Below are 55566 nucleotides of genomic sequence, written 5' to 3'. Positions count from 1 at the left end.
GGGCGTCACCGTCGAGGGCTGAGCCCCAGCGTCACCCCGCACCGCCGTGGAAGGGCCAGGCGCTGGCCCGTACACCACGACTCCGTAACCGTCTCGCGGCCCGAGAGCCGCGAGGACTACTGCCAGGAGCAGAAGTGAAGCGCAGCAAGTCCCTCCGCAACGCGGACGCCAAGATCGACCGGACGCGGCAGTACCCGCCGCTGGAGGCCGTGCGGCTCGCCAAGGAGACCTCCGCAGCCAAGTTCGACGCGACCGTCGAGGTCGCCATGCGCCTGGGCGTCGACCCGCGCAAGGCCGACCAGATGGTCCGCGGCACCGTGAACCTGCCGCACGGCACCGGTAAGACCGCCCGGGTCCTGGTCTTCGCGACCGGTGACCGTGCAGCGGCAGCGGAAGCCGCCGGGGCCGACATCGTCGGCTCCGACGAGCTGATCGAGGAGGTCGCCAAGGGGCGTCTGGACTTCGACGCCGTCGTCGCCACCCCGGACCTCATGGGCAAGGTCGGCCGCCTCGGCCGCGTGCTCGGTCCGCGTGGTCTGATGCCGAACCCGAAGACCGGCACCGTCACCCCGGACGTCGCCAAGGCCGTCACCGAGATCAAGGGCGGCAAGATCGAGTTCCGCGTCGACAAGCACGCGAACCTCCACTTCATCATCGGCAAGGTGTCCTTCGACGAGAAGCAGCTAGTCGAGAACTACGCCGCGGCCCTTGAGGAGATCAACCGTCTGAAGCCGTCCGCGGCGAAGGGCCGGTACATCAAGAAGGCCGCCATCACCACCACGATGGGCCCCGGCATCCCGCTGGACGGCAACCGCACCCGCAACCTCCTCACCGAGGAGGACCCCGCCGCCGTCTGAGGTCCTCTGAGGTCCCCTCTGACCGCGCGCGGCGCGTCATGTGCCACGTAGGGGCCGGGTTCCGCTTCTCCCTCCCAGGAGAGCGGGACCCGGCCCTTCGGCATTGCCGCCGCATGATCCCCGTACGCGACGGGTATGAGGACCCGATTTGGTGCTTCCGGTACCCCTCGCGTACTCTCGACGAGAAGCCAAAGACCGCTGGTCGTCGTCGTGCTCGCTCAGAGAGCGCTTCGACCGAAGGATCCGCTAGCTGCGGACGGCCCGCGCAGGTGAATGAGGAAGCACTCCCGGTACGCGTGCGTCATGTACGCGCGTTCCGGTCGAGCTACGCCCCATGCGCCTGCGCTGGGGCGTTTCGTTTGTCCAGCCCCTTCCGAGCGGTCCTCATCACCCGGAAGGAGGCCGAGGCTCATGGCGCGAGAGCAGGTCGCACCTGACAAGATTGACGCCGTTGAGGAGATCACGGACCGGTTCCGTAACTCCAACGCCGCAGTGGTCACCGCGTACACCGGGCTTTCCGTGGCGCAGCTCAAGACGCTGCGCCGCTCGCTCGGTGAGAACGCTCAGTACCGTGTGGTGAAGAACACGCTGACCAAGATCGCGGCCAATGAGGCCGGGATCAGCGAGCTCGACGAGTTCTTCTCGGGCTCGTCTGCCGTCGCCTTTGTGACCGGTGACCCGGTCACGGCGGCGAAGGGTCTCCGTGACTTCGCCAAGGAGAACCCCGCTCTTGAGATCAAGGGCGGCATCGTCGACGGCGCGCGGTACAGCGCCGACGACCTGAAGAAGCTCGCGGACCTCGAGTCCCGCGAGGTGCTGCTCTCCAAGCTGGCCGGTGGCATGAAGGCGTCCATGGCCAAGGCCGCGGCGACCTTCGAGGCTCCGCTCACGAAGTTCGCCCGCACCGCGGACGCGCTTCGCAGCAAGGTCGAGGAGCAGGGCGGTGCCGAGACTTCGGCTCCCGCCGAGGCCGAGTAACGCAGTTCGCACTCGGTCCGCGGGCCCGAAAGCCCGCCGACATGTACACCCGGCACCAGCCGACTTAGTGGAAGGACCGCCATCATGGCGAAGCTCAGCCAGGACGAGCTGCTGGAGCAGTTCGCGGACATGACCCTCATCGAGCTCTCCGACTTCGTCAAGAAGTTCGAGGAGAAGTTCGACGTCGAGGCCGCGGCCCCCGCCGCCGCCGTTGTCGCCGCCCCGGGTGGTGGCGGCGCCGCCGCCGAGGCCGTCGAGGAGCAGGACGAGTTCGACGTCATCCTCACCGGCGCCGGCGACAAGAAGATCCAGGTCATCAAGGTCGTGCGTGAGCTGACCTCCCTGGGTCTCAAGGAGGCCAAGGAGCTCGTGGACGGCACCCCGAAGCCGGTCCTCGAGAAGGTCGCCAAGGACGCCGCCGACAAGGCCAAGGAGTCCCTCGAGGGCGCCGGCGCCTCCGTCGAGGTCAAGTGACCCTGAGTCTCTGACTCACCGGGTCCGATGACCCGGCAACGAAGGGCGATCACCCGTATGGGTGGTCGCCCTTTGGCGTCGCAGCCACGGTTGCGCGCCCCGCGGGGGATGGGCAGGTATGGTGATCTTCGTTGCCCTGGGGGCCTTGACGAACGGCACGCAGCGCGCAATTCTCGGGACGCGTCGTCACACCGATCCGGGATCCGAGGTGGATCCGGGGTGGATCCGAGGCATGGATCGGGCGCGGAGCGGGAAGTGTTGCGGCAAGCAGAATCCGACCCGGCGATCCGAGGCCGCCGGAGCGGAAGCGGCGCAGAAGAACAACAAGGGGAACGGACCTCCCGGAGGAGCGATTGCCACCCGGCCAGAGGCGGGGACTGGGGCTTGACCCGGTCCCCGGAAATCCGCTCTGGACATCAGTGTGCCTTGTGGCTACACTGACCCTTTGCGCTGCCTGTTAGCTGCTCCCTGCCCGTCACCAGGGGCACCGGTATGCGCGTAGAGAGTCCGAGCCCTCGGAAGGACCCCCTCTTGGCCGCCTCGCGCACTGCCTCGACTGCCAATTCGAACAACGGCGCCAGCACCGCACCGCTGCGTATCTCTTTTGCAAAGATCAGGGAGCCCCTTGAGGTTCCGAATCTCCTTGCGCTCCAGACCGAGAGCTTTGACTGGCTCCTCGGCAACGACGCCTGGAAGTCGCGCGTCGAGGCTGCGCTGGAGAGTGGACAGGACGTCCCCACGAAGTCCGGTCTGGAGGAGATCTTCGAGGAGATCTCCCCGATCGAGGACTTCTCCGGGTCGATGTCCCTGACGTTCCGCGATCACCGCTTCGAGCCCCCCAAGAACTCCATCGACGAGTGCAAGGAGCGCGACTTCACGTTCGCGGCCCCGCTCTTCGTCACCGCCGAGTTCACCAACAACGAGACCGGCGAGATCAAGTCCCAGACGGTCTTCATGGGCGACTTCCCGCTCATGACCAACAAGGGCACCTTCGTGATCAACGGCACCGAGCGTGTCGTCGTCTCGCAGCTCGTCCGCTCGCCGGGTGTCTACTTCGACTCCTCCATCGACAAGACGTCCGACAAGGACATCTACTCCGCCAAGATCATCCCGTCCCGGGGTGCCTGGCTGGAGATGGAGATCGACAAGCGCGACATGGTCGGTGTCCGCATCGACCGCAAGCGCAAGCAGTCGGTCACCGTCCTGCTCAAGGCGCTCGGCTGGACGAACGAGCAGATCCTTGAGGAGTTCGGCCAGTACGAGTCCATGCGCGCCACCCTGGAGAAGGACCACACCCAGGGCCAGGACGACGCGCTGCTCGACATCTACCGCAAGCTGCGTCCGGGCGAGCCCCCGACCCGCGAGGCCGCGCAGACGCTGCTGGAGAACCTCTACTTCAACCCGAAGCGCTACGACCTCGCCAAGGTCGGCCGGTACAAGATCAACAAGAAGCTCGGCGGTGACGAGCCGCTGGACTCCGGCGTGCTCACCAACGCCGACATCATCGCGACGATCAAGTACCTGGTGAAGCTGCACGCGGGCGAGACCGAGTCGCAGTCCGCCGAGGGCGACACGATCGTCATCGAGACCGACGACATCGACCACTTCGGCAACCGTCGCCTCCGCAACGTCGGCGAGCTGATCCAGAACCAGGTCCGCACCGGTCTGGCCCGTATGGAGCGCGTCGTCCGCGAGCGGATGACCACGCAGGACGTCGAGGCGATCACGCCGCAGACCCTGATCAACATCCGGCCGGTCGTCGCCTCCATCAAGGAGTTCTTCGGGACCAGCCAGCTCTCGCAGTTCATGGACCAGACGAACCCGATCTCGGGTCTCACCCACAAGCGCCGCCTCTCGGCGCTGGGCCCGGGTGGTCTGAGCCGTGAGCGCGCGGGCTTCGAGGTCCGTGACGTGCACCCCTCGCACTACGGCCGCATGTGCCCGATCGAGACGCCCGAAGGCCCGAACATCGGCCTGATCGGCTCGCTCGCCTCCTACGGCCGCGTCAACGCCTTCGGCTTCGTCGAGACCCCGTACCGCAAGGTCATCGAGGGCACCGTCACGGACGACGTGGACTACCTCACGGCCGACGAGGAAGACCGCTTCGTGATCGCCCAGGCGAACGCGCCCCTCACCGAGGACATGCGCTTCGCCGAGGACCGGGTGCTGATCCGCCGCCGTGGCGGCGAGGTCGACCTCATCCCGGGCGACGACGTGGACTACATGGACGTCTCGCCGCGCCAGATGGTGTCCGTCGCCACCGCGATGATCCCCTTCCTGGAGCACGACGACGCCAACCGCGCGCTCATGGGCTCGAACATGATGCGCCAGGCCGTGCCGCTCATCAAGGCCGAGTCGCCGCTCGTCGGCACCGGCATGGAGTACCGCTGCGCGGTCGACGCCGGTGACGTCATCAAGGCCGAGAAGGAGGGTGTCGTCCAGGAGGTCTCCGCCGACTACGTCACGGTGGCCAACGACGACGGCACCTACACCACGTACCGCATCGCCAAGTTCACCCGCTCCAACCAGGGCACCTCCTTCAACCAGAAGGTGCTCGTGGACGAGGGGGCCCGCGTCATCGAGGGCCAGGTGCTGGCCGACGGCCCGTCCACCGACGAAGGTGAGATGGCGCTCGGCAAGAACCTGCTCGTGGCCTTCATGCCGTGGGAGGGCTACAACTACGAAGACGCGATCATCCTCAGCCAGCGGCTGGTCCAGGACGACGTCCTCTCCTCGATCCACATTGAGGAGCACGAGGTCGACGCCCGTGACACCAAGCTGGGCCCGGAGGAGATCACCCGGGACATCCCGAACGTCTCCGAAGAGGTCCTCGCCGATCTCGACGAGCGCGGCATCATCCGCATCGGCGCCGAGGTCGAGGCGGGCGACATCCTCGTCGGCAAGGTCACGCCCAAGGGTGAGACCGAGCTGACCCCCGAGGAGCGCCTGCTGCGCGCGATCTTCGGTGAGAAGGCCCGTGAGGTCCGTGACACCTCGCTCAAGGTGCCGCACGGCGAGACCGGCAAGGTCATCGGCGTCCGCGTCTTCGACCGCGAGGAGGGCGACGAGCTGCCCCCGGGCGTGAACCAGCTCGTCCGCGTCTACGTCGCGCAGAAGCGTAAGATCACCGACGGTGACAAGCTCGCGGGGCGGCACGGCAACAAGGGCGTCATCTCGAAGATCCTGCCGGTCGAGGACATGCCGTTCCTGGAGGACGGCACCCCGGTCGACATCATCCTCAACCCCCTCGGTGTCCCGTCCCGGATGAACCCGGGCCAGGTCCTGGAGATCCACCTCGGCTGGCTCGCCAGCCGCGGCTGGAACGTCGAGGGCATCGACGAAGAGTGGGCGCAGCGGCTCGCGGAGATCGGCGCGGACGAGGTCCAGCCCGGCACCAACGTCGCGACCCCGGTCTTCGACGGTGCGCGCGAGGACGAGATCGCCGGCCTCTTCCAGGCCACGGTCCCGAACCGCGACGGCGACCGTCTGGTCCAGCCGTCCGGCAAGGCGCAGCTCTTCGACGGCCGTTCCGGCGAGCCGTTCCCGGACCCGATCTCCGTCGGGTACATGTACATCCTCAAGCTCCACCACCTGGTCGACGACAAGCTCCACGCCCGCTCGACCGGTCCGTACAGCATGATCACCCAGCAGCCGCTGGGTGGTAAGGCCCAGTTCGGTGGCCAGCGCTTCGGTGAGATGGAGGTGTGGGCCCTGGAGGCGTACGGCGCCGCGTACGCGCTTCAGGAGCTGCTCACCATCAAGTCCGACGACGTGACCGGCCGCGTGAAGGTCTACGAAGCCATCGTCAAGGGCGAGAACATCCCTGAGCCGGGCATTCCCGAGTCCTTCAAGGTGCTCATCAAGGAAATGCAGTCGCTCTGCCTCAACGTGGAGGTGCTGTCCTCGGACGGCATGTCCATCGAGATGCGCGACACCGACGAGGACGTCTTCCGCGCGGCGGAGGAGCTCGGTATCGACCTGTCCCGGCGCGAGCCGAGCAGCGTCGAAGAGGTCTGACGGGCTGGCCGGCCGGATCTCTCACCATTTCCGGCCGGCTTTCCCCGGACCCGTTCAGACCATGATGAAGCGCCCGATTTATCGCTAACGCGAGGGGCACAACCCCGAAAGAGGGATTGACGACAAGTGCTCGACGTCAACTTCTTCGACGAGCTGCGGATCGGCCTGGCCACCGCGGACGACATCCGACAGTGGTCGCACGGTGAGGTCAAGAAGCCGGAGACCATCAACTACCGCACCCTCAAGCCCGAGAAGGACGGACTCTTCTGCGAGAAGATCTTCGGTCCTACCCGGGACTGGGAGTGCTACTGCGGCAAGTACAAGCGTGTCCGTTTCAAGGGCATCATCTGCGAGCGCTGCGGCGTCGAGGTCACGCGCGCCAAGGTGCGCCGTGAGCGGATGGGCCACATCGAACTGGCCGCTCCCGTCACCCACATCTGGTACTTCAAGGGCGTCCCGTCGCGCCTGGGCTACCTGCTCGACCTGGCCCCGAAGGACCTGGAGAAGGTCATCTACTTCGCGGCGTACATGATCACGTACGTCGACGAGGAGCGCCGCACGCGCGACCTGCCCTCCCTGGAGGCGCACGTCGGCGTGGAGCGTCAGCAGATCGAGCAGCGCCGTGACGCCGATCTCGAAGCGCGCGCCAAGAAGCAGGAGAGCGACCTCGCCGAACTGGAGGCCGAGGGCGCCAAGGCGGACGTGCGCCGCAAGGTGCGCGAGGGCGCCGAGCGCGAGATGAAGCAGATCCGCGACCGCGCCCAGCGCGAGATCGACCGCCTGGACGAGGTCTGGAACCGCTTCAAGAACCTCAAGGTGCAGGACCTGGAGGGCGACGAGCTGCTCTACCGCGAGCTGCGCGACCGCTTCGGGACCTACTTCGACGGTTCCATGGGCGCCGCCGCGCTCCAGAAGCGCCTGGAGACCTTCGACCTGGACGAGGAGGCCGAGCGCCTCCGCGAGATCATCCGCACCGGCAAGGGCCAGAAGAAGACCCGTGCGCTCAAGCGCCTCAAGGTCGTCTCCGCGTTCCTCCAGACCAGCAACAGCCCCAAGGGCATGGTGCTGGACTGCGTGCCGGTCATCCCGCCGGACCTGCGTCCGATGGTGCAGCTCGACGGTGGCCGCTTCGCGACCTCCGACCTGAACGACCTGTACCGCCGCGTGATCAACCGCAACAACCGGCTGAAGCGTCTGCTCGACCTCGGTGCCCCCGAGATCATCGTGAACAACGAGAAGCGGATGCTCCAGGAGGCCGTCGACGCGCTGTTCGACAACGGCCGCCGCGGCCGTCCGGTCACGGGCCCCGGCAACCGTCCCCTGAAGTCCCTCAGCGACATGCTGAAGGGCAAGCAGGGCCGGTTCCGGCAGAACCTGCTCGGTAAGCGTGTCGACTACTCGGCGCGTTCCGTCATCGTCGTCGGCCCGCAGCTCAAGCTGCACCAGTGCGGTCTGCCGAAGGCCATGGCGCTGGAGCTGTTCAAGCCGTTCGTGATGAAGCGCCTGGTGGACCTGAACCACGCGCAGAACATCAAGAGCGCCAAGCGCATGGTCGAGCGCGGCCGTACGGTCGTCTACGACGTGCTGGAAGAGGTCATCGCCGAGCACCCGGTTCTGCTGAACCGTGCGCCGACGCTGCACCGCCTCGGCATCCAGGCGTTCGAGCCGCAGCTCGTCGAGGGCAAGGCCATTCAGATCCACCCGCTCGTCTGCACCGCGTTCAACGCGGACTTCGACGGTGACCAGATGGCCGTGCACCTGCCGTTGTCCGCCGAGGCCCAGGCCGAGGCCCGCATCCTGATGCTGTCCTCGAACAACATCCTCAAGCCCGCCGACGGCCGTCCGGTCACCATGCCGACCCAGGACATGGTGCTGGGCCTGTTCTTCCTCACCACCGACGAGGAGCAGCGCAAGACCATCGGCGACGGGCGGTCGTTCAACTCCACCGCCGAAGCGATCATGGCGTTCGACGCCGGGGAGCTGTCGCTCCAGGCGAAGGTCGACATCCGCTTCCCGGTCGGCTCCACCCCGCCCGCGGGCTGGACGCCGCCGGTGCCGGAGGAGGGCGAGCCCGAGTGGCAGCCCGGTGACAGCTTCCGGCTGCGCACCACCCTGGGCCGCGCGCTCTTCAACGAGCTGCTGCCCGAGGAGTACCCGTACGTCGAGTACAGCGTCGGCAAGAAGCAGCTCTCCCAGATCGTCAACGACCTGGCCGAGCGCTACCCGAAGGTCACCGTCGCCGCGGCGCTGGACAACCTGAAGTCGGCCGGTTACTTCTGGGCGACCCGCTCGGGTGTCACCATCGCCATCTCGGACGTCGTCGTCCCGGACGCGAAGCCGGAGATCATCGCCGGTTACGAGGCCCAGGACGAGAAGGTCCAGAAGCAGTACGAGCGCGGTCTGATCACCAAGGACGAGCGCACGCAGGAACTGATCGCGATTTGGACCAAGGCGACCAATGAGGTCTCCGAGGCCATGAACGAGAACTTCCCGAAGACGAACCCGATCTTCATGATGGTCGACTCGGGCGCCCGAGGGAACATGATGCAGATGCGTCAGATCGCGGGTATGCGTGGTCTGGTGTCCAACGCGAAGAACGAGACCATCCCGCGGCCCATCAAGGCGTCGTTCCGTGAGGGTCTCTCCGTGCTGGAGTACTTCATCTCCACGCACGGTGCCCGTAAGGGTCTCGCGGACACCGCCCTGCGTACCGCGGACTCGGGTTACCTGACCCGTCGTCTGGTGGACGTCTCGCAGGACGTGATCATCCGCGAGGAGGACTGCGGCACCGACCGCGGCCTCAAGCTGGCGATCGCCTCCAAGGGCGCCGACGGCGTGCTGCGCAAGGCGGAGGACGCCGAGACCAGCGTGTACGCGCGCTGCCTCGCCGAGGACATCGTCGTCGACGGCAAGGTGCTGGCCCCGGCCGGTACCGACCTGGGCGACGTGCTCATCGACGAGCTGGTCCGGCACGGCGTCGAGACCGTCAAGACGCGGTCCGTCCTCACCTGCGAGTCGGCCGTCGGCACCTGCGCCATGTGCTACGGGCGCTCGCTGGCCACCGGCAAGCTGGTGGACATCGGCGAGGCCGTCGGCATCATCGCGGCCCAGTCCATCGGTGAGCCCGGCACCCAGCTCACGATGCGTACCTTCCACACCGGTGGTGTGGCAGGTGACGACATCACCCAGGGTCTGCCGCGTGTCGTCGAGCTCTTCGAGGCCCGTACGCCCAAGGGCGTCGCGCCGATCTCGGAGTCGGCGGGCCGGGTCCGCATCGAGGAGACCGAGAAGACCAAGAAGCTCGTGGTCACCCCGGACGACGGCTCGGACGAGACGTCGTACGCGGTCTCCAAGCGCGCCCGTCTGCTGGTGGGCGAGGGCGACCACGTCTCCGTCGGCCAGGCGCTGACGGTGGGCGCCACCAACCCGCACGACGTGCTGCGCATCCTCGGGCAGCGCGCGGTGCAGGTGCACCTGGTGGGCGAGGTCCAGAAGGTCTACAACTCGCAGGGTGTGTCGATCCACGACAAGCACATCGAGATCATCATCCGGCAGATGCTGCGCCGCGTGACGATCATCGAGTCGGGCGACGCTGAGCTGCTGCCCGGCGAGCTGGTGGAGCGCACGAAGTTCGAGAGTGAGAACCGTCGGGTCGTGGCGGAGAGCGGCCACCCGGCCTCCGGCCGTCCGCAGCTCATGGGTATCACCAAGGCTTCGCTGGCCACCGAGTCGTGGCTGTCGGCGGCGTCCTTCCAGGAGACGACCAGGGTCCTGACCGACGCGGCGATCAACGCCAAGTCGGACTCCCTGATCGGCCTCAAGGAGAACGTCATCATCGGTAAGCTCATCCCGGCCGGTACGGGCCTGTCCCGCTACCGCAACATCCGGGTCGAGCCCACCGAGGAGGCCAAGGCCGCGATGTACTCGGCCGTCGGTTACGACGACATCGACTACTCGCCCTTCGGCACCGGTTCAGGGCAGGCGGTCCCGCTGGAGGACTACGACTACGGTCCGTACAACGCCTGACGGCCCGGGCGCGTCGCGTAGACGCGCCGGGGTCCGGGTCTGACACAGAGGGCGGTCACCCCTACCGGGGGTGGCCGCCCTCTGTGCAGTATGGGCTGCGGGGGTGGTGCCCATGCTGGCCGGTGACGCGGACAGGGAGCGTGCCGCGGACGTGCTCAAGGCCGCTTACGCGGAGGGGCGTCTGACGAAGCCCGAATACGACCACAGGCTGGGCCGGGCCATGGCGGCCCGGACGCTGGCGGAGCTGCATCAGCTCACCGGGGACGTGCCGCACGGGCCTGGCCCCGGCGCCGGCCCTCCGACGGTGTATCCGCGCCCCGGGACGGCGCCGTACGGCTACGGCCCGCCCGGCCCCTACGGGCCGTGGGGACCGGCGCCGCGGCCCGTGAACGCGGCCTCCACGGGCGCCCTCATCTGCGGGCTGCTGGTCCCGTTCACGTGCGGGGCGAGCGGGGTGCCCGCGGTCATCCTGGGGCACAAGGCGCGGGCCGAGATCCGTCGCACGGGGGAGCGGGGGGACGGCTCCGCGGTCACGGGGCTGGCGATGGGGTGGCTCGGGTTCGCGCTCATCCTGCTCGTTCTCGTGCTGCTGTGAGCGGGGAAGAAGCCTTCGAGGAGCCGTCGAGAAGCCGTCGAGGCGCACGGCCCAGGTACTTGTTTTGACCGTGGGCGAGGCGGTAGGTAGGCTCTGACCTTGTGCCTGGGGTCTGCCCTGCCCTTCCGTAAGCGCTGAGTCGCACGGTAAGCGGATCTGGCGGACCGAAATCTGCACTTCCCCAAAATCGGTGGACGTTGCGGCCTTCGACACACCCGACCGCGTGGGTCGGGGAGTGGCCCAGGTTAGCTTTACCGAGACTGGCACACAGAAACCGGAGAAACGGTGCCTACGATCCAGCAGCTGGTCCGCAAGGGCCGGCAGGACAAGGTCGAGAAGAACAAGACGCCCGCGCTCGAGGGATCGCCCCAGCGTCGCGGCGTCTGCACGCGTGTTTTCACGACCACCCCGAAGAAGCCGAACTCGGCCCTGCGTAAGGTCGCGCGTGTGCGTCTGACCAGCGGGATCGAGGTCACCGCTTACATTCCGGGTGAGGGTCACAACCTCCAGGAGCACTCCATCGTGCTCGTGCGTGGTGGCCGTGTGAAGGACCTGCCGGGTGTTCGCTACAAGATCATCCGCGGCTCCCTCGACACGCAGGGCGTCAAGAACCGCAAGCAGGCTCGCAGCCGCTACGGCGCCAAGAAGGAGAAGTAAGAATGCCTCGTAAGGGCCCCGCCCCGAAGCGACCGATCATCATCGATCCGGTCTACGGTTCTCCTCTGGTGACCTCCCTCATCAACAAGGTGCTGCTGAACGGCAAGCGCTCCACCGCCGAGCGCATCGTCTACGGCGCCATGGAGGGCCTGCGTGAGAAGACCGGCAACGACCCGGTCATCACGCTGAAGCGCGCGCTCGAGAACGTGAAGCCGACCCTCGAGGTCCGCTCGCGTCGTGTCGGTGGCGCCACCTACCAGGTTCCGGTCGAGGTCCGCCCCGGCCGTTCCTCCACGCTCGCGCTGCGCTGGATCGTGGGCTACTCGCGCGCCCGCCGCGAGAAGACCATGACCGAGCGCCTGCTGAACGAGCTGCTCGACGCCTCCAACGGGCTCGGCGCGGCTGTGAAGAAGCGCGAGGACACCCACAAGATGGCCGAGTCCAACAAGGCCTTCGCGCACTACCGCTGGTAGTCGCAGACCCCATCGAGACCGAGAGAAGACTGAAGCCTTATGGCTACCACTTCACTTGACCTGGCCAAGGTCCGCAACATTGGGATCATGGCCCACATCGACGCGGGCAAGACGACGACCACCGAGCGGATCCTGTTCTACACCGGTGTCTCGTACAAGATCGGCGAGGTCCACGACGGCGCAGCCACGATGGACTGGATGGCGCAGGAGCAGGAGCGCGGCATCACGATCACGTCGGCCGCGACGACCTGTCACTGGCCGCTCGCGGGCGATGACTACACCATCAACATCATCGACACCCCGGGCCACGTCGACTTCACCGTCGAGGTGGAGCGTTCGCTCCGCGTGCTCGACGGTGCGGTGACGGTGTTCGACGGCGTTGCCGGTGTCGAGCCGCAGTCCGAGACGGTCTGGCGGCAGGCGGACCGCTACGGCGTGCCGCGTATCTGCTTCGTCAACAAGCTGGACCGTACCGGCGCGGAGTTCCACCGTTGCGTGGACATGATCGAGAACCGCCTCGGTGCGGTTCCGCTGGTCATGCAGCTCCCCATCGGTGCCGAGGCCGACTTCAAGGGCGTCGTGGACCTGGTCCAGATGAAGGCCCTGGTCTGGTCGGCCGAGGCCAAGCTGGGCGAGGCGTACGAGGTCGTCGACATCCCCGACACCCACGTCGAGGCCGCCGACGAGTGGCGCGGCAAGCTCCTCGAAGCCGTCGCGGAGAACGACGAGGAGATGATGGAGCTGTACCTCGAGGGCCAGGAGCCCACCGAGGAGCAGCTCATGGCGGCCATCCGCCGCATCACCCTCGCCTCCACGGGCGCCGAGGGCTCGACCACGGTCACGCCGGTGTTCTGCGGCACCGCGTTCAAGAACAAGGGCGTGCAGCCCCTGCTCGACGCGGTCGCCCGGTACCTGCCGTCGCCGCTGGACGTCGAGGCCATCGAGGGCCACTCGCCCAAGAACGCCGAAGAGGTTCTGAAGCGTCGTCCTTCCGAGGACGAGCCGATGTCCGCTCTCGCCTTCAAGATCGCGAGCGACCCCCACCTGGGCAAGCTCACCTTCATCCGCGTGTACTCGGGCCGCCTCACGGCGGGCACCCAGGTGCTCAACTCGGTGAAGGGCAAGAAGGAGCGCATCGGCAAGATCTACCGGATGCACGCGAACAAGCGTGAGGAGATCGAGTCGGTGGGTGCCGGTGACATCGTCGCCGTCATGGGTCTGAAGCAGACCACCACCGGTGAGACCCTCTCGGACGCGGGCAACCCGGTGATCCTGGAGTCCATGGAGTTCCCGGCCCCGGTGATCCAGGTCGCCATCGAGCCGAAGTCCAAGGGCGACCAGGAGAAGCTGGGCGTCGCGATTCAGCGGCTCGCCGAGGAGGACCCGTCCTTCCAGGTGAACACCGACGAGGAGACCGGCCAGACGATCATCGCGGGCATGGGCGAACTGCACCTCGACGTGCTGGTCGACCGCATGAAGCGCGAGTTCAAGGTCGAGGCCAACGTCGGCAAGCCGCAGGTTGCCTACCGCGAGTCGCTCCGCAAGAAGGTCGAGAAGGTCGACTACACCCACAAGAAGCAGACCGGTGGTTCCGGTCAGTTCGCGAAGGTGCAGATCGACGTCGAGCCTCTTGAGGGCGACGGCTACGAGTTCGAGAACAAGGTCACCGGTGGCCGCATCCCGCGGGAGTACATCCCGTCCGTGGACGCGGGCTGCCAGGAGGCCATGGAGTTCGGCGTGCTCGCGGGCTACCCGCTCACGGGTGTCAAGGTGACGCTGCTCGACGGCGCCTACCACGACGTCGACTCGTCGGAAATGGCCTTCAAGATCGCCGGTTCCATGGCGTTCAAGGAGGCCGCCCGCAAGGCCAGCCCGGCCCTGCTGGAGCCGATGATGAAGGTCGAGGTCACCACGCCCGAGGAGTACATGGGCGATGTGATCGGCGACATCAACTCGCGTCGTGGCCAGGTTCAGTCCATGGAGGACCGGAGCGGAGCGAAGCTCGTCACCGGTCTGGTTCCGCTGTCGGAGATGTTCGGCTACGTCGGAGACCTGCGCAGCAAGACCTCCGGCCGTGCCAACTACTCCATGCAGTTCGACTCCTACGCCGAGGTTCCGAAGAACGTCGCCGAGGAGATCATCGCGAAGGCCAAGGGCGAGTAACACCTCGTTGCGCACCCTTTAGGCTGGAGCAAAGGCATTCGGGGCGCTCCGCCGCGTACCGCACTCCGGTGCGTGCGTGGCGGGGCCCCGGCCGCCGGCCATCCAAGCGAACGGGTCAAGGGCGTCCCCCTCGGGGTCCTGGCCAGTTCTAAGAACCCCTGAACCCCTCCGCACGATGTGGAGGGTGTACAGCACCAGTCCACAGGAGGACCCCAGTGGCGAAGGCGAAGTTCGAGCGGACTAAGCCGCACGTCAACATCGGCACCATCGGTCACATCGACCACGGTAAGACGACCCTCACGGCCGCCATTACCAAGGTGCTGCACGACAAGTACCCGGACCTCAACGAGGCGTCGGCGTTCGAGAACATCGACAAGGCGCCCGAAGAGCGCCAGCGCGGTATCACGATCTCCATCGCTCACGTCGAGTACCAGACGGAGAACCGTCACTACGCGCACGTTGACTGCCCGGGTCACGCGGACTACATCAAGAACATGATCACCGGTGCCGCTCAGATGGACGGCGCCATCCTCGTGGTCGCCGCCACCGACGGCCCGATGCCGCAGACCAAGGAGCACGTGCTCCTGGCCCGCCAGGTCGGCGTTCCGTACATCGTGGTCGCCCTGAACAAGGCCGACATGGTGGACGACGAGGAGATCATGGAGCTCGTCGAGCTCGAGGTCCGTGAGCTGCTCTCCGAGTACGAGTTCCCGGGCGACGACGTCCCGGTCGTCAAGGTCTCCGCGCTGAAGGCGCTGGAGGGCGACGCCGAGTGGGCCAACTCGATCGTCGAGCTGATGGACGCCGTCGACGGCGCCATCCCCTCGCCGGAGCGTGACACCGACAAGCCGTTCCTCATGCCGATCGAGGACGTCTTCACGATCACCGGTCGCGGTACGGTCGTCACCGGCCGTATCGAGCGTGGTGTCCTCAAGGTCAACGAGACCGTGGACATCATCGGCATCAAGGAGAACAAGACCACCACCACGGTCACGGGCATCGAGATGTTCCGTAAGCTCCTTGACGAGGGCCAGGCCGGTGAGAACGTCGGTCTGCTGCTCCGCGGCATCAAGCGCGAGGACGTCGAGCGCGGCCAGGTCATCATCAAGCCGGGCTCGGTCACCCCGCACACGGAGTTCGAGGCGCAGGCGTACATCCTGTCGAAGGACGAGGGTGGCCGCCACACCCCGTTCTTCAACAACTACCGCCCGCAGTTCTACTTCCGCACCACGGACGTGACCGGCGTCGTGACCCTCCCCGAGGGCACCGAGATGGTCATGCCGGGCGACAACACCGAGATGAGCGTTCAGCTCATCCAGCCGGTCGCCATGGAGGAGGGCCTCAAGTTCGCCATCCGTGAGGGTGGCCGCACCGTGGGCGCCGGCCAGGTCACCAAGATCGTCAAGTGACCCCCCACGCCTCTGGGCGCTGACAGCTCCGGCTGTCCCGTGAGGGCCCGCACGGCTTTGCGCCGTGCGGGCCCTTCGCGTGTGTGGGGGCTCAGCTATGAGGCGGCAAGGATCTTGCGTTTTTCCGCTTCGTACGTCTCGACTGCGCCGGGGACACGGTCGTAGTAGTCCTCCCAGAACCCGGGGCGGCTCCATGGGCCCGGACGCAGAGCGAATGATCCAGTGTCGCCTCGAAAAAAGCGCCAGGTGGGCGGAAGATCCGAAGACGTCACTTCGAAGATTCTGCTGTCAAAGATTGCTGGCTCTTCCCCTTCGGTGAACTCGATGCGGAAAAGGGAGTCTCTGCCCTGGGGGGCAAAAATTTCGAGCACTACATACTCTTTTCCGTCCCTGAGGGGATGGATCCCATACAGAGCCGCAGGTTCTTCCGTTCTCGATTTTACAAATCGGACGCGCACGCGCATCACCTTTTGTTGATGACGACCTTGTAGCCGTAGTGAGGCCTGTTTCGTTACGGCGTGGCCCTGGCCCAGGGTGCGGTGTCACTCCTGGGGATGCGGGATCCCGGGCCGTGAGGTGAATTCCCATGCCAGGGCGTGCAGGAGCTGGCTCTGCTCCCGTGGCTGGAACGGTGTGAGGCTCGCGTAGACGTGTGGCCGCACCTCAAGGCGGTGCGGGATCCGCCGCAGCGGCGAGTGCTTCCCTCCCACCGCGCCGGGGTCGTAGGCGAACAGCTCGCAGATCCAGCTCTTCTCCGGGTTCGTCTCGGGAAGAACCGGCATCAGGACGTACCGGGCTTCTTGAAGGGCCTCGGTGTCGATGCGCTTTCCGTTACGGCTGAACCCTTTGCTTCTGGCCTCCGCGATCAATGCGCGCAGGCGGTCGGGGCCCACCCAGCGAAGCGTTTCCGGGACCTGCCATCCGAACGGGGATGTGACGCGGCCTCGCCCTGGTGTGAGCGCGGTCCTGAGCGCGCTAAAGGGGCTCCTCAGGGGTCTCTCCTTTGCTCCCGGCTAGGTAGGGGTCATCCGAGTGCTTGGGCAGAGAGGAATTCCAGGAAGTCGGCCGCCGCCAGTTGTGTGCTGCCGTCCTCGTGGTCCAGAAAGATCACCTCGTCACCGCACTCGCCCTTTACCGAGTGGAAGCCCCACCAGTCACCGGTGCCTACGGGAGCGACGGCGATGAAACCAGTTGCGTTGATCTCCCGATTGCTGGTGACCAAGTCATCTTCCGTGCCATCGTGACTCAGGACCGGCAGGAGATCAACGAAAAGAAACTGACCGCCGCCGTGGCGACGCATGAATTCTGTATATTTGCGCGGCAGTGTAGACCCCAGCTCCTCCTGTACCCTCGCGATGTCTTCGTCGGAAGCCGTCCAGGAGTCGAAAGGGTGGAGTTCTGGAGGGCGGCCGGGTGGGGCGTGCTTCTGCTGAGCAGCCCGAAGTTTCTCCTCAAACTCTTCGAATTCCATATATACCCCTATGGTGAGCGGGGATTAGCTCGGCCAATTGTCGTACCACAGATCTGGCCCGTAATGGCCCCATCCTTGTTGTTGTGAACGGTACCACCAGTGAAGCCGGGTGTCTTCGGCGCGCATTTCCGGGGTAACTCCCTGATTCCAGAGATTGCGATGCAGGTCGGTTCCAGGGCCACGGTGCACGTTCTGGTCCAGTTCATGAATGGGGGAGCCCGGCATCTGGTCGGCGTGATGGATTTCGAGGCGGTCTCCGAGGTGGCGCGGGCGGAGTCCGTAGGCGCCACGACCGATGTCCCCGAGCGTCCACGGCCCCACGGTGCGGGCGGGCGGGTCGGTAGGTCCGTACCCCGTTCCCTCTTCTGGACAGGGGCCGGGAGCCAGCCCGAGAGGATCCGACCACGTGGACGGATTGCGTACGTAGGTTCCCGGATTCGGTGCCGCCTCCAGCCCCAGCGGATCCGGAGAAAGATACCGTGCCGTTTCTGGGTCGTAGTGGCGGAAGTAGTTGTAGTGGAGGCCCGTTTCAGGGTCGTGGTATTGGCCAGGGAAGCGGAGAGGGGTGTAGGTGGAGGCGTCGGTGTTCCACGTCGTGGTGCCCCAGAGGGTGGAGCGGGTGCGCCAGGCGATGGTGCCCCGTTCGTCGACCAGTTCCGTCGGAGTGCCCACCAGGTCGGTGACGATCGCGTAGAAGCGGGCGTCTATTTCGCGCTGGGTGGCCTCGTCGGTGAGGCGTTCCGTCTGGGTGAGCGGGGTGAAGCCCTGGTGGTCCCAGGTGAGGGTGACGGGGTGGGGGAGGGCAGGGGCGTGGGTGGTCTGTTCGACGAGGGTGGGGCCGTCCCAGGTGAAGTCGACGCTTTCCGTCACGGAGCGCTTCGCGACGCGGCGGCCCAGGGGGTCGTACGCGTAGTGCCAGACGGTGCCGTCGGGCGTGGTCACGGAGGTGAGGCGGTCCTCCGCGTCCCAGGCGTAGCGCCAGGTGTCCGGCTTCTTCGAGAGGCGGGCCTTCTGGCGGAGGGTGATGCGCCCGGCGCCGTCGTGCTCGTAGCGGACCCGGCCCGCCGACGTGATCGCCGTGCCCGCGTACGTACGGGGCCCTGTCGCCTCCGGCGCGGCGTGGTCAGCGGGCCAGGACGCGTCGGTCTGGTTGCCCGCCTCGTCGTAGGCGTACCGCTCCGTCCAGCCCCGTGCGCGCACCGCCGTCACGCGGCCGACCGCGTCCAGGTCGAAGGTGCTGCGCCCCGCGAGGAGGTCGTCCACGGCCGTGAGGTAGCCGTCGGGGCGGTAGGTGTACGCGCGGTGCTGGACCGGGTCCGTGTCCGGAGCCGTCAGTGACTGGGAGGTCAGCAGGCCCGACGGGTCCCACGTCTGGGTGAGGGTGAGGCCCTCGGGGCCGATGCGGCGCTCCGTCTCGCGGCCCAGCGCGTCGTTGGCGAAGTCCAGGGTGTGGCCCGAGGCCGTCAGCGAGGTGCGGTTGCCCGCCGCGTCGTACGTGCTGGTGGAGACGGCTCCCGTCGGGGTGACACGGCGGACGCGGCGGCCCAGCGCGTCGTACGTGTGGGTGAGGGCGCGGCCGTTGACCAGCTCTGTTCTGACGCGGCCCAGCTTGTCGCGCTGGTAGCGGATCGAGGCATCCGGGCCGGTCGCTTCCATGAGGCGGCCCGCCGGATCGTAGGCGTACGTGGTGACCGCGCCCGCCGCGTCCTTGCGCGCGATGCGGCCCAGCGCGTCCCGCTCGTACGCGATCTCCTCGCCGAACGGGGTCGTACGGCGCACCAGCGCGCCCGCCGCGTCCAGCTCGTAGCGCTGCTCGCGGCCGTCGAAGTCGCGCTCGGCGACGAGGCGGCCCGCCGGGTCGTAGGTGTAGGACCAGGTCAGGCCCTGTGGGTTCCGCACCTCCGTCAGCCGCAGCTCGGTGTCGTACGCGAACTCGTGCCGGACGCCGTCCGGGCCCGTGCGGGCTGTCACGGCGTCGAAGTGGGTGTACTCGTACGTCGTCGCGCCGCCCGCCGCGTCGACGTGGCGCGTGCAGTTGCCCTCGCCGTCCCACTCCCAGCGCTCCGTCGCGCCGTCCGGCGTGGTGCGGCGCAGCAGCTTGCCCTCGATGGTCCAGGACAGCTCCGTGACCGCGCCCAGCGGGTCCGTGACGCGGACGGGGCGGCCGAAGGCGTCGCGCGCGTAGCGGGTGACCGCGCCCAGCGGGTCGGTGATCTCGACGGGGAGGCCCGCCGCGTCGCACCGCACGCGCGTCACCGCGCCGAGCGCGTCGGTCACCGTCGCGAGGTGGCCGCGGCCGTCGTACGTGTAGTGGGTGGTGTGGCCCGCGGGGTCCGTGAGGGAGGTGCGGTTGCCGCGCTCGTCCCACTCCTGGCGCCAGACGGCGCCGTCCGGGTCCGTGACGACGGTGGGGAGGCCCAGACGGTTCCGGACGACGGACGTCGCCGTGCCGTCGGCGCGTGTCACCCCGGCCAGGCGGCCCGCCTCGTCGTACGCGAACGTCGTCGTCCCGCCCCGTGCGTCGGTGTGGGAGAGGGGGCGGTTGTGCGCGTCCCGCTCCGTGGCGGTGCGGTGGCCCAGCGGGTCGATCTCGCCGGACTCCAGGCCGTGCCCGTCGAAGAGGGTCCGCGTCGCGTGCCCGGAGGCGGTCGTCAGCGTGGTGACCCGGTGACCGCTCGCCGCGTCGGTGCCGTCGTAGTCGACGCGGACCTGCATATGGCCCTCGGTGCCGCCCTCGGCGATGCAGCGGTGCAGGTTGTCGTAGACGTAGTCGTAGCGGCGGCCGTTGGTGTCGGTCCAGGCGATGACGCGGCGCTCGTCGTCGTACTCGAAGCGCAGGGGGCGCCCGGAGGAGTTGGTGACGGCGGTCAGGTCGCCGTCGGTGTAGGCGTAGGACAGGACCCGCTGGACGGTGCCGTCGGGCTGTACGAGGCCGAGCGCCGTGACGCGGCCGTCCTCGGTCGTCAGCGTCACCTCGTAGCCGCCGCTGTGGACCAGCCGCGCGGGCGCGCCCGTGGCCGGGGCGTACTCGAAGGTGATGGCGGCGCCGTTGCGGTCGGTGAGCTGCTCGATCCGGGCCGTGCCGTCCCCGGGCGCGACGCTCCCGGCCGCGCCGCCCCCGTACGAGGTGTCCTCCGGGGGCGCGAAGTGCCGCGTCCACCCCGTGTCGGGGTCCGTGAGCGTGTAGCCGCCGTCCGGGGTGCGCTCCAGCGGCATGCGGGCCGCGCCCGCCGACGGCAGGGTGGGGACGCCGGGCGCCGGGTGCGGGTACGACAGCAGGCGGCCGTCCTCCGCGACGAGGACGACGCCCTCCGCGTCGATCTCCAGCCGCTGGTCGACCGTCGAGGACCAGGACGGGCCGAACCAGCGCCCCAGCCGGTAGCCGGACTCCACGCGGCGGGTGAAGACGAGCGGCAGGGCCCCGGCGAGTGCCAGATCGGTCTGGGGCAGATACATGCGCCCCGTGGACAGATCGATGGGGTCGGAGTTCTTGGACGGGGTCTCCTCGGTCTTCCGCGCCGACTGCGCGGGACCCTTCTCCTGGAGCGCGCCGCGCCCCTCCGACGCCTCCTTCGCGAGCTTCCCAGCCCGCCCCGCCTTCGTCGCCATCCCGAGGCCCTTTGTGCCCAGCAGCTCGGGGAAGAGGCGGCCCAGGCCCTCGGCGCCGTCCTTCTGGAAGGTGTCCCACATCTGCTTGCCGGTGCCGACGGGATCGTTGGCGACGCGGGCGATGCCGGTGACTGTGGAGTTGAGGCGGGTGGCGTACTCGGCGGGGTGCGTGACGTTGTACGGGTCCAGCGGGTTGATGCCGCGCACGAAGTTGTTGAGGCCCGCGGTGCCCTTGACGATGCCCCCGGCGAGATGGGTGGCGTCGAGCTGCATGCCGGTGAGGCCGTCGCCGGCCTGGTCCGCGTAGTCGGGCTTGGGCGGGGCCGCGTCACGGGCGGCCTGTACGGCGCTGCGCGCGCGGGCCGCCGCCGCGTCGCGCTGGGCGCGGGCCTCGTCGAGCTGCTCCGCTCCCTCCTTCTTCTTGCCGTCCTTGTACTTGGCGATGGCCTCGCGGGCCTGGCCCTGGGCCCACTCCACCGTGTGCGCGAAGTCCTCCAGCGCTCCGGCGGCCTTCTCGCAGGCGTCAGCGGCCTTGATCCACTTGGCCGGTTCCAGCCCGACCTTCTCCCAGAAGGCGTCCGCTGCCTTGCCCCTCAGCGTCCCCTCGTGCAGGCCGCCCAGGCCCTTGGCGACGTCGTCGAACGCGGACTTGAAGTCCGTGAGGTGGCCAGCGGTCGCGCGCAGCTTGCCGGGGCTGCCGTAGACCAGCTTCGTGGGGTCGTCGCTCTGGTCCAGTTGCAGCTCGGCCACCTCGGCGCCGAGCCTGTTCGCCGCCGAGCGCGACGTGCCCCGCACCCAGTCGGCGCCGCCCTCCCAGCCCGCCTCGTCGAGCCGGTCGGCGCCCCAGTTGCCGATGCCCTCGATGTTGTCGCCCGCGTCCTCGACAAGCTCCTCGCCCTTGTCCTCGATGGAGTCGGGTACGAAGTCACGCCACCCCATCAGCCCTCGCCCCCTTGTTCCCCGGCGTGTCTCCCGGCAGCCCGTTCCTCGGGGGAGGGGCCGAACCACTCGTCCCGCTGCTCCTCGACCTGCTCGTCGCTGACGCCGGACATCTCCTGGGCGAGATCCGTGTACATGCCGCCGCGCCCCGTGGAGGTGACCTCCCTTGCGGTGTCCTTCCAGTCCTGGCCGATGTCGTCGCCCGCACGCTCGAAGGACTCGGCGCTGTAGTCCGGCGCGTCGGGCGTCATGATGTCGCCCCAGCCCTGCTCGGCGACGTCCTCCTCGCTCGCGTGCGGGTTGCCGGTGTAGGAGGCCGAGTTCAGCGCGATCTTGAACGTCCCCGCCGCGTACCGGTCCTCCTCGTAGGCCATGCCAGCGGCCAGCCCGAGGCGCTGCGCCAGGCCGTTCGCGTTCTGGACCAGGGCGCGCACGCCCCACTCCCACCTCTCGCAGAAGTCCTCGAAGTCCCCCGCCAGGCCCGGGTGCCCCGCCTCCATGTGCGTGAGGGACAGCTCTTCGAAGCCCGCGCCCTGGACCGAGGAGGTCGCTGAGCTGCCGGACTCCTTCAGCTCCCCGATGGCCTTCTTGAGCCCCTTCTCGATCAGATCGAGGGACTCCTTGTTCCAGTTGACGTCGCCCTGGCCGCCGCCCCGGCCGCCCCCGCGGCCCTCGCCGTCTCCGGCCCCCATCGCGCGCGCCTCCCCCCGCCCGGTTTCTGCCTGCCTCCGGCCCGTCCAAGGAGTCACGCTAGGCAAGTACGTGCGACACCGCGCAAGGGTGTTCCCGGCACGATGTCACCACCCGCCCGCGCTCGCCCCGCGCCGTAACGTCCGTCACACCCGCACCCCGCGCCCGTACCCGAAAAGCGGTCGGCCGTATCTCTCTGTCACGGCATCGAGGGCTTGCGGAGCCAGGGGGGAGTCTGGTAATGCTGCGCGACTGGAACGCCGTCGGGCCACCACAGGGTCGCTGCCGGGCTCCGGAGGGGCCGACGAGGCCCGTGGCCGCCGGTCAACCCGGGCGTGACGCCGGTTGGCGTGACCCAAACGCACTGTGGCACACTGTCCAGGTTGCTCGGTTGAGTGCCGATGCTGTGCGCCTCCCGCCGGGAGGACCGGAAGCGAGTCCCAGCGTATTCGTCGTCCCTTATCAGGGACGGAAATACGGGAATCTTCCGGGAAGCGCAGGAGGGGCTTCCAGCCAGGGCACCCGGTGGGTCATACCGCCTCTTCCTCCCCAGGAAAACCTCATTCGGAGAAATTCGAGTAGGGGCACGACACGCCCGACCGCGTGGGTCGGCCCGACGGGGTGAGGGGGGCACGGGATCCACGGGGTCCAGAGCGTTACGAGAGACAGGACTACGAAGTAGCCATGGCGGGACAGAAGATCCGCATCCGGCTCAAGGCCTACGACCACGAGGTCATCGACACCTCGGCGAAGAAGATCGTCGAGACGGTGACCCGCACTGGTGCGTCGGTCGCGGGCCCGGTGCCGCTGCCCACTGAGAAGAACGTGTACTGCGTCATCAAGTCGCCGCACAAGTACAAGGACGCGCGCGAGCACTTCGAGATGCGTACCCACAAGCGCCTGATCGACATCCTCGACCCGACGCCGAAGACCGTTGACTCGCTGATGCGCCTGGACCTTCCGGCCGGCGTCGACATCGAGATCAAGCTCTGAGGGGTGCGCTGAAGATGGCTAAGCAGATCAAGGGCGTCCTGGGCGAGAAGCTCGGCATGACCCAGGTCTGGGACGACAACAACCGCGTTGTCCCCGTGACCGTAGTCAAGGCCGGACCCAATGTCGTCACCCAGGTCCGCACCGCAGACAAGGACGGCTACGAGGCCGTTCAGATCGCCTTCGGCGAGATCGACCCGCGCAAGGTGAACAAGCCCCTCAAGGGCCACTTCGCCAAGGCCGACGTCACCCCGCGCCGCCACCTGGTGGAGCTGCGCACCTCCGACGCCAGCGAGTACACGCTCGGCCAGGAAGTCAGCGCCGACACCTTCGAGGCAGGCGGCAAGGTCGACGTCACCGGAAAGTCCAAGGGCAAGGGCTTCGCAGGTGGCATGAAGCGGCACGGCTTCCACGGCGGCAAGGCATCGCACGGTGCCCACCGCGTGCACCGCAAGCCGGGCGCCATCGGTGGCTGCGCCACCCCGGGCCGCGTCTTCAAGGGCACCCGCATGGCTGGCCGTATGGGCAATGAGCGGGTCACCACCCAGAACCTGACCGTCCATGCCGTTGACGCGGAGAAGGGCCTGCTGCTCATCAAGGGCGCAGTCCCCGGTCCGAACGGCGGCCTCGTCCTGGTCCGTACCGCGGCCAAGGGGGCCTGAGGTAACCGATGAGCACCATTGACATCCTTTCGCCGGCAGGCGACAAGGCCGGGACCGTCGAGCTCCCCTCGGAGATCTTCGACGTGCAGGTCAGCGTTCCGCTGATCCACCAGGTCGTTGTCGCGCAGCTGGCCGCTGCCCGTCAGGGCACGCACAAGACCAAGACTCGCGGCGAGGTCCGCGGCGGTGGCAAGAAGCCGTACCGCCAGAAGGGCACCGGCCGCGCCCGTCAGGGTTCGGTCCGCGCTCCGCAGTTCGCCGGCGGTGGCGTCGTCCACGGCCCGCAGCCGCGTGACTACTCGCAGCGGACCCCGAAGAAGATGAAGGCCGCCGCACTGCGCGGTGCCCTCTCGGACCGGGCCCGTCACGACCGAGTCCACGTCGTCTCCGGCGTGGTCGAGGGCGAGGTCTCCACGAAGGCGGCGAAGACGCTGCTGGGCAAGATCAGCGAGCGCAAGCACGTGCTGCTGGTCGCCGAGCGCGCCGACGAGGCCGCGTGGCTCTCCGCCCGCAACCTGCCCCAGGTGCACATCCTGGAGCCGGGGCAGCTCAACACGTACGACGTGCTCGTCTCCGACGACGTGGTCTTCACGAAGGCCGCCTTCGAGTCCTTCGTGACCGGCCCGAAGCAGGCCGGGGCTGAGCTCGAAGGGAGCGACGCCTGATGAGCGAGCAGACTGTCGCCGAGGTCACCAGCAAGACGTTCACGGACCCCCGTGACCTTCTGATCAAGCCGGTGGTCTCGGAGAAGAGCTACGCGCTGCTGGACGAGAACAAGTACACGTTCATCGTCGATCCGCGCGCGAACAAGACCCAGATCAAGCAGGCCGTCGAGGCGGTCTTCTCGGTCAAGGTCACCGGGGTCAACACGATCAACCGGCAGGGCAAGCGCAAGCGCACCCGCACCGGTTACGGGAAGCGCGCCGACTCGAAGCGCGCCATCGTGACCCTCGCTGAGGGCGACCGTATCGACATCTTCGGCGGCCCCGTCTCCTAACGGAGACAGGAGCCGTCCGATATCGGACGAGGACTGAGAAATGGGTATCCGCAAGTACAAGCCGACGACTCCGGGCCGTCGTGGCTCCAGCGTCGCCGACTTCGTCGAGGTCACGCGGTCCACGCCGGAGAAGTCGCTGGTCCGCCCGCTGCACAGCAAGGGCGGCCGTAACAACGCCGGTCGTGTGACCGCTCGCCACCAGGGTGGTGGGCACAAGCGCGCCTACCGCGTGATCGACTTCCGTCGGCACGACAAGGACGGCGTGCCGGCGAAGGTCGCGCACATCGAGTACGACCCCAACCGCACCGCGCGCATCGCGCTCCTGCACTACGCCGACGGCGAGAAGCGCTACATCCTCGCGCCGCGCGGCATCGAGCAGGGCCACCGGATCGAGAACGGCCAGGGCGCCGACATCAAGCCGGGGAACAACCTGCCGCTGCGCTACATCCCGGTCGGTACGACCATCCACGCCATCGAGCTGCGGCCCGGCGGCGGCGCGAAGTTCGCCCGCTCCGCCGGTGCGTCCGTGCAGCTCCTGGCCAAGGAGGGCCGCATGGCCCACCTGCGCATGCCGTCCGGTGAGATCCGCCTGGTCGACGTCCGCTGCCGCGCCACTGTCGGCGAGGTCGGCAACGCCGAGCAGTCGAACATCAACTGGGGCAAGGCCGGCCGCATGCGCTGGAAGGGCGTCCGCCCGACCGTTCGCGGTGTCGTGATGAACCCGATCGACCACCCGCACGGTGGTGGTGAGGGTCGTACCTCTGGTGGCCGTCACCCGGTGTCGCCGTGGGGCCAGAAGGAAGGCCGTACGCGCTCGCCGAAGAAGGCCAGCAACAAGTACATCGTCCGCCGCCGCAAGACGAACAAGAAGCGCTAGGAGGCGGGGTTTTCGATGCCGCGCAGTCTCAAGAAGGGGCCCTTCGTAGACGCCCACCTCATGAAGAAGGTGGAAGCGCAGAACGAAGCGGGCACCAAGAACGTCATCAAGACCTGGTCTCGCCGCTCGATGATCGTCCCGGCGATGCTGGGCCACACGATCGCGGTGCACGACGGCCGTAAGCACGTCCCGGTGTTCATCACCGAGTCGATGGTCGGCCACAAGCTCGGCGAGTTTGCGCCGACCCGCACCTTCCGCGGCCACGTCAAGGACGACCGCAAGTCGCGTCGTCGTTGATGGGCGGGGTGTGAAGACATGACTGACACCGAAGGGACAACCATGGAAGCCAGGGCCCAGGCGCGCTACGTGCGTGTCACGCCCATGAAGGCCCGCCGGGTGGTGGACCTCGTCCGTGGCATGGCTGCCACGGAGGCTCAGGCGGTCCTGCGTTTCGCCCCGCAGGCCGCGAGCGTGCCGGTGGGCAAGGTGCTGGACAGCGCCATCGCCAACGCCGCGCACAACTACGACCACACGGACGCCGACAGCCTCTACATCTCCGAGGCGTACGTCGACGAGGGCCCGACCCTGAAGCGGTTCCGGCCGCGCGCCCAGGGCCGCGCCTACCGGATCCGCAAGCGGACGAGCCACATCACCGTGGTCGTGAGCAGCAAGGAAGGAACCCGGTAATGGGCCAGAAGGTAAACCCGCACGGGTTCCGGCTCGGCATCACCACCGACTTCAAGTCGCGGTGGTACGCCGACAAGCTGTACAAGGACTACGTCAAGGAAGACGTCGCGATCCGCAAGATGCTCACGCAGGGCATGGAGCGGGCCGGCATCTCCAAGGTGGAGATCGAGCGCACGCGTGACCGCGTCCGCGTCGACGTCCACACCGCCCGGCCGGGCATCGTCATCGGCCGCCGCGGCGCGGAGGCCGACCGTCTCCGGGGCAACCTGGAGAAGCTGACCGGCAAGCAGATCCAGTTCAACATCCTCGAGGTCAAGAACCCCGAGACGGACGCGCAGCTCGTGGCCCAGGCGGTCGCCGAGCAGCTCTCCTCCCGTGTCTCGTTCCGTCGCGCCATGCGCAAGAGCATGCAGACGGCGATGAAGGCCGGGGCCAAGGGCATCAAGATCCAGTGCGGCGGCCGTCTCGGCGGCGCCGAGATGTCTCGCTCGGAGTTCTACCGCGAGGGCCGTGTGCCCCTGCACACGCTCCGCGCGAACGTCGACTACGGCTTCTTCGAGGCCAAGACCACCTTCGGCCGCATCGGCGTGAAGGTCTGGATCTACAAGGGCGACGTCAAGAACATCGCTGAGGTCCGCGCCGAGAACGCCGCGGCGCGTGCGGGCAACCGCCCGTCGCGCGGTGGCGGCAACGACCGCCCCCGTCGTGGTGGCGAGCGTGGCGGTCGCGGCCGCAAGCCGCAGCAGCAGAATGCCGCCGCCGCCGAGGCCCCCAAGGCCGACGCGGCTGCCGCTCCGGCTGCTGAGAGCACCGGAACGGAGGCCTGACCACAATGCTGATCCCTCGCAGGGTCAAGCACCGCAAGCAGCACCACCCGAAGCGCAAGGGCATGGCCAAGGGTGGCACCGAAGTTGCTTTCGGTGAGTACGGCATCCAGGCCGTCACCGCCGCTTACGTGACGAACAGGCAGATCGAGGCAGCTCGTATCTCCATGACCCGTCACATCAAGCGCGGCGGCAAGGTCTGGATCAACATTTACCCGGACCGCCCGCTGACCAAGAAGCCCGCCGAGACCCGCATGGGTTCCGGTAAGGGTTCGCCGGAGTGGTGGATCGCGAACGTCAAGCCCGGTCGGGTGATGTTCGAGCTGTCCTACCCGAACGAGAAGATTGCCAAGGAGGCGCTGACCCGCGCCGCCCACAAGCTTCCGATGAAGTGCCGGATCGTTCGGCGCGAGGCAGGTGAGTCGTGATGGCGGCCGGAACCAAGGCGTCCGAGCTGCGCGAGCTGGGCAACGAGGAGCTTGTCGGCAAGCTCCGCGAGTCCAAGGAGGAGCTGTTCAATCTCCGCTTCCAGGCGGCGACCGGACAGCTTGAGAACCACGGCCGTCTCAAGGCCGTGCGCAAGGACATCGCCCGGATCTACACCCTGATGCGTGAGCGCGAGCTGGGCATCGAGACGGTGGAGAGCGCCTGATGAGCGAGACGAATGTGACTACTGCAAACAACAGCGGCTCCGCCGCGGAGACGCAGACGCGCGGCTTCCGCAAGACCCGCGAGGGTCTGGTCGTCAGCGACAAGATGGACAAGACCGTCGTCGTCGCCGTCGAGGACCGCGTCAAGCACGCGCTGTACGGCAAGGTCATCCGCCGTACGAACAAGCTCAAGGCGCACGACGAGCAGAACGCCGCTGGCGTCGGCGACCGCGTCCTCCTCATGGAGACCCGGCCGCTGTCCGCGACCAAGCGCTGGCGCATCGTCGAGATCCTCGAGAAGGCCAAGTAATTCTCCGAGGCCCCAGAAAAGTACATGGGGGCCCCTCGGAGTTCGTTCCGCCAGGCTCCCGGGGCCGGCTCGCTGAGAGCCGGCCCCGGGGGAACCGGCAGACACACAGGAGATAGACGTGATCCAGCAGGAGTCTCGGCTTCGCGTCGCCGACAACACGGGTGCGAAGGAAATTCTCACCATCCGTGTGCTCGGCGGCTCGGGCCGGCGCTACGCGGGCATCGGTGACGTCATTGTCGCTACCGTCAAGGACGCGATCCCGGGCGGGAACGTGAAGAAGGGCGACATCGTCAAGGCTGTCATCGTGCGCACCGTGAAGGAGCGCCGCCGCCCCGACGGCTCGTACATCCGCTTCGACGAGAACGCGGCCGTCATCCTCAAGAACGATGGCGACCCCCGCGGCACCCGTATCTTCGGCCCGGTGGGCCGTGAGCTGCGCGAGAAGAAGTTCATGAAGATCATCTCCCTCGCGCCGGAGGTGCTGTGACCATGAAGATCAAGAAGGGCGACCTGGTTCAGGTCATCACCGGCAAGGACAAGGGCAAGCAGGGCAAGGTCATCGCGGCCTTCCCCCGCGAGGACCGCGTCCTGGTCGAGGGTGTCAACCGGGTCAAGAAGCACACCAAGGCCGGCCAGACCGCTCGTGGTTCGAAGACCGGCGGCATCGTGACGACCGAGGCCCCCGTTCACGTGAGCAACGTTCAGCTCGTCGTGGAGAAGGACGGCTCGAAGGTCGTGACCCGCGTCGGTTACCGCTTCGACGAGGACGGCAACAAGATCCGCGTTGCCAAGCGGACCGGTGAGGACATCTGATGACTGCCACCACTGAAGCCCCGCGCCTCAAGCAGCGCTACCGCTCCGAGATCCAGGGCAAGTTGCAGGAAGAGTTCTCGTACGAGAACGTCATGCAGATCCCTGGCCTGACCAAGATCGTGGTCAACATGGGTGTGGGCGACGCCGCCCGCGACTCCAAGCTGATCGAGGGTGCCATCAAGGACCTCACCACGATCACCGGCCAGAAGCCCGCCGTGACCAAGGCCCGTAAGTCCATCGCGCAGTTCAAGCTGCGTGAGGGCCAGCCGATCGGTTGCCACGTGACGCTTCGCGGCGACCGCATGTGGGAGTTCCTCGACCGCCTGCTGTCGCTCGCGCTGCCGCGCATCCGCGACTTCCGCGGTCTGTCGCCGAAGCAGTTCGACGGCAGGGGCAACTACACCTTCGGTCTCACGGAGCAGGTCATGTTCCACGAGATCGACCAGGACAAGATCGACCGGGTCCGGGGCATGGACATCACCGTGGTCACGACGGCGTCCAACGACGACGAGGGCCGGTCCCTCCTTCGTCACCTCGGCTTCCCGTTCAAGGAGAACTGATCATGGCGAAGAAGGCTCTGATCTCCAAGGCCAGCCGGAAGCCGAAGTTCGCGGTGCGTGGCTACACGCGCTGCCAGCGCTGCGGCCGTCCGCACTCTGTCTACCGCAAGTTCGGCCTGTGCCGCGTGTGCCTTCGTGAGATGGCTCACCGTGGCGAGCTGCCGGGCGTGACCAAGAGCTCCTGGTAACCCTCCGCACCACGTCCGCCGACCGGTGAACCGCCCCTGAGCGGGAGCCGGATGGCGGCAGGAGGGCCAGCCAGGACTCTCGGTAAGAGCATCAAGGACGGCGCGGAGCCCGATCCCGCATGGCTTAGCCTTGTGGGGTTGGGCGCCCGCCGCCCATGACCGTCTTACTACGCCGTAGGTCCCCGCACCCCACCCGTCCCGTCCTCGCACGGGGAGAGGGAGGGCGCATACAGGAAACCCCGGCGAGAGAGGCCGAAGGCCATCACATGACCATGACCGATCCGATCGCAGACATGCTGACGCGTCTGCGAAACGCGAACTCGGCGTACCACGACACCGTCGTGATGCCTCACAGCAAGATCAAGTCGCACATCGCGGAGATCCTCCAGCAGGAGGGCTACATCACCGGCTGGAAGACCGAGGACGCCCAGGTGGGCAAGAGCCTCGTTCTGGAGCTGAAGTTCGGCCCGAACCGCGAGCGCTCGATCGCAGGCATCAAGCGGATCTCGAAGCCGGGTCTGCGGGTCTACGCAAAGTCCACCAACCTGCCGAAGGTGCTCGGCGGCCTGGGCGTGGCGATCATCTCCACGTCGCACGGTCTCCTCACCGACAAGCAGGCGCAGAAGAAGGGCGTGGGTGGGGAAGTCCTCGCCTACGTCTGGTAACGGAAGGGAACGGAGGCAAAGCAATGTCGCGAATCGGCAAGCTCCCCATCCAGGTTCCCGCCGGTGTGGACGTCACCCTCGATGGCCAGACGGTCAACGTGAAGGGCCCCAAGGGCGCCCTCTCGGTCACCGTTTCCGCGCCCATCGAGATCGCCAAGGGCGAGGACGGCGAGATCGTCGTCACCCGGCCCAACGACGAGAGCCGGAACAAGGCCCTGCACGGCCTGTCCCGCACGCTGGTGGCGAACATGATCACTGGCGTGACCGCGGGATTCAGCAAGGACCTCGAAATCAGCGGTGTGGGTTACCGCGTCCAGGCCAAGGGCTCCAACCTGGAGTTCTCGCTGGGCTACAGCCACCCGATCCTGATTGAGGCGCCGGAAGGCATCTCCTTCAAGGTCGAGTCGCCGACCAAGTTCTCGGTCGAGGGCATCGACAAGCAGCAGGTCGGCGAGGTCGCCGCGAACATCCGCAAGCTGCGGAAGCCCGACCCGTACAAGGCCAAGGGCGTCAAGTACGCGGGCGAGACCATCCGCCGCAAGGTCGGAAAGGCTGGTAAGTAGCCATGGCATACGGCGTGAAGATCGCTAAGGGCGACGCCTACAAGCGCGCCGCCGCCAAGCGCCGTCACATCCGCATCCGCAAGAAGGTCTCGGGCACGCCCGAGCGCCCTCGCCTGGTCGTGACGCGCACGAACCGCGGTATCACCGCTCAGGTCATCGACGACGTCGCGGGCCACACGCTGGCCTCGGCCTCGCACCTGGACAGCTCTGTCCGCGGTGGCGAGTCCGGCAAGGGCGAGCAGGCCAAGCAGGTCGGCGCGCTGGTCGCCGAGCGTGCGAAGGCCGCGGGTGTCGAGGCCGTCGTGTTCGACCGCGGTGGCAACAAGTACGCAGGGCGGATTGCCGCTCTGGCTGACGCCGCCCGCGAGGCCGGGCTCAAGTTCTGAGCCAGGTTCCGAGCTAGCGGACGTAAACGAGAGAGGTAATTCCAATGGCTGGACCCCAGCGCCGCGGTGGCGGCGCCGGTGGCGGCGAGCGGCGGGACCGTAAGGGCCGGGACGGCGGCGCCGCCGCCGAGAAGACCGCGTACGTCGAGCGCGTCGTCGCGATCAACCGCGTCGCCAAGGTAGTGAAGGGTGGTCGTCGCTTCAGCTTCACCGCGCTGGTCGTGGTGGGCGACGGTGACGGCACCGTGGGTGTCGGTTACGGCAAGGCCAAGGAGGTGCCGGCCGCCATCGCCAAGGGCGTTGAGGAGGCCAAGAAGCACTTCTTCAAGGTCCCCCGTATCCAGGGCACGATTCCCCACCCGATCCAGGGTGAGGAAGCCGCGGGCGTCGTGCTGCTCAAGCCGGCTTCGCCCGGTACCGGTGTGATCGCCGGTGGCCCGGTGCGTGCCGTGCTGGAGTGCGCGGGCATCCACGACGTGCTGAGCAAGTCGCTCGGCTCGTCGAACCCGATCAACATCGTGCACGCCACGGTGGGTGCTCTTCGCGGGCTTCAGCGCCCCGAGGAGATCGCCGCCCGTCGCGGTCTGCCGCTCGAGGACGTTGCACCCGCCGCTCTGCTGCGGGCGCGTGCCGGGGTGAGTGCGTAATGGCTCGCCTGAAGATCACGCAGTCGCGTTCCGTCATCGGGACCAAGCAGAACCACAGGGACACGCTGCGGACCCTCGGTCTGAAGCGCGTCAACGACGTGGCCGTGCGTGAGGACAGCCCCGTGGTCCGGGGTCAGCTGCACACCGTGCGGCACCTCATCACGGTCGAGGAGGTCGACTGAGATGGCGGAGAACAACCCGCTGAAGGTCCACAACCTCCGGCCGGCTCCTGGCGCCAAGACCGCCAAGACCCGTGTGGGTCGTGGTGAGGCGTCCAAGGGCAAGACCGCTGGTCGTGGCACCAAGGGCACCAAGGCCCGCTACCAGGTGCCGGAGCGCTTCGAGGGCGGGCAGATGCCGCTGCACATGCGGCTGCCCAAGCTCAAGGGCTTCCGGAACCCCGCCCACAAGCACTTCCAGGTGGTGAACCTGGAGAAGCTGGCCGCGCTCTACCCCGAGGGTGGCGAGGTCACGGTGGCCGATCTGGTCGCCAAGGGCGCTGTTCGCAAGAACGAGCTCGTGAAGGTGCTCGGCACCGGCGAGATCTCCGTCGCGTTGCAGGTGACCGTCGACAAGGTCTCCGGCTCCGCGCAGGAGAAGATCACCGCAGCCGGTGGCACCGTCACCGAACTTGTCTGAGTTCGTTGACTGACAGGCCGGGGATGTCCCAACGGGGCATCCCCGGTCAGTCGTTCCACGGCGGGCACGGTCGCCGGTAAGGTGGCGTGCACTGTTGATATCTGTCGATCCTCAAGACCGTCACCTCTCGCGTAGCGAACGCGGGGGGCGCAGGAGGCACCGTGCTCACCGCGTTCGCCCGGGCGTTTCAGACGCCCGACCTGCGCAAGAAGCTGCTCTTCACGCTGGCCATCATGGTGCTCTTCCGGCTCGGGGCACACATTCCGGTTCCAGGCGTCAGCTTTGAGAACGTCAACCAGTGCATGAAGGAGGCCTCAGGAAGCCAGGGGCTCTTCGGGCTGGTCAATATGTTCAGCGGTGGTGCGCTGTTGCAGTTGACCATCTTCGCGCTCGGCATCATGCCGTACATCACGGCGAGCATCATCCTTCAGCTGCTCGTCGTGGTCATCCCGCGTCTCGAAGCCCTCAAGAAGGAGGGCCAGGCGGGCCAGGGGAAGATCACGCAGTACACGCGTTATCTCACCGTGGCGCTGTCCGTCCTCCAGGCGACCGGCCTGGTGGCGACGGCACGCAGCGGCTCCCTCTTCCCCCAGTGCCAGGTGCGCGACCAGATCATTCCCGATCAGTCCATCTTCACGACCATCACCATGGTCATCACGATGACGGCCGGTACGGCGCTCATCATGTGGCTCGGTGAACTGGTCACCGACAAGGGCATCGGCAACGGCATGTCGATCCTCATGTTCACCTCGATCGCCGCGGGCTTCCCCGGCGCTCTGTGGGCCATCAAGAAGCAGGGCAAGCTGGCGGACGGCTGGATCGAGTTCGGCGCCGTCATCGTCTGCGGTCTCGCCATGGTGGCGCTCGTCGTCTTCGTCGAGCAGGCACAGCGCAGGATTCCCGTGCAGTACGCGAAGCGCATGATCGGCCGCCGCAGCTACGGTGGTACGTCCACCTACATCCCGCTGAAGGTCAATCAGGCGGGTGTGATTCCCGTCATCTTCGCGTCGTCGCTGCTCTACATTCCGGCACTGATCGTTCAGTTCAGCGGATCCCAGGCGGGCTGGGCCGAGTGGATTCAGGCCCACTTCGTCAAGGGCGACCACCCGATCTACATCGCCACGTATTTCCTGCTGATTGTCTTCTTCGCCTTCTTCTACGTCGCCATCTCCTTCAACCCCGAAGAAGTTGCCGACAACATGAAGAAGTATGGTGGCTTCATCCCGGGTATCCGGGCAGGTCGTCCCACGGCGGAGTACCTGAGCTACGTGCTGAACCGCATCACGTGGCCGGGGTCGCTCTATCTGGGTCTGATCGCACTGGTTCCGACGGTCGCGCTGATCATGTTCAACGCTCAGCAGGACTTCCCGTTCGGCGGGACGAGCATCCTGATCATCGTGGGTGTCGGGCTTGAGACCGTGAAGCAGATCGAGAGCCAGCTTCAGCAGCGCCATTACGAAGGGTTCCTCCGCTGATGCGTATCGTCCTCGTCGGACCGCCTGGCGCGGGTAAGGGAACGCAGGCGGCGTTCCTGGCCAAGAACCTGTCGATCCCGCACATCTCGACGGGCGACCTCTTCCGCGCCAACATCAGCCAGGGCACCCCGCTCGGGCAGCAGGCGCAGGAGTACATGCGGGCCGGTCAGCTCGTACCGGACGAGGTCACCATAGGGATGGCGCGCGACCGCATGGAGGAGCCGGACGCCGAGGACGGCTTCCTGCTCGACGGCTTCCCGCGCAACATCGCCCAGGCCGAGGCGCTCGACGCGCTTCTGGAGGAGAAGGGCACAAAGCTCGACGCCGTTCTCGACCTGGAGGTCCCCGAGGACGAGGTCGTGAAGCGGATCGCCGGACGGCGCATCTGCCGCAGCGACAGCAGCCACGTCTTCCACGTCGAGTACAGCCCTCCGAAGAAGGACGGCGTGTGCGACGCGTGCGGCGGCGAGCTGTATCAGCGTGACGACGACCGCGAGGAGACGGTGCGCAAGCGCCTCGCGGTCTACCACAGCGAGACCGAGCCGATCATCGACCACTACAAGGCGCAGGATCTGGTCACCACGATCTCCGCGCTGGGCAAGGTCGGCGAGGTGACGGAGCGCGCCATGCGCGCTCTGGGACGGGACTGAGACGGCGGCCCTCCGGGGCCGCGCGGTCCGTCCGGCCACGGTCGCGGTGCCCTTCGGGGTGCCGCGGCCGTATCGTGTAAGGGGCACGTCCGTGCGCGGGTGCGCGCGGGGGAGTGCCAGGGCCAGGCCGTCGCGCGGCAGCGGCGCCGGGGCCCGGAAGTCGACGTAGTCAGTCCCAGAAAGTCCAGGAAGGCGTCAGCCGCATGGTGGAGATCAAGACCCCCGAGCAGATCGCGAAGATGCGCGCGGCCGGGCTGGTGGTCGCCGCGATGCACAAGGCGTGTGCCGAGGCCGCCGTGCCGGGCGCGACGACGAAGGACCTGGACGAGGTCGCGGCCAAGGTGCTGGCCGACCACGGTGCCAAGCCGAACTTCCTGGGGTACGGCGGCTTCCCCGGCAACATCTGCACCTCCGTGAACGACGTCGTGGTGCACGGCATCCCGGACCGCGAGACCGTGCTGAAGTCCGGCGATCTGCTCTCCATCGACGCGGGCGCGATCATCGACGGCTGGCACGGCGACGCGGCGCTGACGGTCTTCGTCGGCGAGGGGCACGCGGCCGAGCTGCACGAGCTGAGCAGGGTGACGGAGGAGTCGATGTGGGCGGGCATCGCCGCCGTCCGCAAGGGCAACCGCCTCGTCGACATCTCCAAGGCCATCGAGGGCTACATCCGCCGCCAGCCGCGCCCCGCCTCCGGCAAGTACGGCATCGTCGAGGACTACGGCGGCCACGGCATCGGCTCCCAGATGCACATGGACCCGCACCTGCTGAACTACGTGGACCGCCGCCGTGGCCGCGGGCCCAAGCTGGTGCCCGGGATGTGCCTGGCCATCGAGCCCATGGTGAGCCTCGGCACGGCCAAGACCCACGTCCTCGAGGACGACTGGACGGTCAAGACGAACGACGGCACCTGGTCCAGCCACTGGGAGCACTCCGTCGCGCTGACCGAGGAGGGGCCCGTCGTGCTGACGGCTCCGGACGGCGGCAAGGCGAAGCTGGCGGAGCTGGGCGTGACGGCGGCCCCTGACCCGCTGAGCTGACCCGCTGGGCTGGGCGCCCCCTTCTCGGCCCCGCAGGTGCCGCGAGGGTGTCGTGGGGGCGGCGTGACGCCGCGTGACGGCGGGCCGCGGAATGCGCCGGTCCGGTCACGTCGAGTGATGATTTGGCCGGAATCCGGCCGTTCGACGGTTATTGATCTTGGAGTTCGGGGAGAATCCACGAATTCGTCTTTCCGGGTGGTTGTGGCGTAGACTGGCTCGTCGGTCCAGGTGTATCCGTATGCCCGGACCACCCCAGGTAGCCGATCCCGGAAGGTGAAGCGCTAGAGCATGGCCAAAAAACAAGGGGCCATCGAGATCGAGGGCACCGTCGTCGAGTCTCTCCCGAACGCGATGTTCAAGGTGGAGCTCCAGAACGGGCACCAGGTCCTCGCGCACATCAGCGGCAAGATGCGGATGCACTACATCCGTATCCTTCCCGACGACCGGGTCGTAGTGGAGCTTTCTCCGTACGACCTGACGCGCGGGCGGATCGTCTACCGCTACAAGTAGACCGACAGATCGAGCCGCGGCCTCGCCTCCCATGAGGGTCCCGTGAGGGTGCGGCCTGACCCGGAGAGCCTCAATCCCATGAAGGTCAAGCCGAGCGTCAAGAAGATCTGCGACAAGTGCAAGGTGATCCGCCGCCACGGCCGGGTCATGGTCATCTGCGACAACCTGCGCCACAAGCAGCGCCAGGGCTGAAGCTTCCAGACCCCTTTCCTACGCACTTCGCACTCTTCGCGCGACGCATAGCGAAAAGTACATACGCAGACGCCCGACCCCCCGCCGTGATCGGTTTTCATGTCGGTGGGGACGACACCCCCGGTCGGAGGCCGGGGACCTTGCCCGTACGGCGTGTACGCGCAAGGGACGGTGCTGTGGAAGACCTCCGACGAGCAATCAGGAGCCACATCAATGGCACGCCTCGCAGGCGTCGATCTCCCGCGTGAAAAGCGCGTCGAGGTCGCCCTCACCTACGTCTTCGGCATTGGTCGTACCCGTGCCCAGCAGACCCTGAGTGAGACCGGTATCAACCCGGACACCCGCGTTCGTGACCTGTCCGAGGAGGACATGGTCAAGATCCGCGAGTTCGTGGACAACAACCTCCAGGTCGAGGGTGACCTCCGCCGGGAGATCCAGGCCGACATCCGCCGCAAGGTCGAGATCGGCTGCTACGAGGGTCTGCGCCACCGGCGCGGCCTCCCGGTCCACGGTCAGCGCACGAAGACCAACGCCCGTACCCGCAAGGGTCCGCGTCGCGCAATCGCCGGCAAGAAGAAGCCGGGCAAGAAGTAGTCCACGCCGGACGCTTTTGAAGCGGTCCGCGCAGTAGGACCGACCACCTCCACGGGAGAGTTCATTTATGCCTCCGAAGGGCCGTACGGCGGGCGCCAAGAAGGTGCGCCGCAAGGAAAAGAAGAACGTTGCCCACGGGCACGCTCACATCAAGAGCACGTTCAACAACACCATCGTGTCGATCACTGACCCCACGGGCAACGTGATCTCCTGGGCCTCGGCCGGCCACGTCGGCTTCAAGGGCTCGCGCAAGTCGACGCCGTTCGCGGCGCAGATGGCGGCCGAGAACGCCGCCCGTCGCGCGCAGGAGCACGGCATGCGCAAGGTCGACGTCTTCGTCAAGGGTCCGGGTTCCGGTCGTGAGACCGCGATCCGCTCGCTCCAGGCCACCGGCCTCGAGGTCGGGTCCATCCAGGACGTCACCCCGACCCCGCACAACGGCTGCCGCCCGCCGAAGCGCCGCCGAGTCTGACCCACTGACGTAGGAGACAAGTAGATAATGGCGCGTTACACCGGGGCCGACTGCAAGCGTTGCCGTCGGGAGAAGCAGAAGCTCTTCCTCAAGGGGAGCAAGTGCGAGAGCGCGAAGTGCCCGATCGAGATCCGTCCTTACCCCCCGGGTGAGCACGGTCGCGGGCGCACCAAGGACTCCGAGTACCTTCTCCAGAAGCGTGAGAAGCAGAAGGCCGCTCGTATTTACGGGGTTCTTGAGAAGCAGTTCCGCGGGTATTTCAACGAGGCCAACCGTCAGCAGGGCAAGACTGGTGAGAACCTGCTGCGGATCCTCGAAACCCGTCTGGACAACGTGGTCTACCGGGCCGGCTTCGCCAAGTCCCGCGACCACGCACGTCAGCTGGTCAAGCACGGCCACATCGCCGTGAACGGCCGCAAGACCGACATCCCGTCGGCTCGCGTGTCCGTGAACGACATCATCGAGGTCCGCGCGTCCTCCCGTAACCTGACCCCCTTCCAGGTGGCGGCTGCGGAGGCCGGCGAGAAGACGGTTCCGGCCTGGCTGGAGTCGATTCCGTCGAAGCTGCGGATCCTCGTGCACTCGCTGCCCGAGCGCCCGGTGATCGACACCCAGGTGCAGGAGCAGCTGATCGTCGAGCTCTACTCCAAGTAATCCGGAGCAGATCTCACCCCGGACACGGGCGGAGCCGCGCAAAAGGGTGGTTCCGCCCGTATCCTTGAAAGCACCGTTGTCTGGCTCGGCATCAAATAGCGGGTGCCGAAGACTGGAGTACACCTCTCATGCTGATCGCTCAGCGTCCCTCTCTGACCGAAGAGGTCGTCGACGAGTTCCGCTCCCGGTTCGTGATCGAGCCGCTGGAGCCGGGCTTCGGCTACACCCTCGGCAACTCCCTGCGTCGCACGCTCCTCTCCTCGATCCCCGGCGCTGCTGTCACCAGCATCCGGATCGACGGTGTCCTGCACGAGTTCTCCACCGTGCCGGGCGTCAAGGAGGACGTGACCGACCTCATCCTCAACATCAAGTCCCTCGTCGTCTCCTCGGAGCACGACGAGCCGGTCGTGATGTACCTGCGCAAGCAGGGCCCTGGCCTGGTCACCGCCGCGGACATCGCGCCGCCGGCCGGTGTCGAGGTGCACAACCCTGACCTGGTCCTCGCCACGCTGAACGGCAAGGGCAAGCTGGAGATGGAGCTGACCGTCGAGCGCGGTCGCGGCTACGTCTCGGCCGTGCAGAACAAGCAGGTGGGCCAGGAGATCGGCCGGATCCCGGTCGACTCCATCTACTCGCCGGTGCTCAAGGTCACGTACAAGGTCGAGGCCACCCGTGTCGAGCAGCGCACCGACTTCGACAAGCTGATCGTCGACGTCGAGACCAAGCAGGCCATGCGGCCGCGTGACGCGATGGCGTCGGCCGGTAAGACGCTGGTCGAGCTGTTCGGTCTGGCGCGCGAGCTGAACGTCGACGCCGAGGGCATCGACATGGGCCCGTCGCCGACGGACGCCGCGCTCGCCGCGGATCTGGCGCTGCCGATCGAGGAGCTGGAGCTCACGGTCCGCTCGTACAACTGCCTCAAGCGCGAGGGCATCCACTCCGTGGGCGAGCTGGTGGCCCGCTCGGAGGCGGACCTGCTCGACATCCGCAACTTCGGTGCGAAGTCGATCGACGAGGTCAAGGCGAAGCTCGCCGGAATGGGCCTGGCCCTGAAGGACTCGCCTCCCGGGTTCGACCCGACCGCCGCGGCCGACGCCTTCGGCGCCGACGACGACGCGGACGCCGGTTTTGTGGAGACCGAGCAGTACTGATTCGTCTGCGTGGTTGCCGCCGGTCCGTGAGTGCGGGTCCGTTGTGGCTGGTCGCGCAGTTCCCCGCGCCCCTACCCCGGGGCGCGGGGTCACAGGAACCCGGTACCTGATACGGCCGGGACTGCCGCCGGTACCTCGTACGGCCGGTGCAGGGACAACGAAGGAGAAACATCATGCCGAAGCCCACCAAGGGTGCCCGTCTGGGCGGCAGCGCCGCGCACCAGAAGGCCATGCTGGCGAACCTTGCCACCAACCTTTTCGAGTACGGCCGCATCACCACGACCGAGGCGAAGGCCCGCCGGCTGCGTCCGGTCGCGGAGCGTCTGATCACCAAGGCGAAGAACGGCGACCTGCACAACCGTCGTCAGGTCATGCGCACCATCCTCGACAAGAGCGTCGTGCACACCCTCTTCACCGAGATCGGCCCGCGCTACGAGAACCGCCCGGGTGGCTACACCCGCATCACCAAGATCGGTAACCGCCGTGGCGACAACGCGCCCATGGCCGTCATCGAGCTGGTGGAGGCCATGACCGTGCAGCAGTCCGCTGTGGGTGAGGCCGAGGCCGCAACCAAGCGTTCCGCCAAGGACGCCGCTGGTGACGAGGCCGTGGCGGACCTCAAGAAGGACGAGACCCCGGCCGAGGCCGAGGCCGCTTCCGAGGAGCCCAAGGACGACTCCAAGGAAGAGTCCAAGGACGCCTGAAGCAACGCCTGAAGCGTCTTGTGCGGGCCCGTTTCCCTTCGGGGGAGCGGGCCCGCTCCCTTGTGAGCCTTTGAGAGGATCCGTTGCGTGAGTGACGCGGTAGAGGCGGGGCGTACCCGCGTGCGGCTGGACCTGTCGTACGACGGCAAGGACTTCTCCGGCTGGGCGAGACAGCGGGGTCGGCGCACCGTGCAGGGCGAGCTGGAGGAGGCGCTGCGGGTGGTGCTGCGGCTGCCGGAGGACGAGGCTCCGGAGCTGACGGTCGCGGGGCGCACGGACGCGGGAGTGCACGCGAGGGGGCAGGTGGCGCACGTCGACCTGCCGGAAGCGGTGTGGGCCGAGCACGGGGAGCACCTGCTGCGGAGGCTGGCGGGGCGGCTGCCGATGGACGTGCGGGTGTGGCGGGTCACGGAGGCGCCCGCGCACTTCAACGCCCGCTTCTCGGCGATCTGGCGCCGCTACGCGTACCGGGTGAGCGACCACCCGGGCGGCGTGGACCCGCTGCGGCGCGGACATGTGCTGTGGCACAACTGGCCGCTCGACCTGGACGCCATGAACGCGGCGGCCCGTGAGCTGCTGGGGGAGCACGACTTCGCCGCGTACTGCAAGAAGCGCGAGGGCGCGACGACGATCCGTACCCTGCGCGAGCTGCGCTGGGAGCGGCACGCGGACGGCGTCCTGGAGGCGACGGTGCTCGCCGACGCGTTCTGCCACAACATGGTGCGCTCGCTGGTGGGCGCGATGCTGTTCGTCGGCGACGGTCACAGGCCGCCCGAGTGGCCGGGCAAGGTCCTGGCGGCGGGCGTCCGCGACTCGGCCGTCCACGTGGTGCGTCCGCACGGGCTGACCCTGGAGGAGGTCGGCTATCCGGCGGACGACGAGCTGGCGGCGCGCAATCTGGCGGCGCGGAACAGGCGTACGTTGCCGGAGGCGGGAGGGGGGCCGGAGGCGGGAGCGGGGCCTGGGCCGGGGGCACTCGGTGGGACGGGGTGCTGCTGAGGAGCGGGCCCCGGTCCGTTTCGGTGCTCCGGTCCCTCCCGGCGCTCCTTCAGTACGCCGGAGGGTGCGGCGGGCGGTGCGGGGGCAGGCCCGCTGAGGCGGCGAGGGTGAGGTCGAAGCCCTCGCGGCGGATGCGGCGGTCCACGTAGAGGAGGGTCGCCGCGACGTAGGGGAACGGCACCGTCAGCACCGAGCCGAGCACCAGCAGGACCACCATCATCGCGAACACCGTGATCATGGAGCCGATGTGCGGGTCCTGGCCCGCTGCCGCAGCGGAGAAGATGCCGAGGAAGACCACGGCGTACTGCACCATCTGATCGACGATCGCGACGATGATCGCGATCAGCATGGTGATCCCCAGCACCCGCCACCACGCGCCCTTCACCAGCACGGCGGAGCGGCTCATCGAGGCACCGGCGCCGGTCCCCTCCAGGGCGGCGGCGGAGGGGGCGAGCGCGTAGCGGACGTAGAGGTACGTGCCCGCCACGGCCACGCCCAGGAAGACCAGCACTCCGGCCAGGACGGCGACGACGGTGATCCCGGTCATGCTGCTCTCGCCCGCGCTCGCGATGGTGCCGACGATCATGCCGATGACCGTCCCGTAGCCGACCGCGAGCAGCCCGCAGACGATCAGCGCCCGCAGCAACTGCACGCCGACGACGGACGGCACCCGCGGCCTGGTCTGCCGCCACAGGGCGCCGAGGGTCAGCGGGTGGCCGGTGACCGCGTGCGAGACGGTGACGGCGTGCGCCGCGGTCAGCGCGGACATCACGTAGACGCCGATCGCGATCAGCAGCAGTGCCGCGATCACACCCGCCGAGATGAGGGTCAGGAGCTGGTCGCCGTCGGCCTCGGGGTGGTCGACGTCCCGGAAGACCTCGTCGACCGTCCCCCACACGACGGCCAGCGCTCCCCCGACCACGACGGCACCCGCGACGAGGGCCGCGCCCATGAGGGCGAAGGTGAGGCCGTAGAGCTGCTTCCAGTAGCGGCCGACGGTGCTGAAGACGGCGCCGAGGAGATCGCCGACGCCGAGGGGGTGCAGGGGTATGACGCCGGGCTTGGGTGCGTACGGGGGCGGTGGGCCTGCGCCGTAGGGTCCGGGGCCTCCGGGTCCGTACGCGTAAGGCCCCGGCCCCCCGCCGGGCCACTGACCGTGCTGCCCCTGCGCCCCCGGGCCGCCGCCCCATCCCGCGTCGCCTGCCATGGCTGGTCCCCCCTGTGGTGTGTCCGCCCGCCGCCGTGCCTGTGCGCGTGCCCGCGTGGGTGAGCACGCGGGCACGGGGGAGGGTGGTTGCGTTCGTGGCCCGGTACGGGGCAGGCCGCCCCTGCCTCTCCGGTTACCCCTGTGGCGGGGCCTGGCCGCCCGGGGTCGGGGTCGGGGAGCCCGAGGCCGCCTGTGCCGCCTGGTCCTTGCCGCGCTGGAGGACGCGCGCGTACGCGTAGTCCGAGCCGTCCAGGCCCGCGCGGACCGCCTTCTCGTCGGCATCCGTCGAGGGCTTGCCGTTCGTGCGGCCCGCGATGGTGAAGAAGGCGTAGCGGCCGAGGGAGTTGGCGGTCGTGCGGCAGGTCACCGTGCGGCAGAAGTCCGGGACGCCGCTGCCGGGGAGGGCGACGAGGTTCGGCTCGTAGTCCTTCTTCACCGCGGCCGCGGTCTTCGTGTCGGCGAACACGGCGATGCCGATGGTCACGGCGAGGCCGTCGTTGGTGAACGTCGCGCGGTAGATGGCCGTGCAGTCGTGCTCCTTCAGCACCGGGCCGAGCCCCGAGTGTGCCGAGTCCGTGCAGTCCGTGCTCGCGTCGGTCTTGGCCCGGGTGTACGGGCGGCCGTTGATCGTCACCTTCTCGCCGGGGAAGAGGGTGTCCACGCTCAGCGGCGCCGTGTCGCGCTTCGTGTCCGCGATGAAGTCACCGGGCGGCGGCGGGGGCGGCGGCTCGTCCTTGAAGGTGGGTTCCGGCTGCCCCGGCGTACTGGAGGGGATGTCCTCCGGGGTGGGCAGCGATTCGGAGGGCTTGTCGGACGCGCCGGAGCCCCCGCCCTCGTTGACGACGGCGACCGCGACGATGCCCCCGACCAGCACAGCGGCCAGCGCCGCACCGCCCATCATCAGCCAGCGCTTCCGGCGCCTGCGCCGGTCTTCGCTCTCGTCGGCCAGTGCCGCCCAGTCCGGAGTGGAAGAACCCCCGGGACCCCATCCGGGTCCCCCCTGCCCAAAGCTCATGGGGCGCATCATATTCGCTTGGTTTCGCCACGGGCGTCCCGCCAGAATCACGGTCATGGGACATCTGGAGGCCGCGCATCTCGACTACTACCTGCCGGACGGGCGCGCTCTGCTCGCCGATGTCTCCTTCCGGGTCGGTGAGGGCGCCTCCGTCGCCCTCGTGGGGCCGAACGGCGCGGGCAAGACGACGCTGGTCCGCCTGATCGCGGGCGAGCTGCGCCCCGACGCGGGCACCGTCACGATGAGCGGCGGGCTCGGGGTGATGCCGCAGTTCGTCGGCTCCGTACGGGACGGGCGCACGGTGCGCGATCTGCTGGTCTCCGTCGCACAGCCCAGGATCCGGGCGGCGGCCGAGGCCGTGGACGCGGCCGAGCTGCGCGTCATGGAGGCCGACAGCGACGACGAGGCGGCCCAGCTCCAGTACGCGCAGGCCCTCGCCGACTGGGCCGAGGCGCAGGGCTACGAGGCGGAGACGCTCTGGGACATGTGCACCATGGCCGCGCTCGGCATCCCGTACGAGCGGGCCCAGTGGCGCCAGGTGAACACCCTCTCCGGGGGCGAGCAGAAACGGCTCGTCCTGGAGTCGCTGCTGCGCGGCAACGACGAGGTGCTGCTGCTCGACGAGCCGGACAACTATCTCGACGTCCCCGGCAAGCGCTGGCTGGAGGAGCGGCTGCGCGCCACCCGTAAGACGGTCCTGTTCATCTCGCACGACAGGGAGCTGCTGGACCGCGCAGCGGACAAGATCGTCAGCGTCGAGCCGAGCCCCGCGGGGAGCGACGTGTGGGTGCACGGCGGCGGCTTCGCCACCTACCACGAGGCACGCCAGGAGCGCTTCGCGCGCTTCGAGGAGCTGCGGCGGCGCTGGGACGAGAAGCGGGCCCAGCTGAAGAAGCTGGTGCTGGACATGCAGCAGTACGCGTCGCGCAGTGACGAGATGGCCTCGCGCTACCAGGCGGCGAAGACGCGGCTGCGCAAGTTCGAGGAGGCCGGACCGCCGCCCGAGCCGCCGCGCAAGCAGCGGCTGACGATGCGGCTGCGCGGCGGACGCACCGGCGTACGGGCCGTGACCTGCGAGAACCTGGAGCTGACGGGCCTGATGCGGCCCTTCGGGCTGGAGGTCTTCTACGGGGAGCGGGTCGCCGTGCTCGGCTCCAACGGCTCGGGCAAGTCCCACTTCCTCCGGCTCCTCGCGGGGGAGCCCGTCGCGCACACGGGGAGCTGGAAGCTGGGCGCGCGCGTGGTGCCCGGCTACTTCGCGCAGACCCACGCGCACCCCGAGCTGGAGGGGCGCACCCTGCTGGACATTCTGTGGACCGAGCACGCCCGCGACCGCGGCGCGGCGATGTCGGCGCTGCGGCGCTACGAGCTGACGGGTCAGGCCGAGCAGCGGTTCGAGCGGCTGTCGGGAGGACAGCAGGCCAGGTTCCAGATCCTGCTGCTGGAGCTGGCCGGGACGACGGCGCTGCTGCTGGACGAGCCGACGGACAACCTGGACCTGGAGTCGGCCGAGGCGCTCCAGGAGGGGCTTGAGGCGTACGAGGGCACGGTGATCGCGGTCACGCACGACCGCTGGTTCGCCCGCTCCTTCGACCGCTTCCTCGTCTTCGGCGCCGACGGGCGGCTGCGCGAGGTGCCGGAGCCGGTGTGGGAGGAGGGGCGGGTGGCGCGGGCGCGGTAGGCCCCGCGTGTGGCGGGTCCCGGCGGTTCCGGACGGGTAGGCGCTGGCCAGGGGTGCAGTGGACACGTGTTTTGACCCGTACGGGGGCGCGCCGGTATTCTGCGAGTTCGTTGTGTGTATTGGCTTGCTCATTCTCACGTGAGAGGGCCCTTACACCGGCCCACCGGTCGAGCACCAGTGATCAGCACATGCGGCTTGCGTCACCGTAGTGCGGACAAGACTGTTGTGATCGCCAGGTGGCCTTGTCAGGACCCGTCCCCACGGCCCTCACGGGCTTGGGGAGACCCACTCACTGAAGAAGCGAAGGCTACGACCGTGCGTACGTACAGCCCCAAGCCCGGCGACGTCCAGCGCCAGTGGCACATCATCGACGCGCAGGACGTCGTCCTGGGCCGTCTGGCCTCTCAGGCCGCCACCCTTCTCCGGGGCAAGCACAAGCCGGTGTACGCGCCCCACGTCGACACCGGTGACTTCGTCATCATCATCAACGCCGACAAGGTGCACCTGTCCGGCAACAAGCGGACCCAGAAGATGGCCTACCGCCACTCCGGCTACCCGGGTGGTCTGCGGTCGGTCCGCTATGACGAGCTGCTGGAGAAGAACCCCGAGAAGGCCGTCGAGAAGGCCATCAAGGGCATGATCCCCAAGAACACCCTGGGCCGTCAGATGCTCTCCAAGCTCAAGGTCTACGCGGGCCCCGAGCACCCGCACGGCGCCCAGCAGCCGGTGCCGTTCGAGATCACTCAGGTCGCGCAGTAAGTCCGGCCACCCCCTAAGACGAAGAGAAGCTGAGGAGAATCGTGGCCGAGACCACCGCTGAGACCCCCGTCGAGGGCGTCGAGGAGTACACCACCGAGACCCCGGACGGCGCCCTGGAGGAGTACACCTCCGAGTCGATGGCGTCCCGTTTCGGTGACCCGCAGCCGGCCGCCGGCACCGGGCGCCGCAAGAACGCCATCGCCCGCGTCCGGATCATCCCGGGCACCGGCAAGTGGAAGATCAACGGTCGCACCCTTGAGGGCTACTTCCCCAACAAGGTGCACCAGCAGGAAGTCAACGAGCCCTTCAAGGTGCTCGAGCTGGACGACCGCTACGACGTCGTCGCCCGCATCGCCGGCGGCGGCATCTCGGGCCAGGCGGGCGCGCTGCGCCTGGGCGTGGCCCGTGCGCTGAACGAGGCGGACGTGGACAACAACCGCGGCCCGCTCAAGAAGGCCGGCTTCCTGACCCGTGACGCTCGCGCCGTCGAGCGCAAGAAGGCCGGTCTCAAGAAGGCCCGTAAGGGCACGCAGTACAGCAAGCGCTGACCCTGCGCCTGCTGGACCGCTTCCGCGCGCCCGGGTTCGCGCCCGGACGCCCGTAGCGTCGACGCCCCGGCGGCACGAAAAGTGCCGCCGGGGCGTTCCCTTTGGGGGGCTCTCCGGGCCCTCTTCGGGGGCGCGCGGGGTCCGGTACGGGGACGTACGGCGTGCCGCCGTTCACGCGGCCGTCGCACGGGGACCACGGGGCGTATACCTGGAAAGGCCGGACGGGCGGGAGGCCCTCCGGCCAAGTTCTAACTCTCGGAGGAACGACGGTGGGACGACTCTTCGGTACGGACGGCGTACGCGGTGTCGCCAATGAGGGACTGACGGCCGAGATGGCCCTCGGACTCTCGGTCGCGGCGGCCCATGTGCTGGCCGAGGCGGGCTCCTTCGACGATCACAGGCCGGTGGCCGTGGTCGGACGGGACCCGCGCGCCTCCGGAGAGTTCCTGGAGGCCGCCGTCGTGGCGGGCCTCGCCAGCGCGGGCGTCGACGTGCTGCGGGTCGGGGTGCTGCCCACCCCCGCCGTCGCCTATCTGACCGGCTCGCTCGGCGCCGATCTGGGCGTCATGCTCTCCGCGAGCCACAACCCCATGCCGGACAACGGCATCAAGTTCTTCGCGCGCGGCGGGCACAAGCTCGCCGACGAGCTGGAGGACCGCATCGAGACGCTGTACCACGAGCACGAGTCGGGCCGGTCCTGGGACCGGCCGACCGGCGCGGGCGTGGGCCGGGTCAGGGACTACGACGAGGGTTTCGACAACTACGTCGCCCACCTCGTCGGCGTCCTGCCGAACCGGCTGGACGGTCTGAAGGTCGTCATCGACGGCGCGCACGGCGCGGCGGCGCGGGTCTCGCCCGAGGCGTTCGCGCGCGCGGGCGCGGAAGTGATCACCATCGGGACCGACCCCGACGGGCTCAACATCAACGAGGAGTGCGGCTCGACGCACCTCGACGGGCTGCGCGCGGCGGTGGTGGAGCACGGCGCGGATCTGGGCGTCGCGCACGACGGTGACGCGGACCGCTGCCTCGCGGTGGCCGCGGGCGGCGAGGAGATCGACGGGGACCAGATCCTCGCCGTCCTCGCCCTGGCCATGAAGGAGGCCGGGCGGCTGCGGCACGACACGGTGGTGGCCACGGTCATGTCCAACCTCGGCTTCAAGCTGGCGATGCGGCGCGAGGAGATCGGGCTGACGCAGACCGCCGTCGGTGACCGCTATGTGCTGGAGGAGATGAAGCGCGGGGGGTACTCGCTCGGGGGCGAGCAGTCCGGGCACGTCATCGTGCTCGACCACGCGACGACCGGTGACGGCACGCTGACGGGGCTCATGCTGGCGGCGCGGGTCGCCGTCACGGGGACGCCGCTGCTGGAGCTGGCCGGGGTCATGGAGCGGTTGCCGCAGGTGCTCGTGAACGTGCGGGACGTGGACAAGTCGCGGGTGGGGACGTCCGCAGAGGTGGCCGCGGCGGTGGCCGAGGTGGAGCGCGAGCTGGGGGAGACGGGGCGGGTGCTGTTGCGGTCGTCCGGGACGGAGCCGTTGGTGCGGGTCATGGTGGAGGCGGCGGACAGCGAACAGGCCCGCTCCGCCGCGGCGCGGCTCGCGGACGTGGTGAAGAGCGCGCTGGGGTAGCGGGCGCTGTGCTTTGCGGTTCGCCGTTTGCCCGGTGCGGCTCTGTGGGGGTGCGCCGTGGTGCGGTGCTGTGTGGGTGGGGTCGGTGCCGCGCCGGGGTGTCTCCTCGGGCGGCGACAAGTGCGGGTCTCGTTGCTGGCTTTCCGCCGTCACTCGTCGCCACCACTTGCGGGGACACCCCACCGCGTCCCCTCCTGGCCGGAGAGCGACCATCGGCCGGTTCCAAGTGCTGTGGGCAGGCGCGCCCCCCCCCGGCCGTGCCTCCTGACGAGGCAGGGAGCTGGGGCTACAGCTTGCGCAGGCTGAGGCGTTCGACCTTGTGGTCCGGGGACTTGTGGAGTTGGAGCGTGGCCCGGCCGCGGGTGGGGGCGATGTTCTGTTCCAGGTTGGGGCGGTTGATCGTGCGCCACGTGTTGCGGGCGTAGTCCAGCGCCTCTTCCTCGGACACCCCCGTGTACTTGTGGAAGTACGAGCGCGGGTCCTGGAACGCCGTCTGGCGGAGCTTGCGGAAGCGGCTGAGGTACCAGCGCTCGATGTCGTCCGTACGGGCGTCCACGTAGACGGAGAAGTCGAAGCAGTCCGAGACGGCCATGCGCGTGCGGCCGTCCTTGCCGGGGAGGGCGGGCTGGAGGACGTTGAGGCCCTCGACGATCAGGATGTCGGGGCGGTGCACCGTCAGACGTTCGCCGGGGACGATGTCGTACGTCAGGTGGGAGTAGACCGGGGCCGAGACCCCCTCTTTGCCGGACTTGACGTCCGCGACGAAGCGGGTCAGCGCGCGTCTGTCGTAGGACTCGGGGAAGCCCTTGCGCGACATCAGCCCGCGCTGCTCCAGTTCGGCCTTGGGCAGCAGGAAGCCGTCCGTCGTGACCAGCTCGACGCGGGGGTGTTCCGGCCAGCGGGCGAGGAGCGCCTGGAGGAGCCGGGAGACCGTGGACTTGCCGACGGCCACGCTGCCCGCGACACCGATGACGAACGGGGTGCCGCGCTGTGCGCCGCCGAGGAACGTGTTGAGCGCGTCGCGCAGGCCGTGGGTGGCGCCCACGTAGAGGTTGAGGAGCCGGGAGAGCGGCAGGTAGATGTCCCGTACCTCGTCGAGGTCGATGACGTCGCCGAGCCCGCGCAGCCGCTCGACCTCGTCGGCGGTGAGCGGGAGCGGTGTGCGTTCCCGGAGCGCGCTCCACTGGGCGCGCGTGAGATCCACGTAGGGCTTCGTTGACACGCGGCCATTCTGCGCCGCCGGCCTGCGGCGTTCACGTCGGGGGTGGCGCGTAGCGTGAATGCGGGGTGCCTGGATGGTGTACGCCAGATGGGTTTACCGCTACCTTCCCGTCATGTCCGACCGCATGAGCCGCTTGAGCCGCAAGTACCGCGTCCGAAGACGCCGTTCACTTCCGTTACCCGATGTCGCGGGCGAGCTGGCCGTCGATCTTCCTGACGAGGATCTGGCGGAGGATCTCGACGAGGCGCTGGACCTGTATGTGCTGGGCAGCAAGCCGAGGTGCGAGGAAGCGGAGTATCTGGAGCTGGTGGAGGAGGCCATTGAGCGGATCGCCTGGGGCGACTGACACGCGGTTGACCGTCGTGGCGGAGGGTGCGGCGTAGGCTTCCCCGCATGTGCGGAATCGTGGGTTACGTAGGAGGGCAGGCGGCCCTCGATGTGGTCTTCGCCGGTTTGCAGCGGCTGGAGTACCGGGGCTACGACTCGTCGGGTGTCGCCGTCCTCGCCGACGGCGGTCTCGCCGCGGCGAAGAAGGAGGGGAAGCTCGCCAACCTCCACAAGGAGCTGGCGGAGCGCCCGCTGCCCACGGGTACCACGGGCATCGGGCACACCCGCTGGGCCACCCACGGCGCCCCGAACGACGTCAACGCGCACCCGCACCTGGACAACTCGGGCCGGGTCGCCGTCGTGCACAACGGCATCATCGAGAACTTCGCCGGGCTGCGGGCCGAGCTGACCGACCGAGGGCACGAGCTGGTGTCGGAGACCGACACCGAGGTCGTCGCGCATCTGCTCGCCGAGGCGTTCTCCTCGTGCGGCGATCTGGCCGAGGCCATGCGCCAGGTGTGCGGGCTGCTGGAGGGCGCGTTCACGCTGGTCGCGGTGCACGCCGACGAGCCGGACGTGGTGGTCGGGGCCCGCCGCAACTCGCCGCTGGTCGTCGGGGTGGGGGAGGGCGAGGCGTTCCTCGCCTCCGACGTCGCCGCGTTCATCGAGCACACCCGCGAGGCGATCGAGCTGGGCCAGGACCAGGTCGTGGAGCTGCGCAGGGACGGGGTGACCGTCACAGGGTTCGACGGCGCACCGGCCCAGGTGCGCACGTACCACGTGGACTGGGACGCCTCGGCCGCCGAGAAGGGCGGCTACGACTACTTCATGCTCAAGGAGATCGCCGAGCAGCCCAAGGCCGTCGCCGACACCCTGCTGGGCCGGATCGACGCGTCCGGCTCGCTGACGCTGGACGAGGTGCGCATCCCCGTCTCGGTGCTGCGGGAGGTCGACAAGGTGGTGATAGTGGCCTGCGGCACGGCCTACCACGCGGGCATGATCGCCAAGTACGCGATCGAGCACTGGACGCGCGTCCCCTGCGAGACGGAGCTGGCCAGCGAGTTCCGCTACCGCGACCCGATCCTGGACTCCAGGACGCTGGTGATCGCGGTCAGCCAGTCGGGCGAGACGATGGACACCCTGATGGCGCTGCGCCACGCGCGGGAGCAGGGCGCGAAGGTGCTGGCCATCTGCAACACGAACGGTTCGACGATTCCCCGCGAGTCGGACGCCGTCCTCTACACGCACGCGGGCCCCGAGGTCGCCGTCGCGTCGACGAAGGCGTTCCTGACGCAGCTCGTCGCCTGCTATCTGGTGGCGCTGTACCTCGGGCAGGTGCGGGGCACGAAGTGGGGCGACGAGATCGGCACCGTCATCGAGGAGCTGTCCGAGATCGGGAACGAGGTCGAGGAGGTCCTCGGCACGATGGAGCCGGTCCGTGAGCTGGCCCGTTCCCTCGCGGACAAGAACACGGTGCTGTTCCTCGGGCGGCACGTGGGCTATCCGGTGGCGCTGGAGGGCGCGCTGAAGCTGAAGGAACTCGCGTACATGCACGCCGAGGGCTTCGCGGCGGGGGAGCTGAAGCACGGGCCGATCGCGCTGATCGAGAAGGACGTGCCGGTCGTCGTGGTCGTCCCGTCGCCGCGCGGCAGGTCCGTGCTGCACGACAAGATCGTCTCCAATATCCAGGAGATCAGGGCGCGCGGCGCCCGCACGATCGTGATCGCGGAGCGCGGTGACGAGACGGTGCACCCGTACGCGGACCACCTCATCGAGATTCCGCGCACCCCGACGCTGCTCCAGCCGCTGGTGGCGACGGTGCCGTTGCAGGTCTTCGCGTGCGAGCTGGCGACGGCGCGCGGCAACGAGGTGGACCAGCCCCGCAACCTGGCCAAGTCCGTCACAGTGGAGTGAGTGAGTTCGAGGGGGAGCAAGTGAACCTGAGGGGGAGCGCGTGATCGTGGGGGTGGGGATCGACGTCGCGGGCATCGACCGCTTCGCCGAGGCGATGGAGCGCACGCCGTCGCTGGGCGAGCGGCTGTTCGTCGACGCCGAGCTGTGGCTGCCCAGCGGGGAGCGGCGCGGCACGGCCTCGCTGGCGGCCCGCTTCGCGGCGAAGGAGGCGCTGGCCAAGGCGCTGGGCGCGCCGAAGGGGCTGCGCTGGACGGACGCGGAGGTGGTGACGGCCGACTCGGGCCGGCCGTCCCTCGTCGTGCGCGGCACGGTCGCGGACCGTGCGGCGGAGCTGGGGGTGCGTGGCTGGCATGTGTCCCTGTCGCACGACGCGGGGGTCGCCTCGGCCGTCGTGATCGCCGAGGGGTAGCGCGGGCCGCCGGGTCGCCGGGCCGCCGGACCGGGCCCGGCGCTTCCCCGGGAAGGCTCGTGCCGCGTCCGCCAGACTGGGGGCATGAGGACTGCGTACAGCGTGGAGACCGTACGGGCCGCCGAGCGGGAACTGATGGGACTGCTGCCCGAAGGGGAGCTGATGCGGCGCGCCGCCTCCGGACTGGCCGCCGCGTGCGCCGGGATGCTGCGGCGCGTCTACGGGGCCCGCGTCGTGCTGCTCGTCGGCAGCGGTGACAACGGGGGCGACGCCCTCTACGCCGGGGCCAGGATCGCCCGGCGCGGGGCCGGGGTGACGGCGGTGCTGCTCTCGCCCGAGCGCGCGCACGAGGGCGGCCTCGCCGCGCTGCGCGCCGCCGGTGGCCGCACCGTGGTGGCGCCGGGCGCGGTGGTCGAGGGCGAGATGATCCCGGTGGGGCCCGTGCTCGCGCGCGCCGACCTCGTCGTGGACGGCATCGTGGGCATCGGCGGCAAGGGCGGGCTGCGCCCCGTCGCCGTCGAGCTGATGGACCTGGTGCGCGAGGCAGGGGTGCCGGTCGTCTCCGTCGATCTGCCCAGCGGCGTGGACGCGGACACGGGCGAGGTGCGCGGCGCTGCCGTACGGGCCGACGCGACGGTGACCTTCGGCGCGTACAAGCCGGGGCTGCTCATCGACCCGGCGCGGGAGTACGCGGGCGCGCTGCGGCTCGTCGACATCGGGCTCGGCCCGCATCTGCCGCACGGGGCGGCAGCGGGTGGTGCGGAGGCCGAGGCGTTGCAGCACGCCGACGTGGACGCGCTGCTGCCCCGCCCGGCCGCCGAGAGCGACAAGTACCGGCGGGGCGTGGTCGGCGTCGTCGCCGGGTCCGCGCGCTATCCGGGCGCGGCCGTGCTCGCCGTCGCCGGCGCGCTGCGCGGGGGCGCGGGCGCCGTGCGCTACGTGGGACCCGCCGCCGACGCCGTGCTCGCGCGCTTCCCCGAGACGCTGGTCTCGCCGGGCCCGCCCGCCAAGGCGGGGCGGGTGCAGGCGTGGGTCGTCGGGCCAGGGCTCGGCGACGGCAAGGAGGCCGAGGAGCACCTGCGCGAGGTGCTCGCCTCCGACGTGCCCGTCCTCGTCGACGCGGACGGACTGCGGCTGACGGACCGCGCCGCCCTGCGCGCACGCACGGCCCCCACCCTGCTCACCCCGCACGCCGGGGAGGCCGCCGCGCTGCTCGGGCGGCAGCGCGAGGAGGTCGAGTCGGGGCGCCTCGCGGCCGTACGGGAACTGGCCGGGGCGACGGGCGCGACGGTGCTGCTCAAGGGCTCGACGACGCTGATCGCCGACCCGGACGGGGACAGCGGCGACGGGACCGGGGTACCGGTGCGGGTGAATCCGACGGGGACGGGGTGGCTGGCCACGGCCGGGACCGGCGACGTGCTCTCGGGCCTCGTGGGGGCGCTGCTCGCGGGCGGGCTGGCCGCGCGCGACGCGGGCTCGGCCGGTGCCTACCTCCATGGCCTCGCGGGCCGCTTCGCCCCGCAGCCGCCCGGCGCGAGCGAGGTGGCGGGGGCGCTGACAGCCGCGTGGCGGGACGTCACGGAGGGCTGAGGCCGAGGCCGAGGGGGCGGGCCCGGTCAGGCGAGCCGCTTCTCGAACCAGTGGTCCGCGTACTTGCCGTGGTGGTACGGCGGGATCTCCACATAGCCGTGGCGCCCGTACAGCCGTCGCGCCTCGACGAGATCGGTGCGGGTGTCCAGGCGCATCGTCGTCGCGCCCAGGTCCAGCGCCGCGTGCTCGGCCGCGCCGATCAGCGCCGAGCCGAGCCCGCAGCCACGCGCGGCCGGGGTCACCCAGACCCGCTTCAGCTCGGCGGTCTTCGCGCTGAGCAGCCGCACGCCGACGCAGCCCAGCACGGCACCCGGCGCGGTACGGGTGGCGTCCGCCTCCCTGGCGAGGAGGAACGTGCCGTGCGGCGGGGCCAGGTCGTCGCTGGGACTCTCGGCGAGCGTGGTGTCGATCTCCTCGCGGGTGGCGGGGCGCGCGTAGTAGCGGCCGGCGATGTCGTCGATGTACGCGCGCAGTACGGCCTCGGCCTCGGCTGTGTCCACGGAAGCCGGTGCGATGTTCCAGGTCATGCGCTCATTGAGGAGAGCGGGGCACGGGCGCGCAAGCGGATTTCCCCCAGGCCCTGTGTGCCGGGTGCGTCCGCTGGTCCCACCGGGCGAATTGCGCGGGCGCGTGGGTGGACTCGGGCGGGAGAAGGAGGGCGCTCGGGGTGCTTAGGTGCATCCGTAGAGCGTGTCTTCATATAAGCAGTCTCCGCGGTGCCGCCTCGGTGCGGCCCTCCTCGCCGCCGCGACGCTCGTGCCTCTCGCCCTCGGGAGCACGGGCACGGCCGACGCGGCGGGCGTGCCGAGCGCCGTCGGCCCACCCGCCTCCGCTTCCTCCTCCGCCTCCGACCCCGCACCCGTGCCCGAGGACAAGCTCGTCCCCGGCCTCCCCGTCCCCGCCGAGCGCCCCATCGACAGGGACACCCCCGACCAGGCTCTCCCGCCCTCGCGCCAGAGGGAGAGCGGCGGCAAGCATCCGGCGCGGACACCGGGTGCCGAGCAGGGCTTGCAGGGCAAGCACATCGAGTACGTGCCGCCCGGCGAGAACGTGCGGCGCCTCCCCGTCGACCAGCGTAAGGACGCCCGCGTCGAGCCCGGGCCCGCCGCCTCCCCGGACCCGACGGACCCGACGGAGCCCAAGGACCCGAAGGACCCGTCGGACCCGGACGAGCGGGAGAAGTGCAGCACCAGTACGGGCCCGTACCAGAAGCAGGTCGAGCGGTATCTGGGGCTCAAGGCCGACGGCAAGCAGTCGCCCGCTGACTGCCTGGCGATCCAGAAGTACCAGCGCACCCACGACATCAGCCCCGCCAACGGCTTCGCCGGTCCTGTGACGTACCGGTTGCTGATGCTGGACTGGGCCCGCAGGAACTACGGCAAGCTGAAGGGCTGCCCCGTGCGGGCCGGGCGGGTCGTGTGCGTGGACCTGACCCGGCAGATCATGTGGGTGCGCAAGGGCAGCAAGATGATCTACGAGCCGGTACTGATCCGCTCCGGGCGCAAGGGGTACCGGACGCGGACGGGATGGTTCCGGATCTACTGGCGGGACCGGGACCACCGGTCGTCGATCTACGGCTCGCCCATGCCGTTCAGCCAGTTCTTCAGCGGAGGGCAGGCGCTGCACGGCATCTACAAGAGCATCTTCAGCCCCGGCGGCTCGTACGGCTGCGTCAACCTCCAGTACGGCGACGCGGAACGCGCCTGGAAGGTGCTCCGCAAGAACGACCGCGTCTACGTGTGGGGGCGCAAACCCGGCACGTAGCCCTTCGCGGGCCGCGGAAGGAAACGAGGGGCTGCCCCTTCACCGTGGTGTGCCCCTTCACGGGGTGCGGGGTGAAGGCCACACGGGGTGCCTGTTTCTTGTAGGGGTGCGCCTTGGCTGGTGCCTCTTGGGGGTTCGTTCGCGTGTTGCGGGCCGGTGGCACGGGTTGTGCCCACCCGTCCCGCCTTGCGGGACGTTTGCCCACAACATTTGGGTGCCGTCGCCCTGCGGTACGGGGCCGGGTG

Annotated in this window: 60 protein-coding genes (1 of these 60 only partly in view); 52 read left to right on the top strand and 8 right to left on the bottom strand. The window is 68.7% G+C overall.

The window, feature by feature from the left end; translation table 11 throughout:
• The 11 genes from rplK to tuf form a co-directional block, all read left to right on the top strand.
• Window positions 1-22, top strand: partial view of a 50S ribosomal protein L11 gene (gene rplK / locus ACWGJ2_RS16610; protein ID WP_453346809.1) — the 3' end only. 413 nt of this gene lie to the left of the window's left edge; the window shows 22 of its 435 coding nt (coding positions 414-435); its start codon lies beyond the left edge, outside the window; the stop codon is at window positions 20-22.
• A 112-nt stretch (window positions 23-134) separates the two neighbouring features.
• Complete coding sequence (gene rplA, locus ACWGJ2_RS16605) at window positions 135-857, top strand: 50S ribosomal protein L1 (RefSeq protein WP_453346808.1); 723 nt, start codon at window positions 135-137, stop codon at window positions 855-857.
• Between the two features lie 411 nt (window positions 858-1268).
• Window positions 1269-1835, top strand: coding sequence for a 50S ribosomal protein L10 (rplJ, locus tag ACWGJ2_RS16600; protein WP_453346807.1), 567 nt, complete (start codon window positions 1269-1271; stop codon window positions 1833-1835).
• 84 nt (window positions 1836-1919) lie between these two features.
• On the top strand, window positions 1920-2309 hold the full coding sequence (gene rplL / locus ACWGJ2_RS16595; RefSeq protein WP_453346806.1) for a 50S ribosomal protein L7/L12: 390 nt from the start codon (window positions 1920-1922) through the stop codon (window positions 2307-2309).
• A 531-nt stretch (window positions 2310-2840) separates the two neighbouring features.
• Window positions 2841-6326, top strand: coding sequence for a DNA-directed RNA polymerase subunit beta (gene rpoB / locus ACWGJ2_RS16590; protein WP_453346805.1), 3486 nt, complete (start codon window positions 2841-2843; stop codon window positions 6324-6326).
• Window positions 6327-6452: 126 nt separating this feature from the next.
• On the top strand, window positions 6453-10352 hold the full coding sequence (locus ACWGJ2_RS16585; RefSeq protein WP_453346804.1) for a DNA-directed RNA polymerase subunit beta': 3900 nt from the start codon (window positions 6453-6455) through the stop codon (window positions 10350-10352).
• A gap of 112 nt (window positions 10353-10464) precedes the next feature.
• Window positions 10465-10947: a DUF1707 and DUF4190 domain-containing protein gene (locus tag ACWGJ2_RS16580; protein ID WP_453346803.1), complete on the top strand. Its 483-nt coding sequence runs from the start codon at window positions 10465-10467 to the stop codon at window positions 10945-10947.
• Window positions 10948-11232: 285 nt separating this feature from the next.
• The gene (gene rpsL, locus ACWGJ2_RS16575; protein ID WP_003948652.1) at window positions 11233-11604 is read left to right on the top strand and encodes a 30S ribosomal protein S12; all 372 of its coding nucleotides are present in this window, start codon (window positions 11233-11235) and stop codon (window positions 11602-11604) included.
• Between the two features lie 2 nt (window positions 11605-11606).
• Complete coding sequence (rpsG, locus tag ACWGJ2_RS16570; protein WP_453346802.1) at window positions 11607-12077, top strand: 30S ribosomal protein S7; 471 nt, start codon at window positions 11607-11609, stop codon at window positions 12075-12077.
• A gap of 39 nt (window positions 12078-12116) precedes the next feature.
• Window positions 12117-14240 (top strand): elongation factor G, encoded by a 2124-nt coding sequence (gene fusA / locus ACWGJ2_RS16565; protein WP_453346801.1) that lies wholly within the window; start codon window positions 12117-12119, stop codon window positions 14238-14240.
• A gap of 215 nt (window positions 14241-14455) precedes the next feature.
• Entirely contained in the window at window positions 14456-15649 is a 1194-nt protein-coding gene (tuf, locus tag ACWGJ2_RS16560; protein WP_453346800.1) for an elongation factor Tu, read from the top strand.
• Window positions 15650-16191: 542 nt separating this feature from the next.
• Here the strand turns inward: tuf and ACWGJ2_RS16555 are convergent.
• The 4 genes from ACWGJ2_RS16555 to ACWGJ2_RS16540 all read right to left on the bottom strand — a co-directional run bounded on the left by ACWGJ2_RS16555 (window position 16192) and on the right by ACWGJ2_RS16540 (window position 22360).
• Window positions 16192-16431: a hypothetical protein gene (locus ACWGJ2_RS16555; RefSeq protein ID WP_453346799.1), complete on the bottom strand. Its 240-nt coding sequence runs from the start codon at window positions 16429-16431 to the stop codon at window positions 16192-16194.
• A 242-nt stretch (window positions 16432-16673) separates the two neighbouring features.
• Window positions 16674-17120, bottom strand: coding sequence for an SMI1/KNR4 family protein (locus tag ACWGJ2_RS16550; protein WP_453346798.1), 447 nt, complete (start codon window positions 17118-17120; stop codon window positions 16674-16676).
• Window positions 17121-17144: 24 nt separating this feature from the next.
• Window positions 17145-21668 carry a putative T7SS-secreted protein gene (locus ACWGJ2_RS16545; RefSeq protein WP_453346797.1) on the bottom strand — a complete coding sequence of 1508 codons (4524 nt, stop codon included), beginning with the start codon at window positions 21666-21668 and terminating at the stop codon, window positions 17145-17147.
• The gene (locus ACWGJ2_RS16540) at window positions 21668-22360 is read right to left on the bottom strand and encodes a hypothetical protein (RefSeq protein WP_453346796.1); all 693 of its coding nucleotides are present in this window, start codon (window positions 22358-22360) and stop codon (window positions 21668-21670) included. Before ACWGJ2_RS16540 ends, ACWGJ2_RS16545 begins: the two co-directional genes overlap by 1 nt.
• A 682-nt stretch (window positions 22361-23042) precedes the next feature.
• Here ACWGJ2_RS16540 and rpsJ point away from each other — a divergent pair.
• The 32 genes from rpsJ to truA all read left to right on the top strand — a co-directional run bounded on the left by rpsJ (window position 23043) and on the right by truA (window position 41257).
• Window positions 23043-23351, top strand: a complete 309-nt coding sequence (rpsJ, locus tag ACWGJ2_RS16535; protein WP_159481494.1) for a 30S ribosomal protein S10 — start codon at window positions 23043-23045, stop codon at window positions 23349-23351.
• Window positions 23352-23365: 14 nt separating this feature from the next.
• Entirely contained in the window at window positions 23366-24010 is a 645-nt protein-coding gene (gene rplC, locus ACWGJ2_RS16530) for a 50S ribosomal protein L3 (RefSeq protein WP_453346795.1), read from the top strand.
• Window positions 24011-24018: 8 nt separating this feature from the next.
• Window positions 24019-24675, top strand: coding sequence for a 50S ribosomal protein L4 (gene rplD / locus ACWGJ2_RS16525; RefSeq protein WP_453346794.1), 657 nt, complete (start codon window positions 24019-24021; stop codon window positions 24673-24675).
• Complete coding sequence (rplW, locus tag ACWGJ2_RS16520) at window positions 24675-25007, top strand: 50S ribosomal protein L23 (RefSeq protein ID WP_453346793.1); 333 nt, start codon at window positions 24675-24677, stop codon at window positions 25005-25007. The genes rplD and rplW overlap by 1 nt, the downstream gene beginning before the upstream one ends.
• A gap of 40 nt (window positions 25008-25047) precedes the next feature.
• Window positions 25048-25884, top strand: a complete 837-nt coding sequence (rplB, locus tag ACWGJ2_RS16515; RefSeq protein ID WP_453346792.1) for a 50S ribosomal protein L2 — start codon at window positions 25048-25050, stop codon at window positions 25882-25884.
• A gap of 15 nt (window positions 25885-25899) precedes the next feature.
• Window positions 25900-26181 (top strand): 30S ribosomal protein S19, encoded by a 282-nt coding sequence (gene rpsS / locus ACWGJ2_RS16510; RefSeq protein ID WP_453346791.1) that lies wholly within the window; start codon window positions 25900-25902, stop codon window positions 26179-26181.
• A 42-nt stretch (window positions 26182-26223) separates the two neighbouring features.
• Complete coding sequence (gene rplV, locus ACWGJ2_RS16505; protein WP_453346891.1) at window positions 26224-26571, top strand: 50S ribosomal protein L22; 348 nt, start codon at window positions 26224-26226, stop codon at window positions 26569-26571.
• The gene (gene rpsC, locus ACWGJ2_RS16500) at window positions 26571-27398 is read left to right on the top strand and encodes a 30S ribosomal protein S3 (RefSeq protein ID WP_453346790.1); all 828 of its coding nucleotides are present in this window, start codon (window positions 26571-26573) and stop codon (window positions 27396-27398) included. Before rplV ends, rpsC begins: the two co-directional genes overlap by 1 nt.
• 5 nt (window positions 27399-27403) lie before the next feature.
• Window positions 27404-27823, top strand: coding sequence for a 50S ribosomal protein L16 (gene rplP / locus ACWGJ2_RS16495; RefSeq protein ID WP_453346789.1), 420 nt, complete (start codon window positions 27404-27406; stop codon window positions 27821-27823).
• Window positions 27823-28047 carry a 50S ribosomal protein L29 gene (gene rpmC / locus ACWGJ2_RS16490; protein WP_345748018.1) on the top strand — a complete coding sequence of 75 codons (225 nt, stop codon included), beginning with the start codon at window positions 27823-27825 and terminating at the stop codon, window positions 28045-28047. Before rplP ends, rpmC begins: the two co-directional genes overlap by 1 nt.
• A complete protein-coding gene (rpsQ, locus tag ACWGJ2_RS16485; RefSeq protein ID WP_453346788.1) occupies window positions 28047-28355 on the top strand; it encodes a 30S ribosomal protein S17 in 309 nt (102 codons plus the stop codon). Before rpmC ends, rpsQ begins: the two co-directional genes overlap by 1 nt.
• Before the next feature lie 118 nt (window positions 28356-28473).
• Window positions 28474-28842 (top strand): 50S ribosomal protein L14, encoded by a 369-nt coding sequence (gene rplN, locus ACWGJ2_RS16480; RefSeq protein WP_016473418.1) that lies wholly within the window; start codon window positions 28474-28476, stop codon window positions 28840-28842.
• A gap of 2 nt (window positions 28843-28844) precedes the next feature.
• Window positions 28845-29168, top strand: coding sequence for a 50S ribosomal protein L24 (rplX, locus tag ACWGJ2_RS16475; protein WP_453346787.1), 324 nt, complete (start codon window positions 28845-28847; stop codon window positions 29166-29168).
• Window positions 29168-29728 carry a 50S ribosomal protein L5 gene (gene rplE, locus ACWGJ2_RS16470; protein ID WP_453346786.1) on the top strand — a complete coding sequence of 187 codons (561 nt, stop codon included), beginning with the start codon at window positions 29168-29170 and terminating at the stop codon, window positions 29726-29728. The genes rplX and rplE overlap by 1 nt, the downstream gene beginning before the upstream one ends.
• Window positions 29729-29730: 2 nt before the next feature.
• A complete protein-coding gene (locus tag ACWGJ2_RS16465) occupies window positions 29731-29916 on the top strand; it encodes a type Z 30S ribosomal protein S14 (protein ID WP_208876095.1) in 186 nt (61 codons plus the stop codon).
• Window positions 29917-30182: 266 nt separating this feature from the next.
• A complete protein-coding gene (gene rpsH / locus ACWGJ2_RS16460; RefSeq protein ID WP_453346785.1) occupies window positions 30183-30581 on the top strand; it encodes a 30S ribosomal protein S8 in 399 nt (132 codons plus the stop codon).
• A gap of 23 nt (window positions 30582-30604) precedes the next feature.
• Complete coding sequence (rplF, locus tag ACWGJ2_RS16455) at window positions 30605-31144, top strand: 50S ribosomal protein L6 (RefSeq protein WP_453346784.1); 540 nt, start codon at window positions 30605-30607, stop codon at window positions 31142-31144.
• 2 nt (window positions 31145-31146) lie between these two features.
• Window positions 31147-31530: a 50S ribosomal protein L18 gene (gene rplR, locus ACWGJ2_RS16450; protein ID WP_453346783.1), complete on the top strand. Its 384-nt coding sequence runs from the start codon at window positions 31147-31149 to the stop codon at window positions 31528-31530.
• Between the two features lie 44 nt (window positions 31531-31574).
• On the top strand, window positions 31575-32177 hold the full coding sequence (rpsE, locus tag ACWGJ2_RS16445) for a 30S ribosomal protein S5 (RefSeq protein ID WP_453346782.1): 603 nt from the start codon (window positions 31575-31577) through the stop codon (window positions 32175-32177).
• Entirely contained in the window at window positions 32177-32359 is a 183-nt protein-coding gene (gene rpmD / locus ACWGJ2_RS16440; protein ID WP_453346781.1) for a 50S ribosomal protein L30, read from the top strand. The genes rpsE and rpmD overlap by 1 nt, the downstream gene beginning before the upstream one ends.
• 1 nt (window position 32360) lies before the next feature.
• Complete coding sequence (gene rplO / locus ACWGJ2_RS16435; RefSeq protein ID WP_453346780.1) at window positions 32361-32816, top strand: 50S ribosomal protein L15; 456 nt, start codon at window positions 32361-32363, stop codon at window positions 32814-32816.
• Between the two features lie 161 nt (window positions 32817-32977).
• Window positions 32978-34291, top strand: a complete 1314-nt coding sequence (gene secY, locus ACWGJ2_RS16430) for a preprotein translocase subunit SecY (RefSeq protein ID WP_453346779.1) — start codon at window positions 32978-32980, stop codon at window positions 34289-34291.
• The gene (locus tag ACWGJ2_RS16425; protein WP_453346778.1) at window positions 34291-34941 is read left to right on the top strand and encodes an adenylate kinase; all 651 of its coding nucleotides are present in this window, start codon (window positions 34291-34293) and stop codon (window positions 34939-34941) included. Before secY ends, ACWGJ2_RS16425 begins: the two co-directional genes overlap by 1 nt.
• 203 nt (window positions 34942-35144) lie before the next feature.
• The gene (map, locus tag ACWGJ2_RS16420) at window positions 35145-35981 is read left to right on the top strand and encodes a type I methionyl aminopeptidase (RefSeq protein WP_453346777.1); all 837 of its coding nucleotides are present in this window, start codon (window positions 35145-35147) and stop codon (window positions 35979-35981) included.
• 288 nt (window positions 35982-36269) lie between these two features.
• A complete protein-coding gene (gene infA, locus ACWGJ2_RS16415) occupies window positions 36270-36491 on the top strand; it encodes a translation initiation factor IF-1 (RefSeq protein ID WP_003948620.1) in 222 nt (73 codons plus the stop codon).
• Between the two features lie 78 nt (window positions 36492-36569).
• Window positions 36570-36683: a 50S ribosomal protein L36 gene (gene rpmJ / locus ACWGJ2_RS16410; protein ID WP_003956441.1), complete on the top strand. Its 114-nt coding sequence runs from the start codon at window positions 36570-36572 to the stop codon at window positions 36681-36683.
• Between the two features lie 213 nt (window positions 36684-36896).
• On the top strand, window positions 36897-37277 hold the full coding sequence (gene rpsM, locus ACWGJ2_RS16405) for a 30S ribosomal protein S13 (RefSeq protein WP_453346776.1): 381 nt from the start codon (window positions 36897-36899) through the stop codon (window positions 37275-37277).
• A 67-nt stretch (window positions 37278-37344) separates the two neighbouring features.
• Window positions 37345-37749 (top strand): 30S ribosomal protein S11, encoded by a 405-nt coding sequence (rpsK, locus tag ACWGJ2_RS16400; protein WP_016473404.1) that lies wholly within the window; start codon window positions 37345-37347, stop codon window positions 37747-37749.
• Window positions 37750-37776: 27 nt separating this feature from the next.
• On the top strand, window positions 37777-38403 hold the full coding sequence (gene rpsD / locus ACWGJ2_RS16395; RefSeq protein WP_453346775.1) for a 30S ribosomal protein S4: 627 nt from the start codon (window positions 37777-37779) through the stop codon (window positions 38401-38403).
• A 128-nt stretch (window positions 38404-38531) separates the two neighbouring features.
• Window positions 38532-39554, top strand: a complete 1023-nt coding sequence (locus ACWGJ2_RS16390; RefSeq protein ID WP_019354927.1) for a DNA-directed RNA polymerase subunit alpha — start codon at window positions 38532-38534, stop codon at window positions 39552-39554.
• Window positions 39555-39727: 173 nt separating this feature from the next.
• Complete coding sequence (rplQ, locus tag ACWGJ2_RS16385) at window positions 39728-40258, top strand: 50S ribosomal protein L17 (RefSeq protein ID WP_453346774.1); 531 nt, start codon at window positions 39728-39730, stop codon at window positions 40256-40258.
• Window positions 40259-40345: 87 nt separating this feature from the next.
• Window positions 40346-41257: a tRNA pseudouridine(38-40) synthase TruA gene (gene truA, locus ACWGJ2_RS16380; RefSeq protein ID WP_453346773.1), complete on the top strand. Its 912-nt coding sequence runs from the start codon at window positions 40346-40348 to the stop codon at window positions 41255-41257.
• A gap of 49 nt (window positions 41258-41306) precedes the next feature.
• On the opposite strand, the gene ACWGJ2_RS16375 is transcribed toward truA, so the two are convergent.
• Window positions 41307-42464, bottom strand: a complete 1158-nt coding sequence (locus ACWGJ2_RS16375; protein ID WP_453346772.1) for a hypothetical protein — start codon at window positions 42462-42464, stop codon at window positions 41307-41309.
• 133 nt (window positions 42465-42597) lie between these two features.
• Window positions 42598-43479, bottom strand: coding sequence for a hypothetical protein (locus tag ACWGJ2_RS16370; RefSeq protein ID WP_453346771.1), 882 nt, complete (start codon window positions 43477-43479; stop codon window positions 42598-42600).
• A gap of 55 nt (window positions 43480-43534) precedes the next feature.
• Here ACWGJ2_RS16370 and ACWGJ2_RS16365 point away from each other — a divergent pair, with 55 nt between their 5' ends.
• The 4 genes from ACWGJ2_RS16365 to glmM all read left to right on the top strand — a co-directional run bounded on the left by ACWGJ2_RS16365 (window position 43535) and on the right by glmM (window position 48095).
• Window positions 43535-45160, top strand: coding sequence for an ABC-F family ATP-binding cassette domain-containing protein (locus tag ACWGJ2_RS16365; protein ID WP_453346770.1), 1626 nt, complete (start codon window positions 43535-43537; stop codon window positions 45158-45160).
• A gap of 315 nt (window positions 45161-45475) precedes the next feature.
• Window positions 45476-45919, top strand: coding sequence for a 50S ribosomal protein L13 (rplM, locus tag ACWGJ2_RS16360; RefSeq protein ID WP_453346769.1), 444 nt, complete (start codon window positions 45476-45478; stop codon window positions 45917-45919).
• A gap of 41 nt (window positions 45920-45960) precedes the next feature.
• The gene (gene rpsI / locus ACWGJ2_RS16355; RefSeq protein ID WP_453346768.1) at window positions 45961-46467 is read left to right on the top strand and encodes a 30S ribosomal protein S9; all 507 of its coding nucleotides are present in this window, start codon (window positions 45961-45963) and stop codon (window positions 46465-46467) included.
• A 269-nt stretch (window positions 46468-46736) separates the two neighbouring features.
• On the top strand, window positions 46737-48095 hold the full coding sequence (glmM, locus tag ACWGJ2_RS16350) for a phosphoglucosamine mutase (RefSeq protein WP_453346767.1): 1359 nt from the start codon (window positions 46737-46739) through the stop codon (window positions 48093-48095).
• A 286-nt stretch (window positions 48096-48381) separates the two neighbouring features.
• On the opposite strand, the gene coaA is transcribed toward glmM, so the two are convergent.
• Complete coding sequence (gene coaA / locus ACWGJ2_RS16345; protein WP_453346766.1) at window positions 48382-49317, bottom strand: type I pantothenate kinase; 936 nt, start codon at window positions 49315-49317, stop codon at window positions 48382-48384.
• Window positions 49318-49429: 112 nt separating this feature from the next.
• Between coaA and ACWGJ2_RS16340 the strand changes: the two genes are divergently transcribed.
• The 4 genes from ACWGJ2_RS16340 to ACWGJ2_RS16325 all read left to right on the top strand — a co-directional run bounded on the left by ACWGJ2_RS16340 (window position 49430) and on the right by ACWGJ2_RS16325 (window position 53557).
• Complete coding sequence (locus ACWGJ2_RS16340) at window positions 49430-49663, top strand: hypothetical protein (protein WP_453346765.1); 234 nt, start codon at window positions 49430-49432, stop codon at window positions 49661-49663.
• 47 nt (window positions 49664-49710) lie between these two features.
• A complete protein-coding gene (glmS, locus tag ACWGJ2_RS16335; RefSeq protein WP_453346764.1) occupies window positions 49711-51558 on the top strand; it encodes a glutamine--fructose-6-phosphate transaminase (isomerizing) in 1848 nt (615 codons plus the stop codon).
• Window positions 51559-51598: 40 nt separating this feature from the next.
• A complete protein-coding gene (locus ACWGJ2_RS16330) occupies window positions 51599-51967 on the top strand; it encodes a holo-ACP synthase (RefSeq protein ID WP_453346763.1) in 369 nt (122 codons plus the stop codon).
• 84 nt (window positions 51968-52051) lie between these two features.
• Window positions 52052-53557 (top strand): NAD(P)H-hydrate dehydratase, encoded by a 1506-nt coding sequence (locus tag ACWGJ2_RS16325; protein WP_453346762.1) that lies wholly within the window; start codon window positions 52052-52054, stop codon window positions 53555-53557.
• A gap of 26 nt (window positions 53558-53583) precedes the next feature.
• Here ACWGJ2_RS16325 and ACWGJ2_RS16320 read toward each other — a convergent pair whose 3' ends face one another.
• A complete protein-coding gene (locus tag ACWGJ2_RS16320) occupies window positions 53584-54084 on the bottom strand; it encodes a GNAT family N-acetyltransferase (protein ID WP_453346761.1) in 501 nt (166 codons plus the stop codon).
• A gap of 163 nt (window positions 54085-54247) precedes the next feature.
• Here ACWGJ2_RS16320 and ACWGJ2_RS16315 point away from each other — a divergent pair, with 163 nt between their 5' ends.
• The gene (locus ACWGJ2_RS16315) at window positions 54248-55321 is read left to right on the top strand and encodes a L,D-transpeptidase family protein (RefSeq protein WP_453346760.1); all 1074 of its coding nucleotides are present in this window, start codon (window positions 54248-54250) and stop codon (window positions 55319-55321) included.
• The last annotated feature ends 245 nt before the right edge of the window (window positions 55322-55566 follow it).

The sequence above is a fragment of the Streptomyces sp. NPDC054796 genome, assembly GCF_053611545.1.
Note: the sequence above shows the minus strand (reverse complement) of the source record. Positions and strands in the feature narration are given on the sequence as shown.

Bases quoted from the DNA above. Each gene is read 5' to 3' on its own strand.
- rplJ (WP_453346807.1), top strand. From the start codon at position 1,269: ATGGCGCGAGAGCAGGTCGCACCTGACAAGATTGACGCCGTTGAGGAG.
- rplL (WP_453346806.1), top strand. From the start codon at position 1,920: ATGGCGAAGCTCAGCCAGGACGAGCTGCTGGAGCAGTTCGCGGACATG.
- ACWGJ2_RS16580 (WP_453346803.1), top strand. From the start codon at position 10,465: ATGCTGGCCGGTGACGCGGACAGGGAGCGTGCCGCGGACGTGCTCAAG.
- rpsG (WP_453346802.1), top strand. From the start codon at position 11,607: ATGCCTCGTAAGGGCCCCGCCCCGAAGCGACCGATCATCATCGATCCG.
- fusA (WP_453346801.1), top strand. From the start codon at position 12,117: ATGGCTACCACTTCACTTGACCTGGCCAAGGTCCGCAACATTGGGATC.
- ACWGJ2_RS16555 (WP_453346799.1), bottom strand. From the start codon at position 16,431: ATGCCGGTTCTTCCCGAGACGAACCCGGAGAAGAGCTGGATCTGCGAG.
- ACWGJ2_RS16550 (WP_453346798.1), bottom strand. From the start codon at position 17,120: ATGGAATTCGAAGAGTTTGAGGAGAAACTTCGGGCTGCTCAGCAGAAG.
- ACWGJ2_RS16545 (WP_453346797.1), bottom strand. From the start codon at position 21,668: ATGGGGTGGCGTGACTTCGTACCCGACTCCATCGAGGACAAGGGCGAG.
- ACWGJ2_RS16540 (WP_453346796.1), bottom strand. From the start codon at position 22,360: ATGGGGGCCGGAGACGGCGAGGGCCGCGGGGGCGGCCGGGGCGGCGGC.
- rpsJ (WP_159481494.1), top strand. From the start codon at position 23,043: ATGGCGGGACAGAAGATCCGCATCCGGCTCAAGGCCTACGACCACGAG.
- rplC (WP_453346795.1), top strand. From the start codon at position 23,366: ATGGCTAAGCAGATCAAGGGCGTCCTGGGCGAGAAGCTCGGCATGACC.
- rplD (WP_453346794.1), top strand. From the start codon at position 24,019: ATGAGCACCATTGACATCCTTTCGCCGGCAGGCGACAAGGCCGGGACC.
- rplW (WP_453346793.1), top strand. From the start codon at position 24,675: ATGAGCGAGCAGACTGTCGCCGAGGTCACCAGCAAGACGTTCACGGAC.
- rplB (WP_453346792.1), top strand. From the start codon at position 25,048: ATGGGTATCCGCAAGTACAAGCCGACGACTCCGGGCCGTCGTGGCTCC.
- rpsS (WP_453346791.1), top strand. From the start codon at position 25,900: ATGCCGCGCAGTCTCAAGAAGGGGCCCTTCGTAGACGCCCACCTCATG.
- rplV (WP_453346891.1), top strand. From the start codon at position 26,224: ATGGAAGCCAGGGCCCAGGCGCGCTACGTGCGTGTCACGCCCATGAAG.
- rpsC (WP_453346790.1), top strand. From the start codon at position 26,571: ATGGGCCAGAAGGTAAACCCGCACGGGTTCCGGCTCGGCATCACCACC.
- rplP (WP_453346789.1), top strand. From the start codon at position 27,404: ATGCTGATCCCTCGCAGGGTCAAGCACCGCAAGCAGCACCACCCGAAG.
- rpmC (WP_345748018.1), top strand. From the start codon at position 27,823: ATGGCGGCCGGAACCAAGGCGTCCGAGCTGCGCGAGCTGGGCAACGAG.
- rpsQ (WP_453346788.1), top strand. From the start codon at position 28,047: ATGAGCGAGACGAATGTGACTACTGCAAACAACAGCGGCTCCGCCGCG.
- rplX (WP_453346787.1), top strand. From the start codon at position 28,845: ATGAAGATCAAGAAGGGCGACCTGGTTCAGGTCATCACCGGCAAGGAC.
- rplE (WP_453346786.1), top strand. From the start codon at position 29,168: ATGACTGCCACCACTGAAGCCCCGCGCCTCAAGCAGCGCTACCGCTCC.
- ACWGJ2_RS16465 (WP_208876095.1), top strand. From the start codon at position 29,731: ATGGCGAAGAAGGCTCTGATCTCCAAGGCCAGCCGGAAGCCGAAGTTC.
- rpsH (WP_453346785.1), top strand. From the start codon at position 30,183: ATGACCATGACCGATCCGATCGCAGACATGCTGACGCGTCTGCGAAAC.
- rplF (WP_453346784.1), top strand. From the start codon at position 30,605: ATGTCGCGAATCGGCAAGCTCCCCATCCAGGTTCCCGCCGGTGTGGAC.
- rplR (WP_453346783.1), top strand. From the start codon at position 31,147: ATGGCATACGGCGTGAAGATCGCTAAGGGCGACGCCTACAAGCGCGCC.
- rpsE (WP_453346782.1), top strand. From the start codon at position 31,575: ATGGCTGGACCCCAGCGCCGCGGTGGCGGCGCCGGTGGCGGCGAGCGG.
- rpmD (WP_453346781.1), top strand. From the start codon at position 32,177: ATGGCTCGCCTGAAGATCACGCAGTCGCGTTCCGTCATCGGGACCAAG.
- rplO (WP_453346780.1), top strand. From the start codon at position 32,361: ATGGCGGAGAACAACCCGCTGAAGGTCCACAACCTCCGGCCGGCTCCT.
- ACWGJ2_RS16425 (WP_453346778.1), top strand. From the start codon at position 34,291: ATGCGTATCGTCCTCGTCGGACCGCCTGGCGCGGGTAAGGGAACGCAG.
- map (WP_453346777.1), top strand. From the start codon at position 35,145: ATGGTGGAGATCAAGACCCCCGAGCAGATCGCGAAGATGCGCGCGGCC.
- infA (WP_003948620.1), top strand. From the start codon at position 36,270: ATGGCCAAAAAACAAGGGGCCATCGAGATCGAGGGCACCGTCGTCGAG.
- rpmJ (WP_003956441.1), top strand. From the start codon at position 36,570: ATGAAGGTCAAGCCGAGCGTCAAGAAGATCTGCGACAAGTGCAAGGTG.
- rpsM (WP_453346776.1), top strand. From the start codon at position 36,897: ATGGCACGCCTCGCAGGCGTCGATCTCCCGCGTGAAAAGCGCGTCGAG.
- rpsK (WP_016473404.1), top strand. From the start codon at position 37,345: ATGCCTCCGAAGGGCCGTACGGCGGGCGCCAAGAAGGTGCGCCGCAAG.
- rpsD (WP_453346775.1), top strand. From the start codon at position 37,777: ATGGCGCGTTACACCGGGGCCGACTGCAAGCGTTGCCGTCGGGAGAAG.
- ACWGJ2_RS16390 (WP_019354927.1), top strand. From the start codon at position 38,532: ATGCTGATCGCTCAGCGTCCCTCTCTGACCGAAGAGGTCGTCGACGAG.
- rplQ (WP_453346774.1), top strand. From the start codon at position 39,728: ATGCCGAAGCCCACCAAGGGTGCCCGTCTGGGCGGCAGCGCCGCGCAC.
- ACWGJ2_RS16375 (WP_453346772.1), bottom strand. From the start codon at position 42,464: ATGGCAGGCGACGCGGGATGGGGCGGCGGCCCGGGGGCGCAGGGGCAG.
- ACWGJ2_RS16370 (WP_453346771.1), bottom strand. From the start codon at position 43,479: ATGAGCTTTGGGCAGGGGGGACCCGGATGGGGTCCCGGGGGTTCTTCC.
- ACWGJ2_RS16365 (WP_453346770.1), top strand. From the start codon at position 43,535: ATGGGACATCTGGAGGCCGCGCATCTCGACTACTACCTGCCGGACGGG.
- ACWGJ2_RS16340 (WP_453346765.1), top strand. From the start codon at position 49,430: ATGTCCGACCGCATGAGCCGCTTGAGCCGCAAGTACCGCGTCCGAAGA.
- glmS (WP_453346764.1), top strand. From the start codon at position 49,711: ATGTGCGGAATCGTGGGTTACGTAGGAGGGCAGGCGGCCCTCGATGTG.
- ACWGJ2_RS16325 (WP_453346762.1), top strand. From the start codon at position 52,052: ATGAGGACTGCGTACAGCGTGGAGACCGTACGGGCCGCCGAGCGGGAA.
- ACWGJ2_RS16320 (WP_453346761.1), bottom strand. From the start codon at position 54,084: ATGACCTGGAACATCGCACCGGCTTCCGTGGACACAGCCGAGGCCGAG.